The following is a 57,671-nucleotide window of genomic DNA, read 5'->3' as shown; positions in this document are numbered from 1 at the left end:
ACATTGTCCCTTACTCGCCCTGCTGGTGGAGATCAAGCTTTGATTAGTCTTCCCTATCAGACTGCTCAGCCTATTGCGCTTCCTATACGAACTTTGGATGATTGTTTGAGTGAAGAGTTGCGTAGAATTGATCCCGACGAGATTTATGCGCAACTTGTACTAGATAATCCAACCGAAAATTCGTGAAACATTACGTGAAACATTACATAAGTAAAGTAATACGTAAATGAAACACTAGGAAACTAAAGCGAAATTAAAAGTAGTGAAAAAATCGTTTAAAAATAAGAAATTGAGGAAATGAATATGGTAGATAATGAAGTCACCTTTGCGCATAACGCTGTAGTTTACGGCTATGATAATCGAGATGTACTGGCAGCTGTTGCAGCACAACGCTTGGTAACTCTTATTATGGAATCACAGAATGATGTGCGAAATCTGAATAAGCCATTTCATTTATTACTTACTGGCGGCACTGACTCTATTAGAATGTTCCAGATGCTTGCTAGTAACCCACTTTTGCCAGCAATTAATTGGAATTTAGTACATATTTGGTGGGGCGACGAACGATTTGTCTCATATGACAGCGATGAGCGTAACGCAAGAAAAGCTCGTGAAATTCTTCTTGATATGCTTACTTCCAACAAAGTTTTGCCTGAATCACATGTTCACGAAATGCCAGCTGACGATAGAAGCGTTGATGAAGTAGTTAACGCAAGTGATGTTGAAAATGCTGCTCTTCTTGATGAAGCAGCACGCGAGTATGAGGAAGAAATTACGGGGCTGCTTGGAAAGGAACCTGTGTTTGATTTAGCTGTACTCGGAATGGGGCCTGACGCTCATATGGCTTCGCTTTTCCCAGGTTTGCCGCAGGTAGAAAATCGAAATCGTTTAGTTCTTGGCGTGAATCACTCCCCTAAGTTGCCGCCTATGCGCTTAACTCTTACCGTTCCTGTATTAGCTCACAGTCGACGTACTTGGTTCTTAACTGCAGGAGAAGAAAAGGGAGTTGCTTTAATGAATGTACTTTCTGGTGATAATAATCCAGAATACCCTGCGTCTTTTGCAAACGGAACTGACGAAATCTGCTGGTTTACTACAGCAGAAACTTTGCAAGCTGCAATCCAATAATCTGCATAATATTCAGAACAATAAAATACAGGCCTTTGCATAATAATACAAAGGCCTGTTAGTTGTAAATATTATTTGATTTAGTCTTGCTTTACTTCTGGGCGATTAGGATCTGCCCACAAAGTGTGGAATACGCCTGGCTCGTCGATGCGACCGTAAGTGTGTGCACCAAAGAAATCGCGCTGAGCCTGAATAAGTGAAGCTGGCAAACGTTTGGAACGCAAGCCATCGTAGTACGCAAGCAAGCTAGAGAATGCTGGAACAGGAACTCCATGCTCCACTGCGCGCGCAATAACCCTACGCCACGCAGCCTGAGACTTCTCAATAGCAGCCTTAAAGTAAGGAGCAAAAAGCAAAGAAACGCTTGCTTCACCAGACTCAAAAGCCTCAGAAACGCGATTCAAGAACTGAGCGCGAATAATGCATCCACCACGCCAAATGCGAGCAACCGCAGCCTGATCAATCTTCCAATCATGTTCAATCGCAGCAGCGGCAATCTCGTCAAAGCCCTGAGCGTAAGAAACAATCTTAGAAGCGTACAAAGCTTGGCGAATATCCTCAATAAACGCCTTACGCTCAGCATCGTTCAAATCAAAATGCATGTCTGGCCCAGTCAAACCCTGGTTTTCAGCAGCTTCTCGCAAAGCAACCTGGCTGGAAAGTCCGCGAGCAAACACGGCTTCAGCGATACCCGTAACTGGTATTCCGAGCGAAAGTGCAGACTGTACAGTCCAAGTACCAGTACCCTTCATGCCAGCGTGATCCACCATCATCTCAACCAAAGGCTTACCAGTCTTAGCATCCTTCTGACGAAGCACATCAGCTGTAATTTCAATCAAATAAGAATCAAGTTCGCCCTTATTCCACTCGCTGAACACGTCCGCAATTTCGTCGGACTTCATTCCCAAACCGCGAAGCATTAAGTCGTAGCTTTCAGCGATAAGCTGCATATCTGAGTACTCGATACCATTGTGAACCATCTTCACAAAGTGGCCAGCACCATCAGTACCAATATGCGTTACGCAAGGTTCACCTTCTGCAACAGCCGCAATCGACTTCAAAATAGGGCCAAGAGTCTTCCAAGATTCCTCAGTGCCACCAGGCATCATCGAAGGACCGCGAAGCGCACCTTCTTCACCACCAGAAACACCGCAACCAACGTAATGAAGTCCACGCGCGCGGATGTCGCGCTCTCTGCGAATCGTATCTTCAAAGTAAGAGTTTCCACCGTCGACAATAATGTCTCCCGGCTCCATAGCATTTGCAAGCTCTTCAATAACAGCATCAGTAGGAGCGCCAGCTTTTACCATGATGATTGCAGTGCGAGGACGCTTCAGAGAAGCAACGAATTCTTCGACAGTTTTAGCCGGCACAAAAGCACCTTCGCTACCGTGCTCATTCATCAAAGTTTCAGTGCGTGAATAATGACGATTGTAAACAGCAACTGTATTGCCGTGATGCGCAAGATTACGCGCTAAATTCGACCCCATAGCCGCCAAACCAACAACGCCAATATTTGCCTGGGCTTCCGTCATAATGACACCTCTTATCTTTTATCTTGTTATATTTGCACGCACGCTTTGCGTACTCAAGCAATCTGCATTAAATATAAAATGCACAATTTTTACTTAGCGTTACGCCCCTTCAAGAAACGCACTTTTTAATTTTATCTACCTATATGCACAAGGAAGTATATTGCGAAGATATGTGAAAATTCTTAATAAATTTTGTGATATAAATTACATTTTCATACAGCATAAATATCATCCAAAATCTTTTTATCAGCACGACACGCTTACAAACACGCTATTTTTAGATATTTTAAACAATAACTATATGTAGTGTTTGCATAATCGACACACCACTATAAATAGTGCTTATTCGGAGTAAGCTAACTATTTGGCTTTTGTCGATACAACAAGGAATTACAGAAATTCCCCATCACCAGAGGAGATTGAAATGACTATTACAGTGTTTACTAAACCTCATTGCCCGCAGTGTGATGCCACTAAGCGACAGTTCACAAAACTTGGCGTGAACTTCGAAACTGTAGATTTGTCAAAAAGCCCTGAATCACTCGAACAGTTACGAAATGCAGGTTACCGTCAAGCGCCTGTAGTAATTGCTCCAGACGCATCCTGGAGTGGGTACCGTCCAGATTTAATTGCGCAAATTGCGGATAAACTCGGATCTTCCGCAGAAACAGCAAAAGAAGCATAAAAATGTGTGATCAAGAAAATATGTCACAACCAAGCGAGCCAGAAGCGCGCGCACAAGGCGAATCAATCGGAGCTGTAGTCTATTTTTCTTCCGTCTCCGAAAACACACTACGATTCGTAAAAAATTGCGATTTTCCAAGCAACAATGTGAACGTATATCGCATACCACTTCGACCAAAAGAGCCAGAATTGCACGTTCGCGAGCCATACGTTTTGATTGTGCCAACTTACGGCGGCGGAAATATTTCTAAAGCAATACCAATGCAGGTGCGAAAATTCCTAAATAATCGCGAAAATCGTTCATTTATTCGCGGAGTAATTTCTTCCGGAAATACGAATTTTGGAGAAGCATATTGCGCTGCAGGCGGTCAAATTGCAGGAAAGTGCGGCATCCCAAATATGTACTCGTTTGAGCTCACGGGAACTCAAGAAGATATTGAAAAAGTAGCGCAAGGCATACCGAGATTTTTAAGGCAATTAAAAGAAACAGAAGAAACGAAATAAACAAAAAGCACATAAGCAACAAAAACAACCAGCGTTTGAAAAGCAAAAATAACGCACGAGGAAAGGAATAAAACCCATGAACAGCACGGATCCGATGAGCGAATCTACTGCGCTTAATCTTGATCACACTGACGACGCTAGCACTGCTAGCAGCAGCACAACTGCCGAGCGTATTCGCAACAGCCGCGACTATCACGTTCTTAACGCTATGCTCGGTCTTTTCGACCCAGAAAAAGGCATTCAGTTTGATAAAGATCAGGAAGCAGAAAAGCTTTACATTTCGGGTTACGCGCAAGAACACAGCATGAAGTTTGCTTCTACTCGCGAGCGCTTAAATTATTTGATTAACAACTACTACTACAACGGCAACGTGTTCGGAAAGTATAGTGACGAGTTTCTAGATAAATTCTACGAGCACGCAGAATCCGCGCACCACACTTTTGGTACTTTCTTGGGCGCTTTTAAGTTCTACACTTCTTACGCTTTGAAGACTTTCGACGGCAAACAGTATTTGGAAAACTTCGCTCAGCGCGCAGCTGCAGTCGCTTTGGAACTCGCAGACGGCGACGAAAAAGCAGCGCTCAACTATTTGGACGAAATGCTCGCAGGCCGCTTCCAGCCAGCAACCCCAACGTTCTTGAATCTTGGTAAAGCTCAGCGCGGAGAGGCTGTGAGCTGCTTCCTTGTGCGTTTGGAAGATAATATGGAGTCTATTGCGCGCGGAATTAATTCTGCTTTGCAGCTTTCTAAGCGCGGTGGCGGAGTGGCGCTTTTGCTTACGAATTTGCGCGAGCTTGGCGCTCCTATTAAGCGCATCGAGAATCAGTCGAGTGGCGTTGTGCCTGTTATGAAGCTTTTGGAAGATTCATTCTCTTACGCTAATCAGCTTGGCGCTCGTCAGGGCGCTGGTGCCGTGTATATTAGCGCTCACCACCCAGATATTATGCGTTTCCTCGATACTAAGCGCGAGAACGCGGACGAGAAGATTCGTATTAAGTCGCTTTCTTTGGGCGTTGTAATTCCAGATATTACTTTTGAGCTTGCTAAGCGTAAGGAAAAGATGGCTTTGTTTAGCCCTTACGACGTTGAGCGTGAGTACGGCAAGCCTTTCGCAGACATTTCTGTTACTGAGCATTACGATGAGATGGTTGCAAATCCTCGCATTCACAAGAAATACATCGACGCTCGCGAATTCTTTATGACTCTTGCTGAGATTCAGTTTGAATCCGGTTACCCTTACATTTTGTTTGAGGATACTGTGAATCGCACGAATCCTATTGAAGGTCGCATTACTATGAGCAACTTGTGCTCCGAGATTTTGCAAACTCAAGAAGCAAGCACGTATAACGCCGACTTGACTTATAGTCACGTTGGCCGCGATATTTCTTGCAATCTTGGCTCTCTTAATATTGCTAAGGCAATGGATGGTAACTTAGGCGCAAGCGTTGATTTGGCTGTGCGCGCGCTCACTTCTGTATCCGAGCACACTTCGATTGATTCCGTGCCTTCGATTCGTCGCGGTAACGAAGAAGGTCATGCTATTGGCTTGGGTCAAATGAATTTGCACGGTTTCCTTGCTCGCGAGCACATGCAATACGGAAGCGAAGAAGCTCTTGACTTTACAGACATGTACTTTATGACGGTTGCTTACCACGCTTATAAGGCTTCTCACGCTTTGGCTGTGGAGCGCGGCCGCGCTTTTGCAAGCTTTAAGACTAGCGCTTACGCTAAGCCTGCAGGCAAAGGCAACTATTTCGATAAGTATACGGACGGCAGCCGCTCTCTTGAGCCTAAAACGCAAGCGGTTCGCGATTTGTTTGCTCGTTTTAACGTTGCGATTCCAACTGTTTCGGACTGGGAGCAACTGCGCGACGAGATTTTGCGCGACGGCATTTACAACGAATATTTGCAAGCTGTTCCTCCAACTGGTTCCATCTCGTACATCAACCATTCCACGAGTTCGATTCACCCGATTGCTTCTCGCATTGAGATTCGCAAAGAGGGCAAAGTTGGCCGCGTCTACTACCCTGCCGCTTACATGACGAATGACAATATGCAGTACTTTAAGGATGCTTACGAGATTGGCTGGAAGGCGATTATTGACACTTACGCTGAAGCAACTCAGCATGTAGATCAGGGATTGTCGCTTACTTTGTTCTTCCCAGATACTACGACTACTCGCGATTTGAACAAAGCTCAGATTTACGCGTGGCGTAAGGGTATTAAGACTCTTTACTACATTCGTATTCGCCAGAAGGCTTTGGAAGGTACGGAAATCGAGGGTTGCGTAAGCTGCACGCTGTAAACCTTATGGTTGCAAATCTTCCACAAATTAAATCAAAAACTTAAAAATTTTATAAAACGTAAACACAAGATCAGGAGTAATTATGACAGAACTCGATCCAACAGAACTGCGCAGTAGCCTAGATAAGCCTTTCGGCACAAACCGCGTAATCGCAGACGACGCTATGATGGCAGCTTCCATCACTCCAGCTCAATACCGCTACCATCACGGATCTCGCGTGCGCCCAGTTAATTGGAACAATATTGTTGACGACAAAGATTTGGACGTTTGGAATCGTCTTATTGCTAACTTCTGGCTTCCAGAAAAGGTGCCGCTGAGCAACGATATTCCTTCTTGGCGTTTCCTCACCGATCTTGAACGCAAGACAACTACTCGCGTTTTTACAGGCTTGACTTTGCTTGATACCAGCCAGGCAACTATTGGTGAGCTTTGCCAGATTGAGCACGCTCGCACTGAGCACGAGCAGGCTATTTACACGAATATTGCTTTTATGCAGTCGATTCACGCTCGCTCCTACTCCTCTATTTTCTCCACTCTTTGTTCTAGCGAGGAGATTGACGAGGCTTACCGTTGGGCTGTTGGTAACGACGTTTTGCAGCAGCGCGTTACCACTGTGCTTTGCGAGTACGAGAGTGAAGATCCGCTTAAGCGCAAGATTGCAGCAACTATGCTTTCTTCTCTGCTTCTTTACGCGGGCTTCTACCTTCCGCTTTACTTTGCTTCTCGCGGCAAGATGATGAACACTGCCGATATGATTCGCCTAATTTTGCGCGATAAGGCGATTCACGGCTACTATTCTGGCTACAAGTTCCAGCGCGGTTTGGAGCTTAGAAGCGAGAACGACAAGAAGAATCTTGAAAAGTTCACTATGAACTTGCTTGATACTTTGTATGATTTGGAAGTTGAGTATTCTGGTCAGATTTATGAAGGATTTGACTTCCACGATGACGTTTTTGATTTCGTTCGTTACAACGCTAACAAGGCTTTGATGAACCTTGGCTACCCAGCTAAGTACAGCGAAGAAGAAACTCACGTAAGCCCAGAAATTCTCGCAGCTCTTTCTCCTGCAGCCGACGAAAATCACGACTTCTTCTCCGGCTCTGGTTCCAGCTACATTATGGGCAAGTCGGTTGAAACCGACGACGATGATTGGGATTTCTAGTCACTTAGTTGCTTCATTGCTTCGTTAATTAGTTAATCAGTCAGGTTGCTTATGTACTTTTCATAAGCAACCTCTTTTTTTATTTAATTATTTAAGAATATTTACATTTTGAAACTATTTTTAAATATCCGCGTACTTACGGAGTTATCGTGGCAGTTTTTGTGACTTTTGCAATTTTTGCCACGATAACGTGTATAACATAGCAACGAAACAGCATTCTCCATCGCAGATTAACCGCCTACTTGCATCTGCTGCGCAAAGGTTCGTCCAAATACTCGATTAAAACGCGTCCGAATACTCGATTAAAGCGCAAGAAAGCACAATAATTTATTCTTGCACAATGACTATTTCTCTGCATGAAGAGGAACGTGTACATTAATAATCCACGAATCGCCATCTTCAATAACTTTAAAAGTTCCACCAGCATGTTCCGCAAGCATCTTATGGAAACGCAGTCCATATCCTAATTGCAAGTTAGCAAGAATACCGCGTTGCGCACTATTTATACACGTAATATGACATTCATGGTCATTAAGCATTACATTCATAGAGTATTCTTTAGGCTTTGCAGCATGCTTTTTTACGTTCGCAAGCAGTTCTCTGCAAATATATTCAATTTGAGCACATTCTTCAAAAGGCAAATGGATTGACCGAGAATCTTCAGCAGTTAAATCACTACTCAAATCAATGGAACCAATATAGCCAAGCTTTTCAAAAGACTTTTGTTCACCGTCAAATAAAACACGTAAGCCTGTGCAAAAATCTTTATAACATGTAGTCGATTGCATAACATCGCCAGTGCTTGCAGTTGTAGCATTGTCAAGAAGAGAAATGATATTACGCGCTCTATGAACAGTTGTAGTAGCACGTTGAAGAATCTCTCGCGAATTTTCATGCTCTTGGTCATGAGTTGTTTGAGGTTCAATAGATTGTTGAGCCATCATCATAATACTGGAAAGCTCATTAGTTACTTCATCATGCATGCGAATTGCTGCAATAGTGGCATATTTTTGAAAAACGTTATAACGCTGTGCAAATAACTGTTCCTGTTGTTGGTGAATAGTAGAAATATAATATTTTGCGATTGCGCTAGAAATAAGAGTGATAAGAAGCCACCACGCTAACACATAAGCGTTTTGAAAATTGCATATAATAAAGAACCATGAAGATACTCCGCAAGAAGAAAGCACGGTGTACCAAGGTTGAGTAATTACAGCAATTGCCAAACAAATCAATATGGTAAGCATCATAGATGAATAGTTGATATTGGGCGCAATAATTACCAACGGCATCCAAATGAGCACAATAAAAGATGCCTTACGTGGCCATATTGCAATGCATAAGCAGATTACAATCCATACTATTTCAACTGTAATTGCATGCCAATTAGAGTAGTAATGAAGATTATTATAGGAACAAATTTCAAGAATCAAAGTACAACTTATGATTGCACCAATTCCAATTTTCTGCCAAGCATCATGCGGCAAAAAATTAATCATACGCGTTAATAATTTCATAACTACCTACTCTTACACGTTAATTTCTTACGCGTTATATGTCATGCGAGTATTTTGCGAGCGCAGCGAGCGCCTGCATGCGACTTTTAACTTGAAGTTTTCCATAAATACGCCGTAAATGCGTGTTGACTGTTGAAACTTTCACATTAAGCTGATCTGCAATCTCTTTCGTAGAAGATCCCTGTTTGCACAAGCGCATAATTTCCGATTCTTGAGGAGACAAAACTGAAGTCTTCGGAAGTTGAGAAATCATATTAAATGATTCTTGCGGAGTGTGAAAATAGTCAATATATTGTGGCAATTCTGGACACCCGTAGCTTGTTGCGCGCGATTGGATAGCTGCAACTACGTCTGATAAATTGTCTTTATGTATTAACGCTTGACCACCTGACTTAGCAACTTGCAATACGTATTCATCTAACATGTAGGAAGTAATGCCAATTAAAACAATATTGCTATTGCGCTCGCGAATTGCTTTAATTACATCAACGCCACTCATTTCTCTCATTGACATATCTACTAAAAGTACGTCAGGAGTATTTTCTGTAACGCAACGATGAATAGCTTGTTTTGCAGAAGAACACATCCATGCACAAACAAAATTTTCAGGCAAACGACTTTTTAGAAGAAGTTGCATATATCGCAATACAAGCGTGTCATTATCAACAATTGCGTAAGTGGTGTTCATACAATATATGGTATCTTGTTTTGGAATCCGATTATCAAGAGATGTGCGATTGTACTGTTTTTCTCAAATTATCAAGATTGTACACATTAAAGTGCCATACGCTAGCACTTTCCGTTGGCACACTCCATTCTTCAGTTTTACCATTTGCAGTAAAACGAATTATTTGAGTTGTTGGCTTATTTATAACTTCAAAATTAGTGAGTTGATTCCACGCAATACAACGAAGATGCTTATCGTCTAATTTAGCTAGATTACCCGAGCCTAAAATAACATTCGGATTAACAACAATAAACTCATTATTAGTGGCAGCAACAATACGCGCATCAACGCCTTGCGCTACATAGAATAATTTAGGTAATAAAAATAGTTTGATTAAATCTTTCCACCAAGGGTTGTATTTCATGGTAAATACATACGTCTTATCAACTGAAAGATTGTGATCTTTAAAGTACTTGACGATATCTTCTTCTCGTATACCGCGCAAAGGATTGGTCATAATAAGCACCTCCTTGTGATTCTTGTTTTGTAAATTACCAACATACTAACGTGCAGATTTTATCTACACAAATAGGCGTACCTATTTTTAACGATAGTGCTCTTAGAAAACTTTTAAAAAACTTTTACTATTAGCAGTTATGTTCCCAACAATCAATATTTAAGAATATTTCCGTTTTGGAATTATTTTTAAATATCCGCGTACTTACCGAGTTATCGTGGCAGATTTTGCTAATTTTGCAATTTTTGCCACGATAACTGATATGACTGTTTACTTATTATTGCAAAACTGTATCCTACAGGATAAAATATTTTTATGGAGATACTTAAAACAGATGAATATCGCAATTGGATGAAAAAACTTCGCGATACGCAATCTAAAGCTCGAATTAACGCGAGGCTGAGATTATGCGAAATTGCAGGTAAGCCAGTAGGTGATTTACATCCAGTTTGCAATGGTATTAGTGAACTGCGTTTCGCTTTTGGACCAGGGCATCGTGTGTATTTTGCACAAAAAGGCTCAAAGCTAATGCTATTACTTGCTGGCGGAGATAAAAGTAGTCGAAGTAAAGATATTAAGCAAGCGAAGATACTTCTTGCACAGTTAATTGAGGAGAAGAAATGGTAAATATAAGTAAATGGGATGCGAGTGAGTATCTTGAGGACGATGATGATGTTATTGCATATCTCAATGCCGCAGCAGAACTTAACGATCCTCGCTTGCTGCAAGCTGCTATAGGCGATATTGCAAAAGCTCGAGGCATGAAAGAGATTGCTCAAAAAGCTGAGGTTGGAAGGGAAAGCCTTTACAAAAGCCTAAGACGCGACGGCAATCCTAGCTTCCAAACTATTGCGAAGGTTGTTCAAGCGTTAGGTGGACGCATTGCAATAGAACCAGCAAATGCGTGACATACACAGTTATCGTGGCAGATTTTGCTAATTTTGCAATTTTTGCCACGATAATGCGCGATTTGAGTGATGCTAGTTTAGTGGAATAACAACATTGACCAGCCAAGTGTCATCATCTTTTTGCGCGCTTAAAGATCCACCTAAACGTTCCACAGATTTTTTGTGGAACAGTAGACCTTTGCCAAAAACAAGCCTTTCGCCAAACTTGTTCAACATTGAAATCGAATTCATACACATTATTTTGCATTCTCGCTCATCAACCGTAACATTCATAGAAAAATCAACGCTAGTATTGCAATGCTTGCGAATATTAGTAAGCAACTCGCTGCACATGCGAATAGCACATTGAGCTTTTTCAGTACTAACAGTTGCAGATGCAGCAAAATCACTACTCCCTGAACTTTTATCAAGCACTGTTATAGAGCCATAATATCCAAGCTGCTCGCAAATCTTACGCTCAGCTTGCAATCGTGCGCGAATATTGCATAGGAAATCAGCCAAAGTCATGCAATTATTGCCATTAGAATCATAAATAAACTGCGTGCTAACAATATTTGAATCTAAAGAATCATCATACTTATGCTCAGCTTGCTCAAGCAGGCTGATAACAAGTCTCGCTTTGGAAAGTGCATTACGCGAATGCTCAACAATCTGCTCTAACGATTCTTTTGTATGTTCATTGTTCTCAGCATATAAAGCATCCGTTGCAAGCAACGTAATATCAGTAATCTCATTGTTCACATCGTCGTGCAATTGCAACGCAACAGACGCAATATAAGACTGGAACTTACTCCGTACAATATCCATTTTTGCGCGATTATTTTCTTCCAACATGTTCAAATATTTGCGCAAAACGTAACCGCAAATCATGGAAATAAGAATAAAACAAGGAAAAGTAAGTGGAATGTGCGCCATTTTTGCAAAGTACATAATATTCAGCGAAACTATGTATGCACAAAGCAAATACTTCCACGAATCATAAAAGCCTGCAACAAACATGCTAGCAATCAATGAAAAAAGAAAGCAAGTTGCATTTACGCCTGGTACCGATAACGTTACGCAATACAAAATCGGAGTTACGAGGGATATTTGACGCGGAAAAGCAATCAAAAGAAATATTGTGAACATCCAAACGTATTGGCATACAGATTGCTGCGGGTTGTGCCACAAACCAGCCGTATTGCAAGATTGCACGTCCATTGATACTACAAGAATCGCCAATATTATGAATAAAGTTCGCTGAATTTTCCAGCTTTTAACCAACTCAATAACGCACGAAAATGTTTTCATTAACATGCGTTATCCATTTCTTGCAAAAGATTCGGATGATTCTGCGGCAAATTATAAGCATATTGCAGATTTCTATCTTGCCCACGATTTTGCATTGCAGCAAATGCTGATATTGCTTGCACGCGATTAGAAACATGCAATTTTTTGTAAATCCTATGAATATGCGTGTTTACAGTGTTTGACATAAGACCAAGTTGAGCCGCAATCTGATTCGTTGTGTAGCCTTTGGCAAGCAGATCCATGATTTTTAGTTCTTGAGGCGGCAAAACGCTGCGCGATCTTGATTTAGAAAGCCTAATAAAAGATTCTTGCGGAGTAGCAAAATCGTAAGCAACATCTTTAACACAACGGCAGCCATACACGTGCTGATTATCGCAATATTGCAAAGCTTCTGCTAGCCCTTTGAAATTGTCTTTAGCAACCATCGCTTGCCCACCAACTTGCGAAACCATCGAAGCGTAGGATCTACAATCGTAAGAAGTCATGCCAATTAAAATAATGCTGTTGTTTTTCTCACGAATTGCGCGTATTACGTCTACTCCAGGCATGTCTTTCATTGACATATCAATCAAAATATAATCTGGAGTAGTTTTTGCTACTTGGCAATATTTCAAAGCTTGCACGCCTGATTTTACACACCATTTGCACGCGTACTCACTCGGCAAAAGCTTGCTGAGCACGTTTCGCATAACCGCTAAAACTAATGGGTCGTTATCTACTATTGCATACGTTTTTGGCATAATGGCTTTCTTGCAATCTTATGCTACTTTTCTTACATTCTACTTTATAAGCGCGTGCAAAATAGAGCAAATTGTGTAGCAAGAAATGATTACAAGTAATGCATATAAGTCAAATGTGATTATAATAAGTAACAATATGCGACTTTTAGTTGCGTTGAAATTCACCTTCAATAATGATTGCAGCAGGATTATATGACAAAACGACTAGTAGTATTGCACTCCGCAGAGGTAGCTGCGGTGGCGCTTGCCTCAACAGCTGCTTTTATGCGTAGCTTTGGCTTCTTCGTTTTGTGGCTTGTTCCAGGACTTCTTTCTGTTGCAATGTATTCTTGTGCATATTTTTTCTTGCGAAAAATCGTTATTAAAGAAAAAAATGCGTATATCGCAAATAATATATCTAAGATTGATGGCGCAGGCGCTAACAGAACAAGTAATGATGTTGAGAATATAGAAAGCAACAAAGATTACATAATTACTCTTGAGCAAGAGCGCAAAAAAGTCGAATCACAAAATAAGCAAATACGTAGCAATTATCTAAATAATTTAATAAATATTATTACATGCTTTATTTGTGGGCTTATTCACGTTCCTTGGATTTATTACTATGGAATTGCAAATGGCGTTGTAACATTGGTGATTCTGTGGCGAGTAATAAAGCGCCCACAAGGTCACCCTATTGATGAAAGCGATTTTTAAGGATTTAGACTTTAAGGATTTAAGCTTTTAAGGATCTAAGCTTATTGTTGATCTTCCATTGAAAGATTTAATCCTTTTGCAGCATTGCGAAAATATTCTATGTAATCGCCATAGCCGTCTGCAATAATAGCATCCTCTTTTACAACAAAAGAGCCATTTTCTAGCACAATATATTTTGTAAAGAATTCTTCTAATTGCTTAGCTAATTCATCAATTTCATATTGTGAAAGCTCTTCGCTACTATTTTCCGCAAGGTTATCTTCCTGCTTTTGAATTTGATTAATGCTATTTTCGCAAACTTTTCCTATTTTGTTTACGTTATCTTTTGGCTGCCAAGAGTTTATGCCAAAATCACTCATGCTTACACTACCCATATTCGCGTTACTCATGTTTGTATCTCCTTGTATTTGTAACATATTCACAACTTATATTCGCAACACATATTTTCAACATATTTGTGCGTTGCTTTAAGTCTAATTACAAACATTTTCCGTGCAATCTTGAGTACTAAGTTCTGAGTACATAGTATTTCTCGAAGACTTGCAGCATTTATACTAGAAATACAAAATGCATACGAACGAGAAGCAGCGTACGCGAATTAGCTACAATGCTCACAAACAAAACAGCAAATTAGAAAGAAGGCAACTCATGAGCAAGGACTCTATAAAACTTATTAAAAAAACGCTTATTTGGATTCTTAAGTGGGCAATATTTACAGCAATCGAATTCCTTCTTTTGTACGTTGCGCTTATATCTTGGAATCATGATTTTGCACAGTTCATGAACGAATACAGAAATGCGATTATTCCATTTATGGCAGCAACTGGAGCTATGGCAGCAGCGATGATTCGCGACGAAGGCACTATTCTTGAAGTCAAAGATTAAGGTGGTTAATATTATTGCGCGGATGCGATTGATGCCTCTTGGCGCGCAACATCAAGCGCTTTGTTGAAGGCGTCGCTAGTCCAACTTGCTCCAGCAACAACCGAGATATGCAAATCTTTCAACGGCTTTCCAACAATTTTACCGGTAATCGCATTAGAAAACGCATCCATGTGTTTTCTTGAAATCGGCGTAAACGGATGTTCAACAATTTGCACATCACTTACTTTGTCACTTGCAACGCTTAAATGTACATCTATACTATCTTCTCCAGCAGGGCCGTACGTAGCTTTAATCGAATAGTTTCCATCACGATAATCACCAGTATTTGTTTTTGACAGGATTTTTGAATCCTCACTTTGAGCTGAAGACTGAGATTGCTGAGCACCAGAATCATACTTACCAGAAGGATTTCCAGCATCATCTGCATTTTGACCAGAATTTCCAGCAAACTCGTCGTTCATAGGAACTGCTTTAGGTTCACCGCAAGCAGCAAATATTGCAGAAGTACTAGCTAAAACAGCAAGCGCAGCAACACTTTTTGCAATTTTTTTGGATTTCAAATCATCATGTGAAATACTGTGAAACATATTATCTGAAACCATAAAATCATCGCCTTCAAATCTTGTATATTTTAAAATCTTGCGCAACTAATCATCTAAATTCGCTAATTTAGGAGACTTAGTAGGCTCATGATCTTGCAAAGCTTCCGCAACGCTTTCATCAATATGAGCACTCGTAAACGCAGGCTTGCCACCAATCACCTCGTACGCTTTTCGCGCTTCCTCACTATTCCAACGCTCACCAACAAGCACACCGTGATTGAGCATAATCTCGCGCTCAGCACACTGTGCTACAAGCGAATCATGCGTAACTACAATAATCGTAGTACCCTGCTCATGAAGTTGCTTGAATAAGTCAAGCACAATCTGCTCATTCTTCTCATCCAAATTACCAGTCGGCTCATCCGCAAGAAGCAACTTCGGGCAGTTAATAAGCGCGCGAGCAACACAAACACGCTGCTGCTCACCGCCGGAAAGCTGGCTCGGCAAATGATGCGCACGATCCTTCAAGCCAACTCGTTCCAAAGCATCCATCGCTTGAGCTTCATCAACAACGGAATGATAGTATTGCGCAACCATCACATTTTCAACTGCAGTTAAATGTGAAACTAAATAAAACTTCTGAAACACAAGTCCAATCACATTTTTGCGAACATCCGCAAGCTGACCAGCATTCAAATCTTCAAGTTTGCGCCCCTGCAAAGACACAGAGCCTTTAGATGGAGAATCCATGCAGCCAATAATATTCATCAGCGTAGTTTTACCAGATCCGCTTGAACCAACTATTGAAAGCCACTCTCCTTCCGGAACAGTAAGCGACAAATCATCTACAGCTCGAAGAGAACCATAAATTTTAGAAATGTGATCCAAAGTCAACAGCATTTTTGGCTTATTATCTGCTGCATTCTCTTGAACAGTTTCTGTCATATTAAAACCTCACTAAAATCCTAAATAAACTACTTACAAAATCGCTTATATGAAATTATTCTTCACGCAAAACCACCGCAGGATCAATTTTTGAAGCACGCAAAACAGGCGGCAAAGATGCTATGCAAGAAGCTATTACGCTAAACAATATAGAAAAACAAACTAGCAGCCAGTCGATTCCTAATTCTCGCGCAAAAACCATAGATGCCAATAATCGAGCGAATAAATAACCTACTGCTGTACCAACACAACCGCCAACCAAACCATACAAGCCGGATTCTACAGTAAATTCAATACCAATACTCGATGCGCTAGCACCCAAAGCTTTACGCAATCCAATCTCATTCCTTCTCTGCTGCACAATCGAAGAAATAGTAGTACTCACGCCTACCATCATCAAAATGAGCACAACAAGTGAAACAATGCAAAACAGGCTACGAAGCATAGTGACAATACCTTTATCTGCTGCAGTTACTTTGGTTACTTGCTGAGCACGCACACGCATTGAAGTCATATCGTTAATACTTCTAACAACCGCGTCGACACTAGGTGCAGAAGAGGAATAAGCGATTACATCAGCTCCACGCTTAACTCCAGTAAGAGTATTCACATCTCCATTAAGAGCATAAAGCATAGCGTCCTCAGCGCCGCCAGTATCCAAAATTCCACAAACACGGAAAGTAGTTCCGTGCGTATCCATAATATCTGTAGAAACACGACCTTCTACTAATTTTGATGAATTAGTAGGATTATTGGTTGAATTTGAAACTGAATTTTTATCTAATTTTTCTGCAGCCTTATGCGAACCATCCGTGTTATCTCCTGAACGGTAAGCGATAGCAATACGAGAGCCAATTTTCAAACTCATAGCTTGAGCAACATCTCGCCCAACCATCACATTCCCAGCACTTGGCCATCTACCGTCCACATTCCAATGCTTATTCAGAGACTTAACAGAACTAACATCAATACCAGCAAGCACATAAGGAGCAGCATTAATTCGTACATTCTCATAACGATACGTAGCCGAACGCATAGCACCTTTAGCAAGAACCATGTCGTTAGTATGCAAAACCATTGCACGATCAATACCGTTCTTCCACTCACCCTCAAGTGGAGTCACAATAATATTCGCACCATAAGAATGCATTTCATCACTCATCTGCTGTGGAACAACCAGGCAGATTGCAGCTAAACAGAATAAAGTAGCAGCACCAACAAGAGTTGCAATAACAGCCATCATAGCGCGAGACTTACGTCGAAATACTGCGCCAAAAAGCATAGTAGCAAACATGGCGCTATTAGAAGTTTTATAAGATTTACCTGCCATGAAGCACCTCCGCAGGACGTACTCGCAGAATTGAACGAATCGACGAGCCGGCAGCAGCCAAAACAGTCAAAGCAATAAGCACAGACACTAAAACGAACACCATTGGTCTAAATGCTATTGAAGATTTAAATACTGTAAACCCAATAATTTGAGCTACACCAAATCCAGATATCATTCCCAATAATGCTCCTACACAAGCTATAACAGAAGTTTCAAAAAGCATCAAACGCGCAACAGCACCATCGCGAGCGCCCAAAGCTTTAAGCAAAGCCAACTCTCCGGAACGTTCTGAAATAGAAGCTGCCATCAGATTTGCAACTGCTACAGCTGCTGCAATCAAACTTAAAGCAGTCATTAGCATCATAACCGCACGAGTTTTATTTAATACGTTTCCTTGAAGAGCTGCTACCTGACGAACCTGTTTCGCTACAGCTCCAGGAATTACTTCCTCAATCTGGTAGGTAATAGAACTTGGGTAAGCTGTACAATACCAAGTTTCCCACTCTTCCTGGCTTAGTGCAGCAGGATTTTTTGCAGCTTTACGTGCTAAATCATTCTCCGGTGTAGTTAACGCTTTAACCTCAATAGTGTCAATCTTATTTTGCTTATTTGAAAGGTACTGAGCTTTACTAGTATCTACATATAAAGCGTTATCGTCATCGTCTCCAGACTCGTATATTCCCACTATTCGCAAGGAAATTTGTTTACCGTCACGATGCAAATATACGCGTTTACCAACAGTTAGATGCTGTTCTTTCGCAAGTTTAGAACCAGCCATCGCTTCAGATTTGTTATCTTGCGCAAAACGACCTGATGAAATATTCCACCAAGAACGCAAGCCCCTAACGCCAACTACAGTAGTTTCTCCAGAAGCGAGCGCAAGTTTGCGATTAAACCACGTTCCTACTATCGGAACCACTTTATTAGCAGAATTATTAGAGTACTGTGATCCTAAAAGTGCGTGAACTGTCAATTTCGGCGCGAAATTTGTAATATTAAACGCCCAGAAGATCATTTTTATTTTAGAAACATCCGACTCTTTTAATGATGATGTAGCTTCCCTTGATTCTGCGTCAGTTAGGTTATTCGCACTTTCAAAAGACCCTTGCTCACGAGAAGAGTATAAGTCGTCTACTACTGCACTCGATTTTGGCTGAACTACAATATTAGATCCGTAAGAGCTAAGCTCAGCGTTAAGTTTATCTCCCACGTCGTAAACAACACTAAGCATAGCTACACTTACGCAAGTGCTCAAACATACTACTAGAGCAATCATTACGCGCTTTTTTATTTGTCGCACCAAGGATCGGGCAACCATGCGAATCAAAAACATCTGCCCGTCTCCTTACTTAAAATGCGAACTTAACACGTCTAAATCAGACGTATGAATGGTGATTTTTCCATGACCAGCCTTATATGGGAAAGGAATTGGATTGCAACCGCCTTTGAAACCAATAGTTGCTAAATTAATAGCAACATCGCACTTTCTGCAAATGATCTTCCCATCTTTTTCGTAATATCCTGCGTCTCCACAATTTTCGCAAGCATCCAAACCAACTCCGTAAGCTCCACCATTTTTCTTAATAATTATGAACCGCATTACGGTACCATCTTTTGCTTTGTATTGGAAACGATGCAAATGTCCATCTGAAACTTGCACAAAATTAATCGTAGCTATACCATCATGCAGTTCGTAAGGTTCAGGAGGAGTGAGCGTAGGCTTACTATTCATAACATCCACGCCAACAGTAAGGGTAAGAATCACTGTTAGCGCGGCAAGAATTGCAGATAGTGCAGACTTACGCGATTTGCGCTTAAAAGCACGCTTTGAACGTATTTCTGCAGTATTTTGACCAACTGCAGCAGTACGCAATCCAATTATTAATGAAGATAAAACTGGTATAACGAATACGCATATTTGCGCCATAATCAAAAGAGGCGCGTTATTAATCAACCAAACAAGAATACTAAATGAAAAATCGTCAATATATAAAAGAATACTTCCCTGCATAATTTGCAGAAGTGAAGTAATATGCTGCACTAAAAGAATAAGCATGCTGAGCAGCACTGCGATAGTAAAGGATATTTTATCTGAAGTTACGCGAAGCGAACGAACCATAAGACTCAAGCAGATTGCAACTATAACACCAAGAACTAATCCGAGAGCACGAAGAAGCATATCGGAAGTAAACGGCGGCGTGCTAGAGTCAACAAAAATAGTGAGCTGCAAAATAACATCTGGTAAAGCATAAAAGACAGTAAGAGCAAGACATAATGCACCAATAGCGTTACTAATATGCATTATTAACGGATGTTTTCGCCAAGAGGAAACTATTTTATGAGAAAAAGCTACGGTAACGATCGCCGCTACATCACAAGGAACAGCTACACACAATACCGGCATATTCACAAAGTTACGCTGGTTAATAATAACTGCTGCACGAAGAGTTGCGAAAATTAACGCAGCAATAGTTCCAACTGTAAGACCATATAGTCTCCAGCGTGCGCTCACAGGCTTGTCGCGACCTTCTCCAACGTTTAAAGAAACGCTTAAGCCCATTGCAAGTAGTGTAAGAGGGAGTAGCCCCGGCATTACTGCTATAAACAATCGGAGCATAACTCCCTCCTTTACTGCTTGTTATTTAAATAAATAATTTTATTATCAATAATTTGATTATCAGCTATTTTCTATCGATTAAGACACTCAGTTATAAAAACTAAACGAATAACCACATAAAATTACTGAAAATTTACCACTGACGTGGAGTGTACTTCCAATCATCGAATGTTGCCTTGATTGGCTCAGTCCAGAAGCGACCGGTTACGCCGGTAGCAGGATCGACATGCAACATCCAGCCGCGCTTTTCTGGGGATTCGATTGAAAGAACCAACTTGTAAGAACCAGCTTTGTCTAGCTTAACGTTTGCACCATAGTGAGGGCCATCGGAAGCGTTCATCTGCATAAACGTACCCTTACCAGCAGAAGCGCCGCTAGCTTTATCAATAATTTCGTAATTTACTGTCAAATCTGGAATGAACTCGCCCTTACCGTAACCAAGTTTCGTACCTTCCTGGTTGGCGTGAATATCCGCCTCAAGGTGGAAGCTTGCTTCGCTTGCCTTCAAGCCCATACCTGCTGGAACCATATCGACTGGCTGGAAGTAAACAGCACCAATCATAAGAGGTCCAATGTTCTGATCTTGATGAGGGCCTACTTGAATCTCCTCGAAACCTTTGTCTCCACCCTTATCATCGGCCTTTTGTTCAGAAGCTTGCGGCTTCTTTGAAGAACCGCTATTGCTACCATTCGTACCGCAGCCAGCAAATGCAAGCACACCAGCTAAAACTAAAGCGGCAATTGATATTATTTTTTTATTCTTCATATCTAACCTTTTCTATTGGTTATTATTACTTTCGTTATGCTTGTTATTTTGCCGAAGAAGACTCCGCAATTTCTTGTGAACTACTATCTTCGGACGTCTCTATAGGAGTCTTATCTGTACGTTTTCCGCGGCTTCGCGCAATAGATACGCATAGTAGCGAAATAACAACTATTGCAGCTATGATTTGCGCAACAATCGTTTCCACATACGGATAGAATCCAAGCCAATCGTTAGTTGGCAAGCCTTGAATATATATTCCTGATACAGCATCGCCTTCTATAAGCGCGTGCATGCCGCCGCCAGCAAAAATTACTACCAGAATCGACATAAGTGCACTTGTGCCTGCAAAGAATGGTCTTACTGGAATGTGTACTGAAGCAAAACGTATAAGAAGGAATATTGCTACCAACACAGCTGCAGCAGACGCAAAACCTGTCCAAATCATGGAATCAGCTCCGTCGGAAACTGCAAAAATAGCTTGATAGAATATTACAGTTTCAGCACCTTCACGAAATACTGCGAGGAAACTTAAGAGAGAAAGTGATATTAAACTTCCTTTAGAAACTGCAGCTGTTGTTTGCTTGCGAATATAAGAATTCCATGCTTGCACAGAAGAGCGTGAAATCATCCAATTGCTGGTATACAGAAGCATTAGCATAGCAAAAAGCGCTACTACGCCTTCTGTTATTTCTTGCTGCGGACCAGAGCCGTTAAATAGCACACCAAACAGTGCTGCTACAGCAAGAGATGCAGCAATACCAACAACAACGCCTAGATAAATGTACTTAACCATTTTCTTATGGCCGGATTTAATAAGGTAAGCGATAATCGCCGCAACAACAAGCAGCGCTTCTAATCCTTCACGAAGCAGGATAACGAAGGCTTGGCCGAAAGAACTTGTTATAAACTGCATGAAAGGATTTGCGTTTGCAGATGCTCCTCCGTCTAGCTTTGCTGCGTCTACAGATAGCATTGATTTCAAATTTTTAACAAGTTCACGAGCTTGATCAATAGAACCACCGTTGTTCATTGTTTGACGGCACTCTTTGAATTGATACTCAACTTCAGATACACGGCTTCCGCTAATAGCGTTCATAACGTTTTTCTCAAAACCGAGCTTTTCGTAATGCTGATAGTACGCTTCATTAATAAGATCTACAGCTTGATACCCAGCATTTTTGCCGCCCTGAGCGTAAGTTTTTACCGCTTTATCAAGAATTACGCTCATTTCTTGCGCTACTTGACACCATGTTCTACCATTTCGGCCAAGATTCTTCTTTTTTGCAGCGTCAAGTTTTTTGCGCTCTGCTTTGATTTGAGCACGCAATTTTTTCGCATACACGTCAGGTTTGTCTAATGATGAGTTTGCGTCTAATTGTTCTGCCGTTTTTTCCAAATCAGACTTTAGTTCTACAACAACTGCATTAATTTGAGATTCTTGATTTTGTTGATATACCAACGTTTGTAATTGTTGAAACTTATCAGTTTGCGATTGAACTTTATCTTGACCAATAGTGTCTCGAACAACCGTAATAAAATTAGAAGCAACGTACACAGAATTGTATGCATCTTGGAATCTAGTTGCAGCTGCAGCTATATTTCCGTTTTTGTAGTTGCTCTGTCCTTGTTCAAACTGATCATCTATAGCTTGCGAAACAGCATTCCAACTTTGGTACACTCTGTCAGCGTCTATAGCATACGAAACCGTAGGAGCAAAAAATCCAAGGCAACAAGCTATAGCAATCATGAGTGCCATAATTAAAGACGCAGCACTTCGTACAATCTTGCGCATTGCTAATAACGCGCGCATAACATCTCCTCGCACCTTTATGCATATTTCTGATGCATACTTCTTAATGTTTTCTTACGCTCTACCCCAGTTGAGCAGCCCAACTAAAACTTGCCATTACAAAGGCCCCACATGAATATGATATCGATATATCAACTAGATTGATATAGTTCGGAGTAAAAAATATGTTTATATATCAAAAATGATATTGATAACGAGAATTATCTTTCGTTTTGAGAGAAGCCAATAAGTCCAACAAACTCATTAAACATGTTTCTCATACTTTCTACAATGCGACCTTTCTTCTCAGCGCGCGCCTTAGCAGCAGCGCCAAATCTGCTCATTCTAGGCATTAGATCATTAATATCTGTACCAAGCTCACTTACTTCGCCAGCGCTAAAAGATTTCTCCATAAACTTGCGAGTCAAAGCATCGTTTAATCCTTCACTTTGCACAAGTTGCGCCAAATCATGATTATACTTTTGCTCAACATACTCGCTCCAGCAATCAACAATACTCAACTTGTTACCGTTAGAATCGTAAACAGTAATATTACCTCCAGAATCCACAAGCTTCCCAAGCTCATTCTCGTTAAGCTGCGCAATAAACCCTTCAATAAGCTTCTTTTTACTGCGCAACTGCGGGCTAGCGTCAATCGCCACCCTAATAGAAGCAAGAACATTTTTATCTTTGCAATGCCTGCTATGGTAGCGTTCTACTAACATCAAAATGTAGTCAATATTTACTTCTACTTGACGCACAAGCTCCATCTCAAACACAACGTCATCCGTAATGTCGGCGATCTCACCTTTTTGCTCTTTGTTCTTCCATTCTTCATGCAAATCCTGGTAATGCCCCAAGTAATCTTGCATATCGCGCTCTTTGATTATTTCGTTGCCTTCAAATTGATCGAAAGCTTTCAGCATGTTACGCAAGCGCAAAATATTGCTAAAAAGCGATATAAACTTTTTCTGATTCTCTTCTCCAACAATGTTGAAGCCTTGCAGCGGATACTTTTCCATAAGATCATTTACTAAATCGCTGTATCCACAACGCTCAATTCCTTTAGCGTCAACATAACCGTTGAAAATCTGCTCAAAAGTAGGGCAAAGCACAATACCTTGCGCATCTTTATCTCCAAAAAGAGCTACCGCTTCGTCAACTTGATAGCTCAAATCCCTAAAGCACACAATGTTTCCGAATGTTTTAACGGAGTTTAAGATTCGATTTGTGCGCGAGAACGCTTGAATAAGCCCGTGCATGCGAAGATTTTTATCTACCCAAAGCGTGTTCAAAGTTGTTGCATCAAAACCAGTTAGAAACATGTTGACTACAATCAAAACGTCAATTTCCTTATTTTTCATACGAATTGAAACGTCTTTGTAGTAACTCTGAAACTCACTGTTTGACGTATCGTAGTGCATTCCAAACATTTGATTGTAGTCGTTTATAGCGCTTTCCAAGAATTCTTGCGAATTTGCGTCAAGTCTTGCAGTGCTTTCAGAATTTTCTTCTCCAAGAGAACCCATGCCGTTGCTATACTCCGAAGAATCTGACTCACCCTCGTTTACTGCATAGCTAAAAATAGTTGCCACTTTTAAGCGTTCGCTTGGCGGCAGATTTTGCTGCTGCTTTTTGAACTCGTTGTAATACACTTTTGCAAGCGGAATGTCTGCAACAGCAAAGATTGAATTAAAGCCGTTTACGTCAACTGCTTCAGAGGATTTTTTAGGTTCTACAGTGTTATGCTTATCTGCAGCAAGTTCTTTAACGTTAAGAATGCGCTTGTATTTGTAAGTTTTCTCGTTGCGATACGTTTTTTGAGTAAAATGCTCAATAATGTATTGAACAACATTGTGCACGCGCTCTTTGTGCTTAATTACATCGGGTCGATTAATATCTTTAACCAATTCGTCGGTTGCTTTTTCCAGCTCGCTCGATGTTTTTACAGTAGCAACGTATTCTACGCGGAATGGCAGCACATTTTTATCGTTAATCGCGTTAATGATTGTGTAAGTATGCAAGCAAGGCCCAAAAGTTTGCTCGGTCGTAGAAATATGCGTAGCATCGGAGCCAGCAGCGTTCGCTTCAAAAATTGGCGTACCAGTAAACCCAAAAAGCAAGCTATTTTTAAAATGTTTTACAATATCCGCATGCATGCCTCCAAACTGACTTCGGTGGCATTCGTCAAAAATAAACACTATGCGCTTTTTGTAAATTTCATGACTTGGGTGTTTGCTTATAAATCTACTAAGCTTTTGAATAGTTGTTATAATAAGCCTGCGTTTTTCAGTATTGTCTTCTAGCTGTTTTGTAAGTACAGCTGTTGAAGTGTTACTATTTGCGGATCCTTCTTCAAACCTGTTGTATTCTCCCATTGTTTGATAGTCAAGATCTTTACGGTCTACAACAAACAAAACTTTGTCAACAAGATTATTGCCTTCTGCGTCTTTTAAAGTTTTTACTAGCTGCGATGTTTTGAAGCTAGTTAGCGTTTTACCAGATCCAGTAGTATGCCAAATATAGCCACCCTTTTGACGCTCTGATGATGACATTTTGTTTGCATTAGCAAACATGTATTTTACGCGATTCACTATGTTTTCTGCTGCAGTAATCTGGTATGGACGCATAACCATCAAGCAATCTTCTGCATTAAAAACGCAATATTTTGTAAGAATGTTAAGAATTACGTGCTTTGCAAAGAATGTTTTAGCAAAATCGCATAAGTCGGAGATTATAGTGTTTTGAGCATCGGACCAATAGTTTGTAAATTCAAAACTGTTACTTGTTGTGCTTTTGCTAGATCCTCTACTTTTCTGCTCGTTGTAAGCATTATTGCGAGTTGAGTTAGAGTAATACTTTGTCTCAGTGCCGTTTGAGATTACGAAAATTTGCACGTATCCAAATAGTCCGCTTCCAGCCCAAAATGAGTCGCGAGCATAACGGTTAATCTGATTGAACGCTTCTCTAATAGGCACACCTCTGCGCTTTAGCTCAATATGAACCATTGGCAAGCCGTTTACTAGAACAGTCACATCGTAACGATTACTACGCGCAGGGCCATTTGCATCATTACTGTTTGCATAATTATTGTTTGCATTATCGTTTGCGTTAACAGCATACTGGTTGATTACTTGCACAATATTCTTGTGAATATTTTCTTTGTCAATAATAGTAATGTTCTTATCTGTGCCGTCATCTTTTTTGAGTATTTTAACGTTATCTCGCTGAATAGTATCTGTTTTCTCAACTATATCGTCAGTGCTGTTTGCAATATTTTCTTTGAAAAATCTTTCCCACTCGCCATCTGAAAAATGGTAATCGTTGAGCTTTTCGATTTGCACGCGAAGATTTGCTATAAGATCTTTCTCGTTGTGAATGTGAGCATACTCGTAGCCTTGGGATTGCAAAATGTTAATGAACTCTTCTTCGAGTTGTGCTTCGCTTTGATAACTGCCGTCGTTGCGCGCGCTTGGCGTAAACGTAGACATTACAGTGCTATCTTGATTCTCTAACACGATTTTCATTCTGCTTCCTTCTTACTCGCATAACGAATTGTATATTCTACAAATTTAAATTATCTCCAATGCAAATGGTTAAATATTCCATTTTTATATTCTTCATTTTTATTCAGAAATTCTTTTATTTCGTTCTCATAATTATGATTGTTTTCTATTTTTGATACTAAATACATTAAATTTACTAATGCTGCAGCAATAGATTTATCTGTATAGCCGTTTAATAAAGAAGAATTTTTAACATCACGAATTGAAGGAGTTGATATTACAGTTTCCTTATACCATAACCTACAATGATGAGAACACAAATTACGCAAGTACACTATTGAATGGATTGATTCAGAAGATTTACGAATTTCTGTTTTTAACCCCATTGAATCAAAAAGTTTTCGCAACACATTAGTATCTTTATACAAAGAAATCATTCGTGAAATAGTATCAAATGGAAAAGCTTCAACGGCAGCCCATATTGGTATAGGTTGTTTCTTACTCTTATAATGTTTTATACAAACTTCATTAGATTTTTTCAGCCATTTGTTCATATTAGATAAAAGATTCTTTATGCTTATATTAGACTTTTTAATATATGAATCTGAATTGAGGTATGTATATGCTCCTCCAGAGCTTGCAACGTGATATGCAAATCTAGATCTTAATGTTAACTCTACTTGTGCTGTACCTTTAAGGATAATTGTTCGCAATTCTTCATCCATTTTGTATGGCACAAGAAAATCAACATCTTTGCTACCTGGCTTAAACTGATTATTGCCAGAAGAAGGATCGATTTGAAACACTCGAAAATATCCAGATAATCTATAGTAGTTGCAGTCATACAGCATACTTTTTAAATTATTTTCATCAGTGACTACTAATTCTCGAGTTTTCATGAGTTGAATCATATCGTCAATAGATTTTGGAGGCTTTGAATTAGCTGAAAAACAAGAAGAACCCCCAGGTTTGAGCACTGTTAGTAGGCTTAGGGGGCTGCTGTTATCGTCAATTTTATCAGACATCTCTTACCTCCTCAATGTCTTCGGCGAGTCTCACTAGAAATGTAATTTATGTAAATTCTAATACTAAATACGCGTTTATAGTTTGTTTTACATAAATTGCATAACTAAATTACGCACGCTTGAAGGTTAGGAGTTGATCGCGATAGTACTCGTATTGCTTGCGACGAGCTTCGATTTCTGCAGGCAGTCCTTGAGTTAAATCATTGCACAATGCGTCAAAACGATCCAGAATTTGTACGATTTGATGCTGCACTTCAAGAGATGGAACAGGGATTTCAAAATCTTCTGTTACATGTAAAGAAATTTGAGGCAACGATCCCATTCCAGAAGCTGCATCACGAAAATATTGAATGTTATTTTTTAACAGATAATACAAGAATTTTACGCTAATCGGATTATTTGAAGTATAAGCCCACATCTCATTTTTGAAGGTAAATGGTTTATCATAATAAACAGCATCAATAACACCTCGAGATTGCACTAAAACTGCTGGAACTCTCGTAATATTTGCTTTAGGTATGTCTGATTCATGAGCATTAATAACAGTTTTACCACCAGCAAATATCCTAACTTCACCATCTTCAGAAGCTATTTCTTTCATCTTACTTGCAGTAATCGGCGTACCTTTAATACGAAGATATGCATCCTTAATCTTCTTATACTCCACACCGTTTGGGCAGTAGCGTGAGATAAGCGAGCGAAGGGGATTATTATCGTTAAAAGTGAGCAAGGTATCGCGATAATACTCGTATTGCTTTTTACGAGCTGTAAGCTCTGCTGTAAGCTCTGCTGTAAGCTCTGCTGTAAGCTCTGTGAATGTGTCTAAAATCCGCACAATCTCCGCTTGAACCTCAAGCTGCGGCACTGGGATTCCAAGCAAACGCAAATCTTTTCCAGTTAACTTAGGAATATTTCCATGGACAAACTGAGTAATATCAATTATTTGAATAAAGTGATATAAATACCGCAACAAAACTTCAGATTTTGCTCCTAAAATATGAGCATGATTATTAACCCATATTTTCCCAGAAGCCCACGTTACTACAGGAGTGCCAGATTTAGTTATTACACTCCCATCTTCTCCTACTAAAATAAAGTTACCATCAAAAATGTAATCGGAAACATAATCTTGAACACCATTAGCGCCATAATACGGATAGTCTCCAGAAATACGCGAAGATTTGGATATAGGTTTTCTTTTTGAATCAAGAATATTGCAACAATCTTGTAGTGCCTTATACTCCACACCATTCGGGCACAATTCAGCGATTAAATCCTCAATCTTACTAGTCATTAATCCACCTCGCTATTATCGAAGTCAATGCTGCCAGCTTCAATCTCGCTTACAATCTTCTCAATTTGTTCGCGTAACTCTTGCTCGCGAGCGCAAACCGACGCAATTTGCGCGTTAAGCTCCGTAATATCAATCTTCTCGCGAGTATCTTCTGCTTCAACATATGTGGAAACGGAAAGATTGTATTTATTGGATTCCACTTCTTCCAAAGACGCTACGTGCGCAATATGCTCCACATCTTGCCTAGAAGTGTACCACTTAACAATCTGCTCAATGTTCTCATCCAAAAGCTTGTTACTATTCGTTGACTTTACAAACTCTCGGCTAGCATCAACAAACAATATAGAAGTATCATTCCGCTTGTTTTTACGCAAAACCATAATGCACGTAGCAATCGAAGTACCAAAGAATAGGTTACTTGGAAGTTGAATCACGCAATCAACAGCATTATGCTCAACTAAATATTGGCGAATCTTTTGCTCGGCTCCGCCGCGATACATAATTCCTGGGAAGCAAACAATAGCAGCAGCCCCATCTTCCGCCAGATGCGCCAAGCAGTGCAAAACAAACGCCATGTCTGCCTTGCTTTTTGGAGCAAGAACTCCAGCTGGAGCAAAACGAGGATCGTTAATCATCAACGGATTAGAATCCCCCTCCCAACTCGTGGAATAAGGCGGATTAGAAACAACTAGCTCAAACTTTTTATTAGCATCGATTTGCGGATTTATAAGAGTATCTCCGCAAGTAATCTCAAACTTGTTAAAATTCACATCGTGCAAAAACATGTTCATGCGGCACAAGTTGTAGCTAGTAACATTCTTTTCTTGACCATAAAAACCGCCACTAATGTTTTCAATACCTAGCACTTTTTTGGCTTTTAAAAGAAGCGAGCCAGAACCGCACGCGGGATCGTACACGCTGGAAATGCTTGATTTTCCAACTGTTCCAAGGCGCGTGAGCAGCATTGAGACTTCTGCAGGTGTAAAGTATTCGCCGCCAGACTTGCCAGCGTTAGACGCATACAAGCCCATCAAATATTCGTAAGCGTCACCAAAAGCCTCAATCACGTTGTTGTTTACGCTGCCAAGCTTCATCTCACTAATCACTTGCAATAACTTAACAAAACGCTTATTTCTGCCTTCAACAGTATCTGCAAGCTTAATATTATTCACATCGTAATCGGAGAATAATCCCTTAAAATCACCAGACGAATCAGTGCCTTGAGACGACGCTTCAATATTGCGGAACACGCGGCTCAACGTTTCGTTTAGATTGCTATCTTGAGGAGCGTTCTTAAGCACATTGCAAAACAGCTCGCTAGGAAGTATAAAGAAGCCTTTTTCACTAATCATTTCACTGCGAAGAGGCTCAGCATCTTCATCGCTTATTTTTGCATAATCAAAGTTTGGATCGCCGCCTTCAGATTCGTGCTCATCTTTATTAATATAATCGCATAAATTCTCGGAAATATAGCGATAAAACATAGTGCACAATACGTATGCTTTAAAATCCCAACCATCAACGGAACCTCGCAAATCGTCGGCAATCTTCCAAATCGTGCGATGTAATTCCGCGCGTTCTTCTTCTTTGCGAGTGTCCATTCTGCTGCTCCCTATTCGTGCAATTCGTGCAAGCGTATGCGCAATATTAAATAAGCTAATTAAACAAGCGCAATATTACGCAATATTACGCAATAATTAAATAAGCGTTCTTTAATATTCTACTGTAAACGCTCACAATCAGCAGCGATGTTATTTGCATAAAATGCTACATATACACTAACGCATTAAACAATGAGACGATTAATCTGTGATTATTCAGCAAAAAAGTGCGCGGGGAAATCACGCGTTTTGCGAGCCGCGCGATTTGGCAGCATTACAGCAAACTCAGCGCTGGTAGTTTGCACGATTTTTTGCAAATTTTTTTCTTGCGATACGAACAACGCAGTTGCGAGCGCATCAGCGTAAGCAGTTGGAAAATCGCAAGTTTTCATAGGAACGTAAGTCCAGCTTGCAGAAAGTTTTTGCGAAGGAACGCCGTCTAAAGCGTTGATAAGGTGAGTTGCAATTAAATTAGATTCAAAAGCATTAGATGCAAGACAATTCGTGTCTCTTACTTTCCAACGCTTTCTTGCACTAGACGACGCACACAACGCTCCGCTTGCGATTGATGCCACTCCAACTGCTTGCGTTGTGTCAAAAGGATTTTCTAACGCAACTTTTATTTGATTATTCTCTTCGCTAAAGCAAGCGCGCATATCACCGCCAGCGTTAACCAAAAAATCGCAATCCGCAAGCGAATCACTATCCGCAGGCATCTCGCCACTAAGCCCATCTTTAATAATCTGCGTTACGAGATCTACAAAATAACCTTTACCAGCTGCACCAAAATCAAGCTGCACTGGTTGATTTGTGTGAAGCGTACCGTCGTCAATATCTCGCGAAATATCTGCCCACTTAACTGGCAACGAACGACGATAATTAGCCCAACTGTCACTACTGCTATTCTCATTCTCACTCGCGCTAATAGCAGACTCCGGAACGAATTGCACAGAATTATCGTAGCCAAGCGCAAGCAGATCCGCGCCAACGCAAGCATCAAAAGCTCCATGCGTGGCAGTGTAAAACTCGTCGTAAATTGCAAAAAGCGGTTGCACCCACGACGGGAACTCAAAATCGCCGCCGTACTCCGCACGAGCCATGCGCGAAACAAGCGAATCTGCACGAAATCTAGAAAGTGTACATTCATACTCGTCAATAAAAGCACGAATTCGCTTCTGCACGCGCTGCGGAATCGGTTTGCTGCTAGAAACAATAATCCCCGTGCCAAGCGCGCGCTCAAACGCAGTAACATTCCTAAACATCATTTGCCTCACTCCCTAAGTCAAAACTCTCTGTTACTCGTCACAATCCGCAACAAAACGACAAAAACGGCAAAATGTCGACATAGCTTACAGAAAGTCGCATTCTATACCGACATTTTTAAAAAATAGCAGCATAGCGAGTAAAAAACATTCATCTATACCGACATTTTCGCAAAAACGCACTATAGAAACATAGTCAGCATCGGCAACATCAAGCCTATCGTTTCGGCGTAACATGATTTGCGCGCGTTAAAACCAAGCAAATCCCGCTTCGCAAACCACACAAATCTCATTTCGCAAATTTGAAAATTTTTTAATTTTGCGAAATGAACCTTCCTAATAATCTAAACCATATGCGAAAGAGAAGAATAGTACAAGAACAAAATAGCCTTATTACGCGCATTCAGTCCAAATCATCGCTCATACAACCATCGCGCTATATCAACTATTTTTACACCGTCTTTTTCCATCTCATCGTGACGAGTACGAGCAATAATCATCTTTGGGTAAGCGTCTTTTATAGATAACAACGGACTAATTTCTCGTTCAAAAGTTTCATCGCGCGAAATATCGTCAGAAACTTGAATATAAGTCAGCTTTCCGTCCTTCTTTGCCACAAAATCGATTTCCTTAGTATAAAGCTTGCCAACATACACCTCATACCCGCGTCTTAAAAGTTCAATAGCCACTAGATTCTCATACAAATGTCCAACATCAGAATATCTAGTACCTAATTCCGAAAACCTAAATGATAAATCGGCAAGATAATACTTTTTATCTGACTCAAGGTACCTTTTGCCTTTAATATCATAGCGTTGTATTGGGTAGAACATGAATGATTTACATAAATAACTAATATGAGCACCAACTGTTTTATCATTAGTTTTATAAGTTTTTGACGTTAGCACAGAAGCAACATTGCGAATCGAAGTACAATTACCAACATTGTCCATAAGGAAATTCGCAATCATAACAAGTAGATCTTCGTTTTCTATGCGATATTTTTGCACGATATCTTTTACTATAGTTGTACGATATATTCCTTCAACATACTTTCGCGCATCGTAATCTTTGTTATATAAGTAAGATCCAGGCATTCCGCCACGTACATAGTATTCATCGCAATACTTATCTATATCACTCTTATCAATATAACTTTCATCATTATCTGTTTTTGAATAATATTTACAAAATTCAGCAAAAGAAAATGGGTACATGCTAATTTCAAACACTCTACCGCCAAACAAAGTAGCAAGATCACTTGAAAGCAGAAAAGCGTTAGAGCCAGTAACATATATGTCACATAATTCTTCATCATGAATGCTATTAATCACACGTTCGAAGCCATTGCAAAGTTGAATTTCGTCTACAAAAAGATAATTCGATTTACCATCCACACAATGTTCTTCAATATAGTTATATAAAGCATCCTCTTCTAAAAGTTTTTGATACTTTTTCTGATTTAGATTTATTCGAATTACATTCGCATTAGCATCTTGTTGGATACGTGAACTAAAAGCATCTAACAGTTTAGATTTACCACTTCTACGAATTCCCGTAATGACCTTTATGTCTGGTACATCTTTAAGTTCCTGCAGCCTACTTAAGTAAAAATCCCTGTCAATTAGCTTCATAGCACACCTCCCGATGTTTCTATTATAACTAAAACAGAGCAAATCCCACTTCGCAAATTTGAAAATTTTTTAATTTTGCGAAATGAAACGATATTCACAGCATATTCTGCGATTTGACGAATCCAGCATCGGCAACATTACGCCACTCGTTTCGGAGTAGCATGATTTATGCGTTTTAATGCCTACTTATAACGACTAACCAAGCATCCGAATAACAACGCTACTTAAGCAACCAATCAACAATGTTTTCAACACGAATGCCATCATAATCATCATCTAAAGCCTTACTCAAAGTAATAACCAGCTTTTCGTAATTATTCTGAATCTTACGAAGCGGCTTTAACTCTCGCTCGCGCACAGACTCATCCATCATACTTTCAGTTACTTGAATATAAAGCTTTTCGGAAGCAGAAGTCGCAACAAAATCCACCTCCAAATTATCTATTTTGCCAACAGCAACATCGTAGCCACGCCTTAAAAGCTCAAAGAAAACAACGTTCTCTAGCGCATGTCCTCTATCTCTGTCCCTAAATCCAAGTAAATAATTTCGCAACCCAATGTCAACAATGTAATATTTGCCAAGAGTGCGCAAATAATCCTTTCCTTTAATATCAAAGCGCTTAACGTCATAAAACATGTAAGATTCTTTTAACGCGCTAACATAAGCGGATATAGTTTGAGTTGCAGGTTTAGCGCCACGCGCGCGCAATCCACGAGAATTGCTATCCGCAGAATCGAGCAACTTTTCCGAAGAAAGCGTATTACACACAGAATTTAAAGACGTATTATTTCCAATATTATCCGCCAAAAACATAATTATTTTTCTAAGAAGATCTGCGTCTGTAATCTGTCGCTGTCCACGTCGCTTTTCGCGCTCGAGTATATCGCGAACTACTACAGTAGAATAAATCCCGTCCAGCAAAGTCATTGCGCTACTCTGATTAAAACCTGATTCTAAAGCAATATCGCAAATTGCAGGCATACCGCCGTAACGCATATAAGCTGCAAACAAGTCATCAAGCTCTACACTACCACCATTAGCATTCACTGCTCTTTTTTTCAGATCGCCGAGCGGAGACTTATATTCTTCAATGGAATAATCCTGAAAATCAACGAACTCTTTAAACGAAAGCGGATACATTTTCACTTCCACGTACCGTCCAGACAAGTACGTTGAATACTCAGAAGAAAGCAGATATGCATTAGATCCAGTTATGTAAATATCGCAATCAAAATCTACACGAAACGAGTTAATTGCATCTTCCCAACGATCGATACGCTGCAGCTCATCAAAGAAAAGATACGTTTTTTTAGGATGCTTAATACTAGAAGACTCACTATCAGGGGATTCAATACTGCTGGATTCAATCCTATTTTTAACGTAATTGTACAAGTCTTTATAACTCATATCTTGAAACTCGAGCGACTCAAAGTTTATAGATATAATTTGATTTTGCTCAACTCCAGAGTTAAGAAGGTACGATTGCATGAGCTTAAGCAGAGTTGACTTGCCGCATCGGCGAATGCCCGTAACAACTTTTACAGGCTCTGTATCTTTGAAAGCTATAAGCTGATTAAGGTAAATATCGCGATTTTTAATATTTTTGCCGACTATTGCAGGGCTATTACTGCGCATTGGCATATTTGCGCTTTCAAGTAGCTGATTTTGCGAATTTACCATAATAAGCCCCTACTCCGCTTTAGAAAATTTAGCAATTCTTAAAACAATGCTTACGTTGATTACACAGTTATAAGATTGCAGAATTACAAGATTCCAGAATCATAAATTTATAAATCTTACGAATCTTATAAATATTATGACTTAAACCTCGATTTTTTACAAGTTTAAGTTATTCATGACCTAAACTTTGGATTTTTAGAAGTTTAAGTCATCGATAACTCAAACTTTGGACTTTATACAAGACGATCCACTTTCAAAAGTGAAAAAATATTACAGTTCTGAAAGTGAAAATGATATAATACTTTCAAAAGTAAAATAAAATTAAAGTATTGAAAGTTAAAAAACGAATCTGCTTTCAAAAGCAAAAAATACTACGATTTTGAATACGAAAGGCGATTGAAATGAAACTCATTGAGAGAACGGATTACTTAAATCGCCTAAAGCGGCTTAAAGGCACACCAGATATAAAAATCATTACCGGAATCCGACGCAGTGGAAAATCAGAGTTACTGCGCGCTTACCGCACGTATTTAGAAAACACTTACAGTAATCAAAGTAGCAAACTTTACGCGTCGGCAAAGCACGCGCAACTTCCAAACACGCTACAACAGCAAGGTACGTCAAATAACCAAGAACTTAACATAATCAGCATTGACTTCAATAACCTAAATTACGAAAATCTGAAAAATTACAAAAACCTTTTTGCGTATGTTGAAAGCCGTTACATACCCGAAGCGTACAACGTTCTTATGATCGACGAAGTGCAATTATGCCCAAAATTTGAGCTTGCGATTAATAGCCTTCACAATAGTAATAAATACGATATTTACTTAACGGGATCTAATGCATTCTTGCTTAGCTCGGATCTTGCAACACTATTTAGCGGAAGATTTATTGAAATACCAATATTCCCTTTCAGCTTTGCAGAATATTGCGAATACTTTGAAATAACAAGCAACTTTAACGATGCTTTGCAAAGGTATTTACAACATGGCGGACTTGCAGGATCATACGTTTACGCTAACCAAGACGATGCGCAAGCGTACATAAAAAACGTGTATACAACTCTTGTTAAACGCGATTTAGTAGACAAATACGCAATATCAGAAGTGTCACTTCTTGACTCAATATGCGAATTTTTAATGGATAATATTGCAAATCTCACAACTGCAAACAATGTAAGCTCAATACTTAAGCAGAATCAGATTGAAACAACGCACGTAACAGTAGGAAATTATCTAAAATATTTATGCAATGCGTTCATGTTTTATAAAATAAAACGTTACGATATTCGAGGCAAAAAATATTTAGAAACAAACGAAAAATACTATTTAGCAGACACTGCACTTCGCTACGCAATTCTGGGAACTCGCAATATGGATTACGGAAGAGCGTACGAGAATATTGTGGCACTTGAGCTTATGCGAAGAGGATACTCAATTTACGTTGGTAAACTTTACCAAAAAGAAGTAGATTTTGTAGCAGTAAAATCGAGTGAGAAGCTTTATATTCAAGTTTCAGACAACATTAGTGACGATGCAACGTTAGAGCGAGAGCTTTCGCCACTAAAAGCAATAAAAGATGCTTACCCTAAAATCCTACTTGCAAATACTCGCCACGATTCTTACGACATTGAAGGAATACGCGTAATAGACATAGCGCAGTGGCTGCTTAACGCAAACTGAGCAAAACGCGAATGATATTGCATGTAGCTCACACAAAAATCCGCAAAACACAAAAGAAAAGAGCATTCGCGCGCGAACGCAAACAAGCGAACGCGAACGAAAGCTCTAATCAATCTATGCCATAACGCGTTTTATACGCCGCATAATCCCTATCTTGCAAAACACTAGCCACATTCGGCAAATATTCGTATTCCTCTTCAACAAGATGCACAAACTGCTGCTGAGCTAAAAGCTCAACCTGCAAAGGCTTTGTAATAATGTGAAACATGTCTTCAAGAAGCTTTGTATCGTTAGTATCTTTGGCCTGGATTGAAGCTTTGTCGTTGATGCGCTGCGTTATTAATCCCCAATCGAAATGGTATCCAGCATCTCGCGCAACTATATCCCAAAAAACGCGCTGCGTTCTACCATTGCCCTCACGAAATGGGTGTAAAACATTAAAATTATTGTAATTTACGCTTAGCTTACTAATAAACTCATCAATAGATAAACCTTGCAATAAATTATCATTTTTAAGCGTCTGCTCACAGTAACGAATCCCAACGCCCATGTATTCAAGCGGATGAAACGGCTCGCCGCCGCCTTTAGTCATATCTATAGTGCGAATCTGACCAGCCCAATCGTAAACATCTTGAAAAAGATAATGATGAATCCACTGCAATTGCTTAACAGTTCCTTCAGCATGTGGCAAGTTTTCGTACAAAATAGAGCATCTTGTAAGAACAGCATCGTTCTCATATTTATCTAATTCAATCTGATTATCTATATTAGACTTGTTCTTTAATACCCTTGTGTGAGGAATAAGATATGGATCAAAAACTCTTTCCATTACGCACACAACCCAATAACTTAATCCGTTACATTATACCTAGAACGCATTCTATCAACAAATTCGTCACTGGTTATAAAACCTTTAGCATATTGATTTGCGTCATAAAGAAACTCTTTTGAAGGCGAATTACCTTCAAGCCTGCCTGAAGCTATTGCAAGACCCAAATTTTCTTGACGTCTACGTTGCATTTCTTTATCAATCATTTCTTCTCCCTACCACACACACAAATCAAAAACAACTATGCACTATTTTACTATGCGCAATACATTTTGATTACTAAACATTTCCGTTACGGAACACTTTATTTACGCCACATTTCATTCACAGCACACTTTGCGATTTGACGAATCCACGCAAGCGCAACAAACATCGGCAACATTACGCCACTCGTTTCAGCGTAAGCAACGCAGCAGTGGCTGCTCGAAACAAACACGGCGCTTCGCTTGTGAGCGTTATTTTCTCAGTTCGTTAACTGAGTTAGTAACGGTGTTTGGGTGATTACTGTTACTTTCTCAGTTCGTTGACTGAGTTAGTAACGGTGTTTGGGCGATTACTGTTACTTTCTCAGTTCGTTGACTGAGTTAGTAACAGTGTTTCGCCACTGAGATCTATTTTCTTTACAAGCGAGCGATAAAAACAAAAAGGCAGAAGCTTGAGAATACCCAAAACTTCTGCCTTTTCAGCAGCTTACTTTTACTTATACGTAAGCCTAAATCACTTTAGCGTTAGGCAACACATTGCCGTCTTTATCAACGTTGCAACTGTGCTCAACAGCAATCGTAATATTGTCAGAGTCAACAGAAAAGAATCCGTCCGTAACCTTAAAAACGTGACGCACACCCTTCAAATCGTCGACCTTAACAAAACCGTGATCAATCAACGCAAGCACAGCCTCATGCCCAGGAAGAATGCCCATAGAGCCATTCACCGAAGGAATAATAGCAAACTTTGCATCACCTTCCCACACAGGATGCCTGGCTGCCACCACACTTACGTGCAGCGATTTTACTTGCTTTTCTGACATAATCACTCACCAAACTCTTGCTTCATATCGTGCCAGCGACGCTCAAGATCATCAATACCGCCAATTCCAGAGAACGCCTGTTCAGGGATCTCATCGTAAGTGCCATTGCAAATACGAGTGAACGCCTCAATAGTCTCATCAGCTGGAACATAAGAACCTGGACGACCAGTGAACTTTTCAGCAACGTAGAAGTTCTGACCAAGGAACTGCTCAATCTTACGAGCACGGCTCACTGTAGTCTTATCTTCCTCGCCAAGCTCATCAATACCAATCAAAGCGATGATATCCTGAAGCTCCTTATTACGCTGCAAAATAGCCTTCACGCGGTTTGCACAATCGTAATGAGCCTGTCCAACGTAGCGCGGATCCAAAATTCTAGAAGTAGAAGCCAAAGGATCCACAGCCGGGTAAATACCCTTAGCAGCAATATCACGCGAAAGCTCAGTAGTAGCATCCAAGTGCGTAAATGTTGTTGCAGGCGCCGGGTCAGTGTAATCATCTGCAGGCACGTAAATAGCCTGAAGCGACGTAATGGAATGGCCACGCGTAGAAGTAATACGCTCCTGCAACGCACCCATTTCATCAGCCAAGTTTGGCTGATAACCAACTGCGGAAGGCATACGACCAAGCAAAGTGGACACCTCAGAACCAGCCTGAGTAAAGCGGAATATGTTATCAATAAACAGCAACACATCCTGATTCTGCACATCGCGGAAGTACTCAGCCATGGTCAAAGCGGTAAGAGGCACACGAAGACGAGTCCCAGGAGGCTCATCCATCTGACCGAAGACAAGTGCTGTTTTCTCCAAAACACCAGCTTCAGCCATTTCGCCGATCAAATCGTTACCCTCACGAGTACGTTCACCAACGCCAGCGAATACAGAAACACCACCGTGATTCTGTGCAACGCGCTGAATCATTTCCTGAATCAACACGGTTTTACCAACACCTGCGCCACCGAACAGACCGATCTTTCCACCCTGAACGTAAGGTGTAAGCAAATCGATAACCTTAATACCGGTCTCGAACATCTGAGTCTTAGACTCAAGTTGATCGAAAGCAGGTGGGTTACGATGAATTGGCCAACGCTCGGTTACTTCAAGCTTTTCACCAGGCTTAGCATTCAAAATATTGCCAGTGACATCAAAAACGTGACCTTTAGTGATATCACCAACAGGCACCGATATAGGACCGCCAGTGTCTCGTACTAAAGCTCCACGAACCAAGCCGTCAGTAGGCTTCAGCGCAACTGCACGCACGGTTGAATCACCAAGGTGCTGCTCAACTTCCAGCGTAATCTCATGAACGGTATCGCCTTCCGTATTACCAACGGTATTGATATCGACCTTGAGAGCATTGTAAATATCCGGCAGATAGCCGACCGGGAATTCAACGTCAATCACGGAACCCTGAACGCGGGTTACGCGACCAGCTGTTGGATCGACCTCCTGCTCAGCTTCTGGAGGCGCTGTGGTCTGATTTTCAGCCATATGCTCCTAATCCTCCTCATTATTCAGCGCATCAGCGCTGCCGATAATCTCGGTAAGTTCTTGAGTGATAGATGCCTGACGTGAAGCATTGAGCTTTCTAGTCAAATCATCTACCAAATTGCGGGCGTTATCTGTAGCCGTATGCATAGCGTTCTGCCTACTTGCTGTTTCAGAAGCAGCAGAAGTAAGTAAGCACTCGTGAATACGAGACTGAATATACTTCGGCAAAACAGCATCCAGCACTTCATCCGGACTTGGCTCGAAGCAATACTCAACAGCTTCTGGATTGCTGCGACTCACAGCCTCTTCACGAGCTGAAACTGCACTCGTAGACGACAGTGATGCTGAAGGTCCAGAAGCTGCTTCGTAATCAGGACGGTGCATAGCAAACTCCTCACCATCCTTCAACGGAACAAGTTCAACTGGCAGCATACGCAACGTACGAACTTTTTGCCTCACCATATTAATAAACTCGGTGAAAACAATATACAGTTCCGAAACTCCGCCTTCTGCTTCCGGAGTCATATAAGCATCCATTAAAGTATCGGAAATCTTTTCAGCAATAGTAACGTCAGGATGGTCAGTAGAACCTTCCCAAGTACCTGCCACATCACGATTACGATACTTGTAGTATGTAGCTCCACGACGACCATACACGTACAGCTCCGCGTGCTTACCTTCGGCATCAAGCTTAGCTAAAAGCGCTTCAGTCTCACGAATAATCGAAGACGTAAAAGCACCTGCCATGCCACGATCAGAAGTAAGGGCTAGAACTGCTACGCGATTGCCGGCATGTTCTTTACCGAAAATAGGATGCTTAATATTTGCTTCGTGATGAGCTACCAACGCCTGCACGGCATCGAAAATTGCGTCGCTATAAGGCTTAGCATTAAGCGCAATATCTCGCGCTTTAGCAATATGCGAAGACGCAATCATTTCCTGAGCCTTAAAGATTTTACCTAAAGACTGCGTGGAAATAATTCTCGATTTCAATGCAAGTTGGGAGGACATACGCTACTTCCCCTCAGGCTCGCGACTATCTGCTTTTGGCTTAGCTACAAGCTGTTCCTTTTCAACAGGAGCAGGATTTTCAGCCGGCGGCAACGAATCCTTTACAATCAAAGGCTTGCCAACAGAAGTCTTAAACGTCCTACGGAAATCTTCAATGGCCGCATCAAGCTTAGCTTCAGTTTCCTTAGTGAAATCTTCAGTATCGCGAATTACTTGTAAAATGTCAGTTCCCTTATCGAGATAATCCAACAATTCGTCTTCAAAACGCAAAACATCCTTCACAGGAATATCGTCAAGCTTGCCGTGTGTACCAGCCCACACAGAAACCACTTCCTGCTCCATAGAGCGAGGAGAGAACTGCTTCTGCTTAAGCAACTCGGTCAAACGAGCGCCACGCGTAAGCTGAGCCTTTGAAGCTGCATCCAAATCGGAAGCAAACATTGCGAAGGATTCCAAAGACTTGTAACGAGCCAAAGAAATCTTCAACATACCAGAGACTTTCTTCAAAGCCTTAGACTGAGCAGCACCACCAACACGAGACACGGAAATACCAACGTCTACTGCTGGACGCTGACCTGCGTTGAACAAATCAGACTGCAAGAATATCTGACCATCGGTGATGGAAATCACGTTGGTTGGAATGTATGCAGAAACGTCGTTTGCCTTAGTTTCGATAATTGGAAGGCCGGTCATAGAACCGCCACCCAAATCGTCAGAAAGCTTAGCGCAACGTTCAAGCAGACGAGAATGCAAGTAGAACACGTCGCCTGGGTAAGCTTCACGCCCAGGTGGGCGGCGAAGAAGCAAAGAAATTGAACGGTATGCTTCTGCTTGCTTCGACAAATCGTCAAAAACAATCAAAACATGTTTGCCGTTGTACATCCAATGCTGACCGATTGCAGAACCGGTGTAAGGAGCAATGTACTTAAAACCTGCAGAATCAGAAGCTGGGCTTGCCACAATTGTGGTGTACTTCATAGCACCTGCTTCTTCAAGGCTCTGACGCACTGCTGCGATAGTTGAGCCCTTCTGACCGATTGCTACATAAATGCAGCGAACTTGCTTCTTTGGATCGCCACTTTCCCAGTTTGTGCGCTGGTTAATAATCGTATCGATTGCGATTGCAGTCTTACCGGTTTGGCGGTCACCAATAATTAACTGACGCTGGCCGCGACCAATTGGGGTCATTGCGTCAATAGCCTTCAAACCAGTAGACAAAGGTTCGTCAACTGGATGACGGTGAATAACGTCTGGAGCCTGGGCTTCAAGAATACGACGCTCACTGCACTCGATCGCACCCAAACCATCGATTGGATTACCCAAAGGATCAACGGTACGACCAAGATAAGCGTCACCAACCGGCACTGACAATACTTCGCCAGTGCGGTAAACTTCCTGCCCTTCCTCAATACCAGTGAAATCACCGAGAATAACTACGCCGATTTCATGTGCATCAAGGTTGAATGCAAGGCCCAAGGTGTCGTTCTCGAATGTGAGCAGCTCATTTGCCATGCAGCCGGACAATCCAGCTACGTGCGCAATGCCGTCACCAGCCGTAACAACATAGCCAACTTCTTGCGTTGGCATGTCTGTTGGCTTGTACGAGTCAACAAACCCGTCAAGCGCCTTGCGTATCAGGGCGGGATCAATAGATAGTTCCGCCATAATTCTCCTTAATTTACTACTTCACTGCCTGTGTCCAAGCGCCATTGCGCGCAGAACGTTGCAACTGCTTTAGTTGCATCAACATGGTGCGATCGGTTATTTGATCACCGATTTGTATACGCATGCCACCAAGCACGTTTGGATCCACAATTGGGTTAATGTATGCACGATGACCCAACTTATCACTGTAGATTTCAATCAAACGCTTAATTTGCTTATCTGTAAGCGGCTGAGCAGTAGTGACAGTAACCAATGTTTCGCCAGCTTCACGCTCAAATCCCGACCAAGCGCCGCCAAAGCTACCTGTTTTACCGCTTTCAGCACCACCATGCCACGTTCCTACTAGATAATGCATAATGCGCAATACGACAGGGTGCGCTTTACCTCCAATAAGCTCGTCAATTAGGCGAGACTTATCTTCCGAAGATCTATTCGGATCGGTAATCGCATCAGAAAGCTCAGGATACTTATCAATCATCTCCATCATTGACGAAAGCTCGTCAGCGATGCGCTGCGCTTCATCGTGCGCATCTGAGATGGCCTGCGCAAGAGAAGAACGCGACAAACTATCGTTTGCACGCGATGCCTTTTCTGGCATTATTACCTCCTCATTTCTGTAAAACGAAGTAATGCAATAAATACAAAACAAATAAAAGCGCAAATTATTTTTTATTTTGCAATTATTAAATTTTGTATATTAGTACTTACTTGATTTGATCCGAATTTTTATCTTCTCCAACTTCATCAATCACATGATCAATAATTTTGGAGCTTACAGTATCGTCATCCAGCTTGGACGCAAGAATCTTGCCAGCCAATGCTGCTGCAAGAACCGATACCTCTCCTTGGAGGCTGGACATGGCATGCTTATGCTGAGCCTCAATGGAATGCTGCGCTTCACTAATGATTTTTGCAGCATCCTTTTCAGCGCGTTGTCTAGCTTCGCCAATAATTTTTGAAGCTTCCGCACGAGCCTCTTCGCGAGTTTTTGCAGCATCAGCTTGAGCTTGAGCAAGCTCTTCTTCCATCTGACTTTTTAATTCGTCAGCTTCATGCTGCATGTTCGCTGCTTTAGCCATTCCGCCTTCGATTTTTTCTGCACGCTCATCAAGAATTGCCTGGAATTTAGGCATAACGAACTTGTAGAAAAACGCTGCAAGAACTACCAAAACAACTAACGACCACACTAAGTCATAAGGCTCAGGCAAGAACAACGCCAAACCATTACTCTCAGATGCATGTGCCATGGCTTGTCCTTTCTATTCCCTCAACACTTTTATATTTGTGCTGGAACGAGTTGTTTCGTTCGGTTCACTTTCCCATAATGTAGGCAACGAATCCGAGCAAGCCCAGAACCTCAATAAATGCCAAGCCAACGAACATGAACAACTGAATACGGTTGCCAACTTCTGGCTGACGTGCAGTAGATTCCATAGCTTTAGCAACGACTATTGCCATACCAAGTGCAGGAGAAATTGTTGCGACAGCAAAGCCAAGAATGCTGAGGTTGCCGACCAAACCTGCGAGAGCGATGATATTATTCATTGGTTTCCTTTCTGTTAAAACAGTAACCAGTATAAACCCGTAAGATGGGTAAAATCTGAAGATTTAAGCTATGCTATCAAGCAACAGCAACAGCAGACTTTTCTTCTTCCTCCGGGTAACTTTCCGAAATGTAGACAGAAGCAAGCACAGTGAAAATAAACGCCTGCAAACCAGCTACCATAATTTCGAATAGGGTAAACAGAATGCCACCAAGCAGCCACAAAGCACCGCCGAAGGCAAGGAGTTTATTGCTGGAATCCACCACAAAGAAATTGGTGAATACTAAGCAAGTGGCCACCAGCAAATGGCCAGCAATCATATTCGCAAACAAACGGATTGTAAGCGAAAGTGGTCGCACAATTATTAATTCTATGAGCTGCAATGGCGAAAGAATGAAGTAAATCGGCCATGGCACGCCCGCTGGGAACAACGCTTCACGGAAGAATCGCAAAAAACCTTTTTCACGAATGCCAGCAAGAAGATATTGACACACAACCCACAAAGCAAATACCAACGGACCAGCAATGGTTGCGGTTGCAGCCATATTTAATCCTGGAATCACAGAACAAAGATTAAAGAAGAAAATCGTGATGAAAAGTGTAGACATCATTGGCACGTAACGCTTGCCACGTTCCTCGCCAATCATTTCGTAAACGATGTTGTAGCGCACAAAGTCCATTAAGATTTCCAGCACACTTTGGGATCTTCCTGGAACTAACTTCGCGCGAGCGGCACCAATGCCGAAAATAATCATAACGACTACAGCCATAAGCACACGCACCAAAATAATGCGGTTCATGGCAAACGGTGTGCCCTGGAACAAAATCTCTGGAGGCAAAAACTCGCCAATATTAGGCAATTCTGGTCCAGACGAAGCCACTGCTGAAGCTACATTGGTAGTCCTCAGCAAAACATCAACCATTCCATCCATAAGTGCCTCCTTATAGCAACTCGTTCACACGCCTTCACAACAATGCCGTTTATTCTCACACATGCAATTCATTCATCTAACGGCATTACATATCAACTAGACTATCTATTTCGCAAAGCGCGGGGCACGAAACGAAAAATACATCTAAAAGCTGATTCTACTCTGTGTATGTACATAATTTGTGGCTGACATATCTTATTACAAACTTAACTCACTAAAACTGTTAATTTTTCTAAAAAATGTCATAAATTTCATAAAATTTAGTGGACAACTCACCTTTTTCTGTAAAAAAGAAATAAAATACTGAAAAAAGTTCGACACTCGCAAAGCGATATCGCAGCCCCAAGCACTCCAATTTTTAATCCTGCACCTTTAATCCTGTACCCCATATCCACCATTCACAAACGGGCGGAAGTCATCGGAACGCGGAGAAGCTGGCTCGTGACGTATAGATCTATCTGTACCCAACTTTCCAGTAGAACGCAACTGAGGAATATCAACTAAATTGTAAGGCGTAGTTTCGTATACCCAGTTAAGCCAGTTACGCCACAGCAAATTCGCATGCGCACGCCATGCAAAAAGCGGTTCCAAACTTGCGTCATCATGAGGAAAATAGTTTTTAGGGAAAGGAACATTACTTAATCCTTTCGCCATATCTCGCTCATATTCCTGAGCAAGTGTCATCTTCCCATACTCCCAATGTCCTAAAGCAAAAACTTCAGAAAAATCACGAGTAGCAACTAATCCAGGACCAGACTCAGGACCACAAGTAAGCACCTGAAGCTGACTATTTGCAGCAATATCGTCAATATCAACACTTGCAACACGAGAATGCGGCTGTAACGCTATCTCATCAAAACCGTTAGTGAGAAAACAATACTCGTCTTGCAGATATTGCGGAAATACTCCAAAAATTTTCTCACTTAATACATGCTTTTTTACGCCGTATCGATAATAAAGAGCACCCATCGCTCCCCAACACAAATACATTGTTGAAAAAACATGAGTAGAAGCCCAATCAAGAATCTGCGTAAATTCCTGCCAGTAATCAACATCCTCAAATTTCATATGTTCAACTGGAGCACCAGTAACAACAAAACCGTCATAATAATTGTTTTTCAACGCATCAAGATTTTCGTAAAACTTCACTAAATGATCAGCACTAACATGAGTAGACGTATGCGTAGAAGTTTTCATAAAATCGACATCAACCTGCAAAGGCGATTTTGATATAAGACGCAAAAGTTGCGTTTCTGTCTCGATTTTTTTTGGCATAAGATTCAAAATCAGAATCCTGAGTGGCCTAACTCTCTGCTGTTCTGCTTCTGGACGTTCAAGTGCAAAAATACGCTCATCATCAAGTATGTCTCGAGCTGGGAGACCTTCAGGAATCTTAATAGGCATGTGATTATTATATTCACACGCACGGCAACTTTAAAAAGAGGACGTTATCAGATACCCATAGAGATAAAAGACACGCCGAAGTTGACAAATTATAATTTATACCTATTGTAGATAGAGCTGCTAAAAGTAGCCGACGCGGGGTGGAGCAGCTCGGTAGCTCGCTGGGCTCATAACCCAGAGGTCCATGGTTCAAATCCATGCCCCGCTACTAAAAAGCCAAGAATCACACAAAATTCTCACGATTGTTGTGGTTCTTGGCTTTTTTCATTATCTTTTGGAATATAGTGTTATAAACTAACCGTCCTTCTCACAAACTCAGTAAAAGCACAACTCAGTAAAGAAGCACAGACAGGCGACGTCGAGCGCGAGCTAAACGCTCATCTCCTGCAGGCAGCATAGCAAAATACTCAAGCATGCGAGAACGAACCGTTTCCGCATCAGCACGATGTCCTGCAGCCAGGAAATCAAGCAAACGACTGAACGCATCATCTATATGACCGTCAATCATATCTACATCAGCCACAGCAAGCTGCGCTTCAACACTATTCGGGTCATCTCCAGCAGCTTTACGAACAGCAGCTACATCCGTATCGGAATTGCGAGCAAGAAGTAATGCTTTCGCATGCTCACGCACAGCAAGAACATCATGAGGATCTTCCTCAACAATTTTCGCATACTCAGCAGCAGCTCCAGCATAATCTCCTTGCAAAGCAAGCGAATGAGCGCGTTCGTGAGCAGGAGGAATTTCTTCAGATTTATTCTCAATATCGTCAGAAGTACTCGAATTAGAATCAGAATCGTCATTTTTTTCTACAAAAGGCGCAGTCCCAGCAACTCCAGATCGCTCAGCAACCTGCACTAGTTGAGGCAAAATCGCAGTGCAAATCTGATTCAGTTCATCATCACTTGGCAAACCTTGCGATATAGGCATAGGCCTACCACCAATAAGACCATAAATTGCAGGAAATTGCTCAGCACGCAAGGCTTGAGCTATTGAAGGACTAGAATCTGCATCTATACGCGCAAGCTGCATACGCCCATCAAGTGAATTAACAGCTTCGGCTAATTTTGTAGCAACATCAAACGAAGTTTCATCATTCGACTGCCATACGAGTAACACTATAGGGAAACTAACTGAAGTCTGAACCATGGCTTGGAACGATTGATCATTAACATCAATAACGTAACCACCAGCTTTAGGCGCGCGAGGAACATTTTCGCCAGAAGCTAACTTTGCTGACTGCTTAGCCTGTGCTTCTACACGACGTTTTACACCTTCTAAATCGACTGCTCCAGCAAGAGAAAACCCTCCTGGATTCATAGTTTGTCGATTTTCATTTACCATTATTACCTCACTTGTTAATGCTTACTAATTACGTTAAAAAACACAAATTATTTATTAATCACAGCGCTTCAACTTTAATTGGCTGCCGTTCTGCACCAACAGGCATAATTTTCATATTTGATCCTGCAGGAGGAATTACTAGCGCAATAACATTCGCATAAGTAACTTTTATAGTTCCTTTTGCCTGAGAGTCTCCAAAAAGAGCTTTTTCTTCATCAGAAGCAGGACGAGATTGACGTCCACTTCCAGCAACACGAGTCCACACGGAATCAATGCGCGCGACCACAAGTTCACTTCCATCACTAGCTCTCATAGAACTTATTTGATTTTCAGAAGGTGTAAAAATTTGCTCTTGCGAACCATTGTTTCGCTCTAATCCTTCTTGAACAGCTTTGCTAAGTTCTTCAAGTTTCGAACGCAAATAATCTTTATCAAAGTTTTTTGCAAACTTGCTATTATTCCCATGCTGTAGAACATCAGCATATGCACTAACAGCATCTTTAGGGGTCATAATCAAGCCCTTATCGTCAACCTTGCCCATTACTGAACCTATAGATGGCACAGCAAACTTTGGAAGATGAACTCCTGGGAAAAGTCTAGCTACAGCCCACAATTTGTAATTAGTCTTAGCTCTCTGCTGCCTTATAACAAGCAAACGCCTAGATTGCTGATCTTTTGTTGTTGTAGTAATAGTTATTACATCGCGCGGCCAGTCTGAATTAACAGGCACAATCGACTGCGCTACCGCTTTAGGAATTGTAGTTTTAGGATCTAGATTGCCTGTAGCGGCAGCAACAGTTAATTCACTAGCCCTAATATCTAAAGCTGGGCCGCTCAAATAACGATTTAAATCAGAAATATTGCGAGTTTCGCTAGCTTTCTCCAAATTTCGCAATATTCCAAGACGAATATCTTTTTCTTTAAAAAGCGTTACGTCTGGAATTTCTTTAGAAGCGTGAGTCTCAGACGGTTTTGGTACTTGACCATTACATGCAGTTAAGCTCAAAGTCATAGTAGAAACCAAACAAATAGACAAGCAGGACAATGTTTTACGAAACATTCCACGCACTTTACTCCGCATATTTTCACGCCTTCCTCTGTCCGTTTGTGTTGCTGTTTCGCACTGTTTTCTTGCGTTTATCGCGTTGTACATCAGCAGAAGCATCTTGTTTACTCTGACCATAACGCGTATTTTCATTTTGATTACTTTTGCTTTGGTTATCGTAATTATTTTTTGAGTGATTATTCATAGAATTAATGGCACTATTTTTCTTTGAATTTTCGTTGCGCCTATAGGATTTATCCTGACGATGAGTGCCTTTTCGATAGTAGCCATATTCGTTCGAATCAGATTTTTGACCATTTGAGCGTTCGCGCGCATCGCTTTTAGCGTAAGTTTTCCCTGAATTGCGACGATTTCTTCCATGAGTAGTTCCGTTAGCAGTTTCACTAGCATTCCCATTGCCATTTTTAGTATTATTTTCGCCACGCTTTGAGCTACCTGAATTGCGATTATTGCCATCGTTCAGTCTACGTTTTGAAAACTCGCGAGTATTGCGGCCTTCGTTATTTTTCCCACTGGAATTATGATTTTTCTTCTCTTCGCCCTTTTCAGTCACGTTTTTAGAAGAATCATACGAATTTTGCTGATTTTCGCTATTTACCTGAGTTTTGTGTTTATTGTCGAAACTTTTACGAACAGCATGCGCGCTAGTTTTGCGAGTTTTCTTATTCTTAAAGTCGTTAGAGCGCATATCATTTTCGTCATTATTCTTCTTACTATCAAAGCTGGAATCTTTATAAGAATCAGACTTTTCGGTAGTACTGTCGACAGTTAAACTAACTCCATCTTCTTTAGCTAATCTTGCAAAGTATGCTTTAAGTTCGTCAGGAGAAATTACTGTAGTATCTTCAAGAGAATTAGACGAACTATGCTCGGAATTATTACCAGAATTGCTATCTGAATTCTCATTTGTACGTACTGAAATAGAAACAGTATTTGCGTTATTGATATCAGATTGTGAATACACATGGCGTTTAGTTCCGTGACGCGCATGAGCCCCAGCAGAACCCTTGTGGTGATTGGATTTTCCGAATAAACCAACCATAGTTCCAGCAAAGGCTTCTGAGAAACTAACTTCTTCACGACGCTCAGAAGTTACGCGCAAAGAACCGTTACGTTTTGCAACAATACGCTGATTTCTTCTGCGATGCGGCGACATTGCAAATACTGTAGCTGCTAGAACCATAAGTACTGCAAATAATGCTGCAGTCAAATACCATGGCGTTACAAAATCAGGTATGCTGTGTCGTCTCCAGCGCATTTCAATGTGCGCTACACGATTATTAGAACCAAGATCAATAATTATTGCATGATTTAATTTTTGTGAACGAGCAGCTTCTGAAGCTTGATTGTTTGCGCCTTTATCATCATTATGAACATTCTTGTTTTTACCAGTTTTGTCCACATTTCCCATAGAAACAGCATGATCATAAGAGGCAGCATTACTAGATTGCACAAAATCAGACACGTCCGCAGAAAGTTTCGCTAATCCAAGCTGACAGTTTGCTTCCGACCACATATCGGATTGTTTAAACGGTACGTCTGGATCTTCCGGCTTATCTATTTTCATTTTTTCTTGAGATTTAACAAGTTTTACCGAAAGAGTTTTCCAATCTTTAAGTCCAGTAATATGCTGAACAGAAGACCCAGAAGTCCAACCTTTAATATCTTTTGTTAAACCGACTGCTATGCAAACAGGCTTGCGAGATTTTTCTACTGCAGCAGAAATACGAACACGACTATCTACAAGATTCATAACACCGGGGTCGGTTACTATATACTGTGCCCCACTCACACGAGCGTGAGCTATAATGACCTGTTCTGGTTTCCAAACAGTTGCATTCATTACACCCAACGTCACACTCAGCACTGCCAATATTCCAAATATTGAGGCTATAATATAGCGCATACGTCGAGAACGTTTAGATGATTGCTGCATGCAAATTCTCTCCTCATGCTGAGTACTATCATTTTTACTTATACTATAAGTCACATTTTTGGTCATAACATTTACTATTCTACAATCTTTTCATACCAATGATATTTTTCTATAAAATCAGTATCAAGCGGTAATGTAAGCGTATGCAAAAAACAAAATTTACAGCACGATTATTAGCAGTTTTAAGCGCAATAGCATTATGCGCAGGACTTGCATCTTGTGGCAATGACAGCAACTCTATGAGAGACGGTGCTGCAGAAAAAGCCGGAATGAAATTGATCGAAGGCATAAACGCATCTGGTGATTTATTTAAAAAACCAAAGATTACTTTCAAAGCTCCTCTAAAAGTTCCTGATAACTCTTACGCAATTTTGCAGCGAGGAAACGGTAGAGAAGTAAAAGACGGTGAAAGAGTATGCTCTCACGGCATTATCTATAATGCTAAAACCGGCAAAGAGGTTACGAATACTTGGGATAAAAATAAGCCCGATTGCAGTCTAGTCATAAATAAGAAAAATATGAATAAACAGACTTACACGGTTATAAATAAAAAACCTGTTGGAACTACTATTGCACTTGGAATTCCAGCAAAAGGTAAAGAAGATCCGTATGTTGTTGCTTTAACTCTTCTTTCTGTCGAAAAGGCAATAACTAGAGCAACTGGTAAAGCTGTAACTGACATTCCTGCAAATTTGCCGAAGGTAACTCTCGATAAATCTGGAGCCCCATCCTTAGATAAGAACAACTACGTTCCAGATGGAAAGCTTGTTTCTCAAACTTTGATTGAAGGAACTGGCAAAGAAGTGAGCGCGAAAAGCACAGTCACCGTTCATTACACTGGATGGACTACAGATAAGGACGGCAAGCTACATCAGTTTGATTCGTCATGGACACGCGGAATGCCTGCGGACTTCTCGCTCGACGGACAAGTAATTCCAGGATGGATTAAAGGTTTAGCCGGAAAGAAAGTGGGATCACAAGTTCTTTTGGCAATTCCACCAGAAGATGGTTACGGTAAGGAAGACAAGAAGGATGCGCAAGGAAACGTAATAATTCCTGCAAATTCAACTCTTTATTTCGTAATTGATATTCTTTACGCTTCGTGAGATTCACAAATTTCAAAGTATTTGCAAAATACTTTAACTAGCAATTCGCGAATGGCAGACCCCTCCTTATGGAGGGGTTTTTGATTATGCATCTAAAAAATATAAAACAGAAGCGTTCTAATACAAAGTAAGCATGTACTAATTGCGAAACGGTGAAAAATCACGAAGATTTAGAACAAAAGAATGTCGTTGGATTCAACACCGCGCATATCATCATAGTCAAGAATCAGGCAAGTAAAACCACGATCTTCCGCCAAAACTCGCGCTTGCGGGCTAATTGTTTGTGCAGCAAAAATGCCACGAACAGGCTTCAAAAGTGGATCCCTATTCAATAACTCGCAGTATCTAGTGAGCTGCTCGACACCGTCAATACCACCATGACGCTTAATCTCGATCGCAACATGTACGCCTTCAGCATCCTGAGCCATAATATCTACCGGGCCGATAGCAGTCGGATACTCACGACGAATAAGCTTTGCGCCATCTCCAATACGCTCAATCTGTTCAGCCAAATATCGCTGCAAATGATCTTCAACGCCATCCTTAATTAGACCCGGATCCTCACCCAAGTCATAAGTACTGTCACTGTATACGTGTTCTAAAGAAATTTTTAGTAAATCATCACTTTTTTCTGCAGCAACACGAAGAACGCAACCATCAGCAAGCTCGCTGGAAGCAGATTCTTCTCCATTTTCTTTTTGAAGTATGCGCATAGTGCAAGGAGCAACCATCCAATTAAGCGGCTTATACGCTCCAAGTTCCGAAAAAATCAGAACACTGCCATCAGCTTTAATAAGAAGAACACGCTTAGCTAGTGGAAGCGTGGCATTTAATCTACCTGTATATTCAGCACTACAATCTGCAACAATAATTCGCACACAAAAAGCATAACAGAAATTGCAAGTATGTAGTGAGACGAAGTTGCAAAAGTTTGTTTAAAAGCAAAATTTAAAAATACTCAAATTTGCTATTTACCTAAAGCTGCTGCTAAATCACGATTCTGCCAATGCTCATGCAATGCGCAGTATCCTCCAAAAAGCACAAGCCATATTAAACCACCTATTGCAGAAGCACGCGTATCGTCACTAATAAACAAAGTCATATACACAAACGCAAAGAAAGCAATTGTGATGGAATTAAGAAGCTTGTAATGAGGCATTACAAAACCATCAGGCATAAAATCAGCAGATTTACGATACTTTAAATGCGTAACCATAATAAGTATGTAAATCATAATAATTACAGCAGAAGATGCAGAAGCAAAAACTATAAACGCTCCATGCACTCCAGGAATTGAATTAATAATTGGAGATAAAAGTATCAGAGAAGAAGAGAATAAGATTGCGCGAGCAGGTACTTTAGCATGAGAAACCTTACGCAACTTACCCAACAAAGGAGACGGAGACTCAAGAGCAATCTGATACATATGTCTTCCAGCAGAGTAAAGAAGAGAGTTAAGCGCAGAAGATGCAGCCGTAATCACAACGAAGAAAACAAGCGCAGATGCCCAATGCAATCCGGCATACTGGAAGACCATAATAAATGGCGACATGAATGAGCCTTCAGCGTTCGTAGCCTTAAACTGCTGCCATGGAACAATTAGCATAATTGCCACAAGAGCACCAACGTAGAATATTAAAATTCGCATAATAATCTCGTTTACAGCTTTTGGCAAAACTTGGCGAGGATTTTTCGTTTCAGAAACAGTAACACCTACAAACTCAATAAGCTGATAAGCGTAGAAAACCATTTGGAAACTCATCAAAAACGCAAGCCAACCATTTGGCATCAAAGAGAAACTGTTGAAAATATTATCAAAGCCGGCATGCCCAGCTGGGCTCAAAGAACCATCATGCATAACAGTTGCAGGATAGTTATATCCAATAACAACCATAACCGCAGCAGTAACAATAAGCGCAACTATAAGCGTAATTTTAATCATTGAGAACCAGAATTCTGTTTCTCCAAAAAGCTTAACAGCAACCAAATTTATCGCTACAAGCGCAGCCAAGAAAACAACTTCTATAAGCCATTTCCAATGACTTACGTCAATATTAAAAGTTTGGAAAAATGTAACACAGTAAGTACTTACGGCTGTAATCTCACTCATTCCTATAAGAACTAGTACAATCCAGTAGGACCAGCCAGCAAAATTACCCCAACCTCTACCAAGATAACGCGTAATAAAACTTATAAACGTGTGCTGGTTTGGATCTCTATACATGAGTTCACCTATGCCACGCATAAGCAAAAACATAATAAGACCGACAATAATGTAAACGAATACAATACTTGGGCCAGTTAAGCTAATAGATTTTCCAGATCCAAGGAATAAACCGGTACCAATAGTTCCGCCAATAGCAATAAATTGCACGTGACGCTTAGTTAAGCTACGCTCCATTTTGTTCGCTTGGTTGCCACTATCTTCGCAAAAGTTATCTTCAGAATTTTGGCTATGAGAAGTGTCACTTCCAGCTGCTTCAGTAGATTCCACAAATTCAGAATCTGCATTTACGCCGCTATTGACTGTTTTACTCATAACTACAACTCCGTTTCTTAACGACCACGAACCTTCAATTTTATAGGAACCCTTAACTATTCAGTTAAACTCTCATAAATACTAACTTTTGATATTCACTATTCGACACTTTTAAGCGAACTAACCGGATCAATACGATCTAGCGCAGGGTTCGTTGCAAACTGCACTATTAAAGCGAATATTAAGGTAGCAAAACCTGCAATACAGTAGCTTAGTGGCGCAACCTCAACTTCGAAATATAGTGACGGCATACGCAAAGCACCAGTAAGTAAACCAGCAATAAGTCTACCCAATGGCAAACCAAGAAGTATGCCAATTACTGTGAGAGTAAGCATCTCTTTATGAACATACAAATGCACTTCTCTACGGTAGAAACCTAACACTTTAAGAGTTGCCATTTCTCGCGTGCGCTCAGAAATATTCGTACTAGCTAAAGTGAAAAGCACCGCTAAAGCCAAGCCAGCAGCAAGCGTAACTATAAGAGCCACAACAGCATTCATCAAATCAAAGCTAAATGAGCATTTCATGCGAGTAATATTCATCACCGCTAGAACACCATCTCTGTCTGCAATCTGATTAGCATACTTGATTTTAAATTTGTCGTTTCCACGCAAACGTAGCATAAGTGCATTAGGTTGCAATACTTTACCGCCACTACTTCCGAATAAACGCTCGTAGCAGCGCAAAGTCATGTACATATTAGATCCAATAAGATTGCGTACTATAGCGCGAACTTTCACTCTTGCACGCTTAAAACTTGTATTTGTTATTGTAATTTCATTACCACGAGAAATATCTAAAGAAGTAGCTGCACTTTGTGAAAGAAGAGGGCCTTCGTCGTCTAATTTAATTTCTTTCAGATTATTATTAATATCTTGCAATCTAACCATTTTAGATAAGGCATCCGTATTTCTGACGACGATCATCTGTACGCTTTCAGAATCTTCAACATTATGTTGCTTAGATGCATTATTAGATTGATTTCCCTGATATTTAGAAATTTCTCCAGAACTTACAAAAGACGGAAGCATTGATTCAACAATCTTATTGGACTTATCTTTCTCAACACTTTCCTTCAAACTCTGGAAAGAGCCAGGAGCCGCAATTGCAATAGCATCATATTTGTAAATTCCCTCATACTGTCGTAATCCTAAGGTTGCTACAGTATCGTTTAATGCTAATGCGCATACTATAAGCGCAGTGCATCCTGCAACTCCGCCAATAGTCATGCAAAGTCTACCCTTAAAGCGAGCCAAATTACGTATCGCAACTTTATTTAAGAAGCTAAGACGATTCCAAATAAATGGCAATCTCTCCAAAAATACTCTGGCTCCAGCTTTTGGAGATTTAGGCCGCAGTAACGCTGCTGGAACCTGTTTTGTCTCTCTCCAACTTACAACAATTGTGCATATTGCAACCGGTATAACAAAAGCGAGCACACACAGCGAGCCATAAAGCCAGTCGTATCGTAAAGCTACACCAGGAACAGCGTATAATCCGCGCAAAATCTTAAGTAGCAAAGATGGTATAGCCAAGAAGCCCAAAATATCGCCAATTCCGCCGCCAATAAAACAAGCGAATATTGCGAAGAAAGCGTGCCTTGTTACTGCAGCGGAACGACCATAACCCAAACTTAAGTAAGTACCAATCAATCCTCGTTCTTCTTCTACCATGCGAGCCATAGCAGTTAAACTCATCATCATAGCAACTACAAGAAAAACTGCCGGGAAAGCATAGCCAAGTGACTGTATTGAGGAAACGTCGGAACGCAAACTAGCGTAACTGTCATTTGATATACGAGTAGAAATATACCATCTCGCTTGAGGAACACTTTTTTGAATTTTTGGCTCAACGCTTTCTCGAATCTGTTCACGAGCTTTCTTTAATACAGATTCAGGTGCTTTATTTAGCGCAGGATTTGCGGCAATAATGCCGTTAACTATACTATTAATCTTTTCGCTAATAACTTGCTCACGACGAGCTTTTTCGCGAGTAAATTGCACACTATTGCGAATTTGCTCAGATGCTTCAGCAACAATCCCTCGGTATTTCTGTGAAAAAGTATTCACATGTTGAGCATCGCTTAAACGAACAGATATTGCAGTATACGGAAGATTTTCTACATTGTTCGGGGTCGCAGAAGTAAAAATCGGATAACGCGACGTAACAGAATTTCTAAAAGCTTTAGACTGGTATCCGTCAGGATTATTTAAATCTTTACTGTCTAGAACACTTCCAGTAATTCGCAAAGTATAAGTTTCCTCAGTATTCTCTTCAACACTTTTTGAATTACTTTCGTTTTTCGATTCAGAATTTTTAGACTCAGAATTTTTCGAATTAGCATCTTGAAAAATTCTCTGCACGCTAACTACTACAGTACTGCCAATACGCAATCCACTATCGTGTAAAAATCGTTGCGTTACAACAGCTTCACCAGATTTTGCTGGCATTCTACCATGTAACAAATGCAAACGATTTAACTTGTTATCTGAATGATTGTACTGAACCATATTCATCGCATAAGACGAATTTTCATCATTCAAAGGATGTGCAGTTGACTTCCACGAACGTTCCGCACTAACTTCACTTATGCCCGGAAGTTTTTTAATTGCGTCAACATCATCCTTAGTTAAACCAAGAGTTGATGCAATTTGCAAATCGTAAGAGTGGAGATTATTGTACATATCATTCGCGCCAAGCAGCATATCGTTGCAGCCAGCATAAATGCCTGTCATAACAGCAACGCCAAGCATTGCTATAACTGCTAATATGCAAAATCTTCGCCACTCACGAACCCACATTCTCACAGCGCTAATAAATACAATCGGAAGTATAGAGTGAGTACGCTTGTTATAAACTCGATTACCGCCTCTCATAGCACATCACCACTCAATATCTGCAATTGCCTTAGGATGTTCCTGTACAGTTTCGCTTATAACCTTACCTGATCGGAAACGTACGACTTTATGAGCCATAGGAGCTATAGCGGCGTTGTGAGTAATAATAAGAACTGTCATTCCTTCTGTACGGCAAATATCTTGCAGAAGTTGCAAAACAGCTTTACCAGTTTCGTAATCTAAAGCTCCGGTAGGCTCATCACAAAGCAGCAATTTCGGTTTTTTAGCAAGAGCTCGCGCAATAGACACACGCTGCTGCTCTCCACCAGAAAGTTGAGCAGGAAAATTATGAAGCCTATCTTTTAAACCAACATCAATTAACGTTTGCGCAGGATCAAAATGATCTGCACAAATCTGTGAAGCAAGCTCAACATTTTCTAAAGCAGTTAGATTTGGAACAAGATTATAAAACTGAAAAACAAAACCTATGTCTTCTCTACGATACCGCACTAAACTGCGTCCGCTTAATTTAGTAACGTCACAATCACCTACGATAACCTTGCCGCTAGTGGCCGTATCCATGCCACCCAAAATGTTTAACGCAGTGGTTTTTCCAGCGCCAGAAGCACCTAAAATCACTGTAAGCTGACCAAGTTCTGCAGTAAAACTCGCATCATCAAGAGCACGAACGACTCCAGAACCAGAAGGATATTCTTTTACCACAT

General features: G+C 40.8%; 51 protein-coding genes and 1 tRNA gene (2 of these 52 only partly in view). 13 read left to right on the top strand and 39 right to left on the bottom strand.

Annotation, left to right across the window (positions count from 1 at the left end):
• Together ACNEUN_RS00975 and pgl are read left to right on the top strand one after the other, a co-directional pair.
• A protein-coding gene (locus ACNEUN_RS00975) for a glucose-6-phosphate dehydrogenase assembly protein OpcA (RefSeq protein WP_427875868.1) crosses the window boundary here: on the top strand, nucleotides 1-186 show its 3' portion. 756 nt of this gene lie to the left of the window's left edge; only the last 186 of its 942 coding nucleotides appear in the window; its start codon lies off the left edge, out of view; its stop codon occupies nucleotides 184-186.
• 117 nt (nucleotides 187-303) lie between these two features.
• Complete coding sequence (pgl, locus tag ACNEUN_RS00970) at nucleotides 304-1,128, top strand: 6-phosphogluconolactonase (protein ID WP_463630241.1); 825 nt, start codon at nucleotides 304-306, stop codon at nucleotides 1,126-1,128.
• A gap of 80 nt (nucleotides 1,129-1,208) precedes the next feature.
• Here pgl and gndA read toward each other — a convergent pair whose 3' ends face one another.
• Nucleotides 1,209-2,663 (bottom strand): NADP-dependent phosphogluconate dehydrogenase, encoded by a 1,455-nt coding sequence (gndA, locus tag ACNEUN_RS00965; RefSeq protein WP_427875870.1) that lies wholly within the window; start codon nucleotides 2,661-2,663, stop codon nucleotides 1,209-1,211.
• 424 nt (nucleotides 2,664-3,087) lie between these two features.
• Here gndA and nrdH point away from each other — a divergent pair, with 424 nt between their 5' ends.
• From nrdH to nrdF, 4 genes are all read left to right on the top strand, one after another.
• A complete protein-coding gene (gene nrdH, locus ACNEUN_RS00960; RefSeq protein WP_427875871.1) occupies nucleotides 3,088-3,348 on the top strand; it encodes a glutaredoxin-like protein NrdH in 261 nt (86 codons plus the stop codon).
• A gap of 2 nt (nucleotides 3,349-3,350) precedes the next feature.
• Nucleotides 3,351-3,851 carry a class Ib ribonucleoside-diphosphate reductase assembly flavoprotein NrdI gene (nrdI, locus tag ACNEUN_RS00955; protein WP_427875872.1) on the top strand — a complete coding sequence of 167 codons (501 nt, stop codon included), beginning with the start codon at nucleotides 3,351-3,353 and terminating at the stop codon, nucleotides 3,849-3,851.
• Nucleotides 3,852-3,927: 76 nt separating this feature from the next.
• Nucleotides 3,928-6,156 (top strand): class 1b ribonucleoside-diphosphate reductase subunit alpha, encoded by a 2,229-nt coding sequence (gene nrdE, locus ACNEUN_RS00950; RefSeq protein ID WP_463630239.1) that lies wholly within the window; start codon nucleotides 3,928-3,930, stop codon nucleotides 6,154-6,156.
• 82 nt (nucleotides 6,157-6,238) lie between these two features.
• Nucleotides 6,239-7,318, top strand: a complete 1,080-nt coding sequence (nrdF, locus tag ACNEUN_RS00945) for a class 1b ribonucleoside-diphosphate reductase subunit beta (protein ID WP_463630238.1) — start codon at nucleotides 6,239-6,241, stop codon at nucleotides 7,316-7,318.
• A gap of 344 nt (nucleotides 7,319-7,662) precedes the next feature.
• Here nrdF and ACNEUN_RS00940 read toward each other — a convergent pair whose 3' ends face one another.
• From ACNEUN_RS00940 to ACNEUN_RS00930, 3 genes are read right to left on the bottom strand one after another with little or no spacing between them, the layout of a single operon-like run.
• Nucleotides 7,663-8,835, bottom strand: coding sequence for a sensor histidine kinase (locus ACNEUN_RS00940; protein WP_427875875.1), 1,173 nt, complete (start codon nucleotides 8,833-8,835; stop codon nucleotides 7,663-7,665).
• Nucleotides 8,836-8,869: 34 nt separating this feature from the next.
• The gene (locus ACNEUN_RS00935) at nucleotides 8,870-9,523 is read right to left on the bottom strand and encodes a response regulator transcription factor (RefSeq protein ID WP_410312083.1); all 654 of its coding nucleotides are present in this window, start codon (nucleotides 9,521-9,523) and stop codon (nucleotides 8,870-8,872) included.
• Between the two features lie 34 nt (nucleotides 9,524-9,557).
• Entirely contained in the window at nucleotides 9,558-10,019 is a 462-nt protein-coding gene (locus tag ACNEUN_RS00930) for a hypothetical protein (protein WP_427875877.1), read from the bottom strand.
• A gap of 315 nt (nucleotides 10,020-10,334) precedes the next feature.
• Between ACNEUN_RS00930 and ACNEUN_RS00925 the strand changes: the two genes are divergently transcribed.
• Together ACNEUN_RS00925 and ACNEUN_RS00920 are read left to right on the top strand one after the other, a co-directional pair.
• A complete protein-coding gene (locus ACNEUN_RS00925) occupies nucleotides 10,335-10,646 on the top strand; it encodes a type II toxin-antitoxin system RelE/ParE family toxin (protein WP_463630235.1) in 312 nt (103 codons plus the stop codon).
• Nucleotides 10,640-10,927 carry an addiction module antidote protein gene (locus ACNEUN_RS00920; RefSeq protein WP_004109873.1) on the top strand — a complete coding sequence of 96 codons (288 nt, stop codon included), beginning with the start codon at nucleotides 10,640-10,642 and terminating at the stop codon, nucleotides 10,925-10,927. The genes ACNEUN_RS00925 and ACNEUN_RS00920 overlap by 7 nt, the downstream gene beginning before the upstream one ends.
• Nucleotides 10,928-10,999: 72 nt before the next feature.
• On the opposite strand, the gene ACNEUN_RS00915 is transcribed toward ACNEUN_RS00920, so the two are convergent.
• Both ACNEUN_RS00915 and ACNEUN_RS00910 read right to left on the bottom strand, forming a co-directional pair.
• Complete coding sequence (locus ACNEUN_RS00915) at nucleotides 11,000-12,223, bottom strand: histidine kinase dimerization/phosphoacceptor domain-containing protein (protein WP_463630233.1); 1,224 nt, start codon at nucleotides 12,221-12,223, stop codon at nucleotides 11,000-11,002.
• Nucleotides 12,217-12,957 (bottom strand): LuxR C-terminal-related transcriptional regulator, encoded by a 741-nt coding sequence (locus ACNEUN_RS00910; protein ID WP_463630231.1) that lies wholly within the window; start codon nucleotides 12,955-12,957, stop codon nucleotides 12,217-12,219. The genes ACNEUN_RS00915 and ACNEUN_RS00910 overlap by 7 nt, the downstream gene beginning before the upstream one ends.
• 192 nt (nucleotides 12,958-13,149) lie before the next feature.
• Between ACNEUN_RS00910 and ACNEUN_RS00905 the strand changes: the two genes are divergently transcribed.
• Nucleotides 13,150-13,653 (top strand): hypothetical protein, encoded by a 504-nt coding sequence (locus ACNEUN_RS00905; RefSeq protein WP_463630229.1) that lies wholly within the window; start codon nucleotides 13,150-13,152, stop codon nucleotides 13,651-13,653.
• A gap of 41 nt (nucleotides 13,654-13,694) precedes the next feature.
• Here the strand turns inward: ACNEUN_RS00905 and ACNEUN_RS00900 are convergent, their stop codons facing one another.
• On the bottom strand, nucleotides 13,695-14,042 hold the full coding sequence (locus ACNEUN_RS00900; RefSeq protein ID WP_463630227.1) for a hypothetical protein: 348 nt from the start codon (nucleotides 14,040-14,042) through the stop codon (nucleotides 13,695-13,697).
• A 259-nt stretch (nucleotides 14,043-14,301) separates the two neighbouring features.
• Here ACNEUN_RS00900 and ACNEUN_RS00895 point away from each other — a divergent pair, with 259 nt between their 5' ends.
• Nucleotides 14,302-14,538 (top strand): hypothetical protein, encoded by a 237-nt coding sequence (locus ACNEUN_RS00895; protein ID WP_032813307.1) that lies wholly within the window; start codon nucleotides 14,302-14,304, stop codon nucleotides 14,536-14,538.
• 11 nt (nucleotides 14,539-14,549) lie between these two features.
• Here ACNEUN_RS00895 and ACNEUN_RS00890 read toward each other — a convergent pair whose 3' ends face one another.
• The 14 genes from ACNEUN_RS00890 to ACNEUN_RS00825 all read right to left on the bottom strand — a co-directional run bounded on the left by ACNEUN_RS00890 (nucleotide 14,550) and on the right by ACNEUN_RS00825 (nucleotide 34,530).
• Nucleotides 14,550-15,140, bottom strand: a complete 591-nt coding sequence (locus tag ACNEUN_RS00890; RefSeq protein ID WP_463630225.1) for an FMN-binding protein — start codon at nucleotides 15,138-15,140, stop codon at nucleotides 14,550-14,552.
• 45 nt (nucleotides 15,141-15,185) lie between these two features.
• Nucleotides 15,186-15,980: an ABC transporter ATP-binding protein gene (locus ACNEUN_RS00885; protein ID WP_463630405.1), complete on the bottom strand. Its 795-nt coding sequence runs from the start codon at nucleotides 15,978-15,980 to the stop codon at nucleotides 15,186-15,188.
• A 100-nt stretch (nucleotides 15,981-16,080) separates the two neighbouring features.
• Nucleotides 16,081-17,355: an ABC transporter permease gene (locus ACNEUN_RS00880; protein ID WP_463630223.1), complete on the bottom strand. Its 1,275-nt coding sequence runs from the start codon at nucleotides 17,353-17,355 to the stop codon at nucleotides 16,081-16,083.
• Nucleotides 17,345-18,688 (bottom strand): ABC transporter permease, encoded by a 1,344-nt coding sequence (locus ACNEUN_RS00875; protein WP_427875885.1) that lies wholly within the window; start codon nucleotides 18,686-18,688, stop codon nucleotides 17,345-17,347. Before ACNEUN_RS00875 ends, ACNEUN_RS00880 begins: the two co-directional genes overlap by 11 nt.
• Nucleotides 18,689-18,700: 12 nt before the next feature.
• On the bottom strand, nucleotides 18,701-19,972 hold the full coding sequence (locus ACNEUN_RS00870) for a Fe-S-containing protein (RefSeq protein WP_463630221.1): 1,272 nt from the start codon (nucleotides 19,970-19,972) through the stop codon (nucleotides 18,701-18,703).
• 133 nt (nucleotides 19,973-20,105) lie between these two features.
• On the bottom strand, nucleotides 20,106-20,738 hold the full coding sequence (locus tag ACNEUN_RS00865) for an iron transporter (RefSeq protein WP_463630219.1): 633 nt from the start codon (nucleotides 20,736-20,738) through the stop codon (nucleotides 20,106-20,108).
• A gap of 43 nt (nucleotides 20,739-20,781) precedes the next feature.
• Nucleotides 20,782-22,548 (bottom strand): FTR1 family iron permease, encoded by a 1,767-nt coding sequence (locus ACNEUN_RS00860; protein ID WP_463630217.1) that lies wholly within the window; start codon nucleotides 22,546-22,548, stop codon nucleotides 20,782-20,784.
• A gap of 200 nt (nucleotides 22,549-22,748) precedes the next feature.
• Nucleotides 22,749-26,054 (bottom strand): type I restriction endonuclease subunit R, encoded by a 3,306-nt coding sequence (locus ACNEUN_RS00855; RefSeq protein ID WP_463630215.1) that lies wholly within the window; start codon nucleotides 26,052-26,054, stop codon nucleotides 22,749-22,751.
• A gap of 50 nt (nucleotides 26,055-26,104) precedes the next feature.
• Nucleotides 26,105-27,058: an Abi family protein gene (locus ACNEUN_RS00850; RefSeq protein ID WP_463630213.1), complete on the bottom strand. Its 954-nt coding sequence runs from the start codon at nucleotides 27,056-27,058 to the stop codon at nucleotides 26,105-26,107.
• A 109-nt stretch (nucleotides 27,059-27,167) separates the two neighbouring features.
• The gene (locus tag ACNEUN_RS00845) at nucleotides 27,168-28,352 is read right to left on the bottom strand and encodes a restriction endonuclease subunit S (RefSeq protein WP_463630211.1); all 1,185 of its coding nucleotides are present in this window, start codon (nucleotides 28,350-28,352) and stop codon (nucleotides 27,168-27,170) included.
• On the bottom strand, nucleotides 28,352-29,953 hold the full coding sequence (locus ACNEUN_RS00840) for a type I restriction-modification system subunit M (RefSeq protein WP_463630209.1): 1,602 nt from the start codon (nucleotides 29,951-29,953) through the stop codon (nucleotides 28,352-28,354). The genes ACNEUN_RS00845 and ACNEUN_RS00840 overlap by 1 nt, the downstream gene beginning before the upstream one ends.
• A gap of 212 nt (nucleotides 29,954-30,165) precedes the next feature.
• On the bottom strand, nucleotides 30,166-31,215 hold the full coding sequence (locus ACNEUN_RS00835; RefSeq protein WP_463630403.1) for an FAD:protein FMN transferase: 1,050 nt from the start codon (nucleotides 31,213-31,215) through the stop codon (nucleotides 30,166-30,168).
• 413 nt (nucleotides 31,216-31,628) lie between these two features.
• On the bottom strand, nucleotides 31,629-32,849 hold the full coding sequence (locus tag ACNEUN_RS00830) for an ATP-binding protein (RefSeq protein WP_463630207.1): 1,221 nt from the start codon (nucleotides 32,847-32,849) through the stop codon (nucleotides 31,629-31,631).
• A gap of 220 nt (nucleotides 32,850-33,069) precedes the next feature.
• Nucleotides 33,070-34,530, bottom strand: a complete 1,461-nt coding sequence (locus ACNEUN_RS00825; protein ID WP_463630206.1) for an ATP-binding protein — start codon at nucleotides 34,528-34,530, stop codon at nucleotides 33,070-33,072.
• A 401-nt stretch (nucleotides 34,531-34,931) separates the two neighbouring features.
• Between ACNEUN_RS00825 and ACNEUN_RS00820 the strand changes: the two genes are divergently transcribed.
• Entirely contained in the window at nucleotides 34,932-36,215 is a 1,284-nt protein-coding gene (locus tag ACNEUN_RS00820; protein WP_463630204.1) for an ATP-binding protein, read from the top strand.
• Between the two features lie 109 nt (nucleotides 36,216-36,324).
• Here the strand turns inward: ACNEUN_RS00820 and ACNEUN_RS00815 are convergent, their stop codons facing one another.
• From ACNEUN_RS00815 to ACNEUN_RS00765, 11 genes are all read right to left on the bottom strand, one after another.
• On the bottom strand, nucleotides 36,325-37,044 hold the full coding sequence (locus tag ACNEUN_RS00815; protein WP_463630202.1) for a Fic/DOC family protein: 720 nt from the start codon (nucleotides 37,042-37,044) through the stop codon (nucleotides 36,325-36,327).
• A gap of 20 nt (nucleotides 37,045-37,064) precedes the next feature.
• Nucleotides 37,065-37,250: an antitoxin VbhA family protein gene (locus tag ACNEUN_RS00810; protein ID WP_427875894.1), complete on the bottom strand. Its 186-nt coding sequence runs from the start codon at nucleotides 37,248-37,250 to the stop codon at nucleotides 37,065-37,067.
• A 506-nt stretch (nucleotides 37,251-37,756) separates the two neighbouring features.
• On the bottom strand, nucleotides 37,757-38,071 hold the full coding sequence (locus tag ACNEUN_RS00805; protein WP_427877626.1) for a F0F1 ATP synthase subunit epsilon: 315 nt from the start codon (nucleotides 38,069-38,071) through the stop codon (nucleotides 37,757-37,759).
• Between the two features lie 2 nt (nucleotides 38,072-38,073).
• A complete protein-coding gene (gene atpD / locus ACNEUN_RS00800; RefSeq protein WP_463630199.1) occupies nucleotides 38,074-39,561 on the bottom strand; it encodes a F0F1 ATP synthase subunit beta in 1,488 nt (495 codons plus the stop codon).
• A gap of 6 nt (nucleotides 39,562-39,567) precedes the next feature.
• Complete coding sequence (locus tag ACNEUN_RS00795) at nucleotides 39,568-40,572, bottom strand: F0F1 ATP synthase subunit gamma (RefSeq protein WP_004134077.1); 1,005 nt, start codon at nucleotides 40,570-40,572, stop codon at nucleotides 39,568-39,570.
• Nucleotides 40,573-40,575: 3 nt separating this feature from the next.
• Complete coding sequence (gene atpA / locus ACNEUN_RS00790; protein ID WP_463630196.1) at nucleotides 40,576-42,237, bottom strand: F0F1 ATP synthase subunit alpha; 1,662 nt, start codon at nucleotides 42,235-42,237, stop codon at nucleotides 40,576-40,578.
• A 16-nt stretch (nucleotides 42,238-42,253) separates the two neighbouring features.
• The gene (locus tag ACNEUN_RS00785) at nucleotides 42,254-42,835 is read right to left on the bottom strand and encodes a F0F1 ATP synthase subunit delta (RefSeq protein WP_463630194.1); all 582 of its coding nucleotides are present in this window, start codon (nucleotides 42,833-42,835) and stop codon (nucleotides 42,254-42,256) included.
• A 106-nt stretch (nucleotides 42,836-42,941) separates the two neighbouring features.
• A complete protein-coding gene (locus tag ACNEUN_RS00780; protein ID WP_463630192.1) occupies nucleotides 42,942-43,484 on the bottom strand; it encodes a F0F1 ATP synthase subunit B in 543 nt (180 codons plus the stop codon).
• A gap of 64 nt (nucleotides 43,485-43,548) precedes the next feature.
• Nucleotides 43,549-43,782 (bottom strand): ATP synthase F0 subunit C, encoded by a 234-nt coding sequence (gene atpE / locus ACNEUN_RS00775; protein WP_004126223.1) that lies wholly within the window; start codon nucleotides 43,780-43,782, stop codon nucleotides 43,549-43,551.
• 76 nt (nucleotides 43,783-43,858) lie between these two features.
• A complete protein-coding gene (gene atpB, locus ACNEUN_RS00770; RefSeq protein WP_463630190.1) occupies nucleotides 43,859-44,713 on the bottom strand; it encodes a F0F1 ATP synthase subunit A in 855 nt (284 codons plus the stop codon).
• Between the two features lie 372 nt (nucleotides 44,714-45,085).
• Complete coding sequence (locus ACNEUN_RS00765) at nucleotides 45,086-46,117, bottom strand: homoserine O-succinyltransferase (protein WP_463630188.1); 1,032 nt, start codon at nucleotides 46,115-46,117, stop codon at nucleotides 45,086-45,088.
• A 134-nt stretch (nucleotides 46,118-46,251) separates the two neighbouring features.
• On the opposite strand from ACNEUN_RS00765, the gene ACNEUN_RS00760 reads away from it, so the two are divergent.
• Nucleotides 46,252-46,325: transfer RNA gene (locus tag ACNEUN_RS00760), tRNA-Met, on the top strand.
• A 123-nt stretch (nucleotides 46,326-46,448) separates the two neighbouring features.
• On the opposite strand, the gene ACNEUN_RS00755 is transcribed toward ACNEUN_RS00760, so the two are convergent.
• From ACNEUN_RS00755 to ACNEUN_RS00745, 3 genes are read right to left on the bottom strand one after another with little or no spacing between them, the layout of a single operon-like run.
• A complete protein-coding gene (locus tag ACNEUN_RS00755) occupies nucleotides 46,449-47,462 on the bottom strand; it encodes a co-chaperone YbbN (RefSeq protein WP_427875903.1) in 1,014 nt (337 codons plus the stop codon).
• 58 nt (nucleotides 47,463-47,520) lie between these two features.
• Nucleotides 47,521-48,522, bottom strand: coding sequence for a hypothetical protein (locus ACNEUN_RS00750; protein WP_463630401.1), 1,002 nt, complete (start codon nucleotides 48,520-48,522; stop codon nucleotides 47,521-47,523).
• A 25-nt stretch (nucleotides 48,523-48,547) separates the two neighbouring features.
• Nucleotides 48,548-50,434 (bottom strand): hypothetical protein, encoded by a 1,887-nt coding sequence (locus tag ACNEUN_RS00745; RefSeq protein WP_463630399.1) that lies wholly within the window; start codon nucleotides 50,432-50,434, stop codon nucleotides 48,548-48,550.
• Nucleotides 50,435-50,607: 173 nt separating this feature from the next.
• On the opposite strand from ACNEUN_RS00745, the gene ACNEUN_RS00740 reads away from it, so the two are divergent.
• Nucleotides 50,608-51,570 (top strand): FKBP-type peptidyl-prolyl cis-trans isomerase, encoded by a 963-nt coding sequence (locus ACNEUN_RS00740; RefSeq protein ID WP_463630186.1) that lies wholly within the window; start codon nucleotides 50,608-50,610, stop codon nucleotides 51,568-51,570.
• A gap of 170 nt (nucleotides 51,571-51,740) precedes the next feature.
• On the opposite strand, the gene nucS is transcribed toward ACNEUN_RS00740, so the two are convergent.
• The 4 genes from nucS to ACNEUN_RS00720 form a co-directional block, all read right to left on the bottom strand.
• Nucleotides 51,741-52,448: an endonuclease NucS gene (gene nucS, locus ACNEUN_RS00735; protein ID WP_427875906.1), complete on the bottom strand. Its 708-nt coding sequence runs from the start codon at nucleotides 52,446-52,448 to the stop codon at nucleotides 51,741-51,743.
• Nucleotides 52,449-52,537: 89 nt separating this feature from the next.
• A complete protein-coding gene (locus ACNEUN_RS00730; RefSeq protein ID WP_427877630.1) occupies nucleotides 52,538-53,971 on the bottom strand; it encodes an amino acid permease in 1,434 nt (477 codons plus the stop codon).
• Between the two features lie 236 nt (nucleotides 53,972-54,207).
• Entirely contained in the window at nucleotides 54,208-56,985 is a 2,778-nt protein-coding gene (locus ACNEUN_RS00725) for an ABC transporter permease (protein WP_463630184.1), read from the bottom strand.
• 6 nt (nucleotides 56,986-56,991) lie between these two features.
• Nucleotides 56,992-57,671, bottom strand: the 3' portion of a protein-coding gene (locus ACNEUN_RS00720; RefSeq protein WP_463630183.1) for an ABC transporter ATP-binding protein. It continues 22 nt past the right edge of the window; only the last 680 of its 702 coding nucleotides appear in the window; the start codon falls outside the window, past its right edge — the gene reads right to left on this strand; the stop codon is at nucleotides 56,992-56,994.

This window comes from Gardnerella sp. C0684A1, assembly GCF_055326835.1.
Note: the sequence above shows the minus strand (reverse complement) of the source record. Positions and strands in the feature narration are given on the sequence as shown.

Excerpts from the sequence above, each read along its gene's own strand:
- pgl (WP_463630241.1), top strand. The coding sequence starts at position 304 with ATGGTAGATAATGAAGTCACCTTTGCGCATAACGCTGTAGTTTACGGC.
- gndA (WP_427875870.1), bottom strand. The coding sequence starts at position 2,663 with ATGACGGAAGCCCAGGCAAATATTGGCGTTGTTGGTTTGGCGGCTATG.
- nrdH (WP_427875871.1), top strand. The coding sequence starts at position 3,088 with ATGACTATTACAGTGTTTACTAAACCTCATTGCCCGCAGTGTGATGCC.
- nrdI (WP_427875872.1), top strand. The coding sequence starts at position 3,351 with ATGTGTGATCAAGAAAATATGTCACAACCAAGCGAGCCAGAAGCGCGC.
- nrdE (WP_463630239.1), top strand. The coding sequence starts at position 3,928 with ATGAACAGCACGGATCCGATGAGCGAATCTACTGCGCTTAATCTTGAT.
- nrdF (WP_463630238.1), top strand. The coding sequence starts at position 6,239 with ATGACAGAACTCGATCCAACAGAACTGCGCAGTAGCCTAGATAAGCCT.
- ACNEUN_RS00940 (WP_427875875.1), bottom strand. The coding sequence starts at position 8,835 with ATGAAATTATTAACGCGTATGATTAATTTTTTGCCGCATGATGCTTGG.
- ACNEUN_RS00935 (WP_410312083.1), bottom strand. The coding sequence starts at position 9,523 with ATGAACACCACTTACGCAATTGTTGATAATGACACGCTTGTATTGCGA.
- ACNEUN_RS00930 (WP_427875877.1), bottom strand. The coding sequence starts at position 10,019 with ATGACCAATCCTTTGCGCGGTATACGAGAAGAAGATATCGTCAAGTAC.
- ACNEUN_RS00925 (WP_463630235.1), top strand. The coding sequence starts at position 10,335 with ATGGAGATACTTAAAACAGATGAATATCGCAATTGGATGAAAAAACTT.
- ACNEUN_RS00920 (WP_004109873.1), top strand. The coding sequence starts at position 10,640 with ATGGTAAATATAAGTAAATGGGATGCGAGTGAGTATCTTGAGGACGAT.
- ACNEUN_RS00915 (WP_463630233.1), bottom strand. The coding sequence starts at position 12,223 with ATGTTAATGAAAACATTTTCGTGCGTTATTGAGTTGGTTAAAAGCTGG.
- ACNEUN_RS00910 (WP_463630231.1), bottom strand. The coding sequence starts at position 12,957 with ATGCCAAAAACGTATGCAATAGTAGATAACGACCCATTAGTTTTAGCG.
- ACNEUN_RS00905 (WP_463630229.1), top strand. The coding sequence starts at position 13,150 with ATGACAAAACGACTAGTAGTATTGCACTCCGCAGAGGTAGCTGCGGTG.
- ACNEUN_RS00900 (WP_463630227.1), bottom strand. The coding sequence starts at position 14,042 with ATGAGTAACGCGAATATGGGTAGTGTAAGCATGAGTGATTTTGGCATA.
- ACNEUN_RS00895 (WP_032813307.1), top strand. The coding sequence starts at position 14,302 with ATGAGCAAGGACTCTATAAAACTTATTAAAAAAACGCTTATTTGGATT.
- ACNEUN_RS00890 (WP_463630225.1), bottom strand. The coding sequence starts at position 15,140 with ATGGTTTCAGATAATATGTTTCACAGTATTTCACATGATGATTTGAAA.
- ACNEUN_RS00885 (WP_463630405.1), bottom strand. The coding sequence starts at position 15,980 with ATGCTGTTGACTTTGGATCACATTTCTAAAATTTATGGTTCTCTTCGA.
- ACNEUN_RS00880 (WP_463630223.1), bottom strand. The coding sequence starts at position 17,355 with ATGGCAGGTAAATCTTATAAAACTTCTAATAGCGCCATGTTTGCTACT.
- ACNEUN_RS00875 (WP_427875885.1), bottom strand. The coding sequence starts at position 18,688 with ATGTTTTTGATTCGCATGGTTGCCCGATCCTTGGTGCGACAAATAAAA.
- ACNEUN_RS00870 (WP_463630221.1), bottom strand. The coding sequence starts at position 19,972 with ATGCTCCGATTGTTTATAGCAGTAATGCCGGGGCTACTCCCTCTTACA.
- ACNEUN_RS00865 (WP_463630219.1), bottom strand. The coding sequence starts at position 20,738 with ATGAAGAATAAAAAAATAATATCAATTGCCGCTTTAGTTTTAGCTGGT.
- ACNEUN_RS00860 (WP_463630217.1), bottom strand. The coding sequence starts at position 22,548 with ATGCGCGCGTTATTAGCAATGCGCAAGATTGTACGAAGTGCTGCGTCT.
- ACNEUN_RS00855 (WP_463630215.1), bottom strand. The coding sequence starts at position 26,054 with ATGAAAATCGTGTTAGAGAATCAAGATAGCACTGTAATGTCTACGTTT.
- ACNEUN_RS00850 (WP_463630213.1), bottom strand. The coding sequence starts at position 27,058 with ATGTCTGATAAAATTGACGATAACAGCAGCCCCCTAAGCCTACTAACA.
- ACNEUN_RS00845 (WP_463630211.1), bottom strand. The coding sequence starts at position 28,352 with ATGACTAGTAAGATTGAGGATTTAATCGCTGAATTGTGCCCGAATGGT.
- ACNEUN_RS00840 (WP_463630209.1), bottom strand. The coding sequence starts at position 29,953 with ATGGACACTCGCAAAGAAGAAGAACGCGCGGAATTACATCGCACGATT.
- ACNEUN_RS00835 (WP_463630403.1), bottom strand. The coding sequence starts at position 31,215 with ATGTTTAGGAATGTTACTGCGTTTGAGCGCGCGCTTGGCACGGGGATT.
- ACNEUN_RS00830 (WP_463630207.1), bottom strand. The coding sequence starts at position 32,849 with ATGAAGCTAATTGACAGGGATTTTTACTTAAGTAGGCTGCAGGAACTT.
- ACNEUN_RS00825 (WP_463630206.1), bottom strand. The coding sequence starts at position 34,530 with ATGGTAAATTCGCAAAATCAGCTACTTGAAAGCGCAAATATGCCAATG.
- ACNEUN_RS00820 (WP_463630204.1), top strand. The coding sequence starts at position 34,932 with ATGAAACTCATTGAGAGAACGGATTACTTAAATCGCCTAAAGCGGCTT.
- ACNEUN_RS00815 (WP_463630202.1), bottom strand. The coding sequence starts at position 37,044 with ATGGAAAGAGTTTTTGATCCATATCTTATTCCTCACACAAGGGTATTA.
- ACNEUN_RS00810 (WP_427875894.1), bottom strand. The coding sequence starts at position 37,250 with ATGATTGATAAAGAAATGCAACGTAGACGTCAAGAAAATTTGGGTCTT.
- ACNEUN_RS00805 (WP_427877626.1), bottom strand. The coding sequence starts at position 38,071 with ATGTCAGAAAAGCAAGTAAAATCGCTGCACGTAAGTGTGGTGGCAGCC.
- atpD (WP_463630199.1), bottom strand. The coding sequence starts at position 39,561 with ATGGCTGAAAATCAGACCACAGCGCCTCCAGAAGCTGAGCAGGAGGTC.
- ACNEUN_RS00795 (WP_004134077.1), bottom strand. The coding sequence starts at position 40,572 with ATGTCCTCCCAACTTGCATTGAAATCGAGAATTATTTCCACGCAGTCT.
- atpA (WP_463630196.1), bottom strand. The coding sequence starts at position 42,237 with ATGGCGGAACTATCTATTGATCCCGCCCTGATACGCAAGGCGCTTGAC.
- ACNEUN_RS00785 (WP_463630194.1), bottom strand. The coding sequence starts at position 42,835 with ATGCCAGAAAAGGCATCGCGTGCAAACGATAGTTTGTCGCGTTCTTCT.
- ACNEUN_RS00780 (WP_463630192.1), bottom strand. The coding sequence starts at position 43,484 with ATGGCACATGCATCTGAGAGTAATGGTTTGGCGTTGTTCTTGCCTGAG.
- atpE (WP_004126223.1), bottom strand. The coding sequence starts at position 43,782 with ATGAATAATATCATCGCTCTCGCAGGTTTGGTCGGCAACCTCAGCATT.
- atpB (WP_463630190.1), bottom strand. The coding sequence starts at position 44,713 with ATGGATGGAATGGTTGATGTTTTGCTGAGGACTACCAATGTAGCTTCA.
- ACNEUN_RS00765 (WP_463630188.1), bottom strand. The coding sequence starts at position 46,117 with ATGCCTATTAAGATTCCTGAAGGTCTCCCAGCTCGAGACATACTTGAT.
- ACNEUN_RS00755 (WP_427875903.1), bottom strand. The coding sequence starts at position 47,462 with ATGGTAAATGAAAATCGACAAACTATGAATCCAGGAGGGTTTTCTCTT.
- ACNEUN_RS00750 (WP_463630401.1), bottom strand. The coding sequence starts at position 48,522 with ATGTTTCGTAAAACATTGTCCTGCTTGTCTATTTGTTTGGTTTCTACT.
- ACNEUN_RS00745 (WP_463630399.1), bottom strand. The coding sequence starts at position 50,434 with ATGCGCTATATTATAGCCTCAATATTTGGAATATTGGCAGTGCTGAGT.
- ACNEUN_RS00740 (WP_463630186.1), top strand. The coding sequence starts at position 50,608 with ATGCAAAAAACAAAATTTACAGCACGATTATTAGCAGTTTTAAGCGCA.
- ACNEUN_RS00730 (WP_427877630.1), bottom strand. The coding sequence starts at position 53,971 with ATGGAGCGTAGCTTAACTAAGCGTCACGTGCAATTTATTGCTATTGGC.
- ACNEUN_RS00725 (WP_463630184.1), bottom strand. The coding sequence starts at position 56,985 with ATGAGAGGCGGTAATCGAGTTTATAACAAGCGTACTCACTCTATACTT.